Genomic DNA, 57671 nt, shown 5'->3' with positions numbered 1-57671 from the left:
GTACGAGGTCAACACCCAGTTGCGACCACTGTCGCTCAGCCCGAGGTCGGCCTGCAATGGCGCCAGCGCGAGGTTCGCGACGGTGCCGTCGAGCACCACCATCATCTGCAAACCACTCAGGACGATGATGGCGAGCCCGATGACTCGAGTCGCTACCGGGGCATTCGCCGAAGCGGTTTCAGATGTTGGGGAATCAGACACAAGACTTCACGTTACCCAGCGTCGACGGAAAAGCCCGCGACCGGCCCGATCACGATGATCGCCGGAGGCTTGATCTCCTCGTCCTTGACGCGCTGAGCAACGGTCGCCAGATCGGCCCGAAGTTCACGCTGGGTGCGCAGAGTGCCCTCTTGGATCACGGTGACCGGCGTGGTTGACGGGCGTCCACCGTCGACGAGTGCCTTCGCGAACTGATCGATGCGCTCGACCGCCATGAGCAGCACGATCGTGCCGCGCAACTTGGCCAGTGCCGACCAGTCGACCAGCGAATCCGGATGATCCGGAGCCACGTGCCCACTGACGACGACGAACTCGTGGGTGACGCCGCGGTGGGTGACCGGGATGCCTGCGGCCGACGGGACCGAGATCGCGCTCGTGATTCCGGGCACTACGGTCACCGGAACGCCGGCAGCGGCACACGCTTCGAGTTCTTCGTATCCCCGTCCGAAGACGTACGGGTCCCCGCCCTTGAGGCGGACCACGAACTTGCCTGCCTTCGCGTTGTCGATCAGCGCGGCGTTGATGGCCTCCTGAGCCATGGCACGGCCGTACGGGATCTTCGCGGCGTCGATCACCTCTACGTCCGGACCCAGTTCGGCGAGCAACTCCGGCGGAGCCAATCGGTCGGCCACGACGACGTCGGCGCGGGCGAGCAAACGGCGTCCGCGCACGGTGATCAGATCGGGATCACCGGGGCCACCACCGACGAGAGCAACACCCGCAGCGGCAGGCTCGGCCGTATCGGCGAGCACGCCCGACTGAAGACCTTCGACAACGGCGGTGCGGACTGCTGCCGAACGACGGTGATCGCCGCCCGCCAGAATTCCGATGCTCATACCGTCGTACTCGGCGCTGGCGGGAGTGACGGCGGTGCCGTGCTTCGCGTTGTCGGCGCGCACGCAGAAGATGTGGCGACGCTCCGCTTCGGCGACGATCGCCGCATTGGTTTCCGGCTCGTCGGTCGAGGCGATGGCGTACCACGCACCTTCGAGGTCGCCGTCGGCGTACGGACGCTCTTCGACCGTGATCTGACCGGCAGTGGCCATACCTTCGACGGCTGGAGTGAACGCGCGACTGATGACGTGAACGCGGGCACCAGAGGCGACCAGCAGTCCGAGTCGGCGCTGAGCCACAGTGCCGCCACCGAACACGACCACGCGTCGATCGGTCAGGTTGAGGCCGACCAGGTAGTTGGTCTCGTCTGCGGTGGACTCGCTCACTCGCACTCCGTTTCGTTGTCAGAATTGGTCAAGCTGGAGGGAACTTTACGGGCCGCGGCCACGGTCACTCCATCCCTGGCAGTCTTGGCCAGCACAAGTCGGCCGCCCCCGGACGCAAGGATCGCAGCCGCTTCCGCGACGCTTGCCGTTCCGACGGCGTTCTCGACGCGAGGCGATGGTGACGGAACTTGAACTCGCGCAAGTACGTCCGGGGCGAAACTCACAATCGGGACGTTCAGTTCATGGGCCGCTGTCAGAAGAGCCGAAGACTCAGCTTTTGCCGCCACAGTGGCGAGTACCACGATCTTCCCTTGCGCCGCGGGCACAGCCTTCACCGCAGCGACGATGTCCTTCGCGGTGACACTCGTCGTGAATCCCACGCCGATACAGAGGTCATCCCCGTGCGGCATCGACGAACTTCGCGATCGATTCGGGCTGCCCCACCGGATGAGTGTGGAGATACGACGCGTGGACGCCGCCGCGAACAAATCCTTCGCGGACACTGCCGCCGTCCCAGGGCCTCCACCCCCACGCACTTCCGCAACCGTCCGCGTCTGCCGAGACGAGAGACGTTCGGTGGAACTCGTGACCGGTGACGCGGGAGCCTGCTTCGAAGAGGCTGGAGTCGCTGATCGCCACTGCTTCGCGGTACCCGAGGGTCAGGCGTTTCCCGAACGTCGCATCCACCCCGACAACACCGGCCATGCTGTGACCGTCCAAGCTGCGAGCGAGGTAGAGCAGACCGGCACACTCGGCGTGGATCGGTGCGCCGCCGTCCGCCAGGTCACGAACCTGCTGCAGCAGAACGGTATTGGCCGCGAGGTCCACCGCATGCTCTTCCGGGAACCCGCCAGGAAGGACAAGAGCGGCAGTTCCCGCAGGAAGCTCGTCCCGCAACGGGTCGAACACCTGCACGTCCGCGCCGGCGGCGGTCAACAGCTCCCGGTGCTCGGCATAGCCGAAGGTGAAGGCAGGGCCGCCCGCCATGGCAACCACAGGCCGAGACTCTGCGTGTGCGCCGACCTCGGCAACCGGATCCCATGCAGCTGCACTCACGTTCGAGGCGGCCAGTGCGCGAACAGCACCCAGATCGACGTGCGAGGCAATCAAATCGGACATCGCGTCCACTGCGGCCACAGCGGCGGCGCCGTGCTCGGCCGCCGGAATCAGGCCGAGGTGCCGGGAGGGAACTTCGAGTTCCGTCAACCGTGGCACAACTCCGAGCACTGCGACGCCGACCTTGTCGCACGCATGACGCAACACCTGCTCGTGACGAGCGCTCCCGACGCGATTGAGAATGACGCCGCCGATGCGCACACCTGCGTCGTAGGTCGCGAAGCCGTGGAGTACGGCGGCCAGACTCTGACTGTGCCCACGGGCGTCGATCACGAGGACTACCGGCGAACCGAGGATCGACGCGACCTGCGCCGTCGATCCCTCCGCCGACGGCTGCGAGTTTGCCTCGTCGATCTTCCCGTCGAACAGACCCATGACGCCTTCGACCACGGCGATGTCGCAACCAGCGGTTCCATGCCGGTAGAGCGGTCCGATGCGATCCGGGCCCACCAGAATAGTGTCGAGGTTGCGTCCGGGCCGCCCTGCCGCGAGTCCGTGATAACCCGGGTCGATGTAGTCCGGCCCCACCTTGAAGGGTGCAACGCTGCTACCGGACCGTCGCAGCGCGCCGATCAATCCCGTTGCCACCGTAGTCTTTCCGCTACCCGAGGCAGGAGCAGCGATCACCACGGCCGGAGTGGAAGGACTTACCATTCGATGCCCCGTTGGCCCTTTCGGCCGGCATCCATCGGGTGCTTGATCTTGGTCATCTCGGTCACGAGGTCGGCGGCGTCGATCAACGCCTGCGGGGCGTCGCGTCCCGTGATGACAACGTGCTGGTTGCCCGGACGATCGCGCAGTGTCTGCACGACCTCGTCGACGTCGACCCAGCCCCACTTGAGCGGATAGGTGAACTCGTCGAGGACATAGAATCGATGTTCCTCGCTCGCAAGCCTTCTCGCGATCTCCTGCCAACCCTCCGCAGCGGCAGCAGCATGATCTTCCTCGCTACCGGCCTTGCGTGTCCATGACCAACCTTCGCCCATCTTGTGCCACTGCACCGGCCCACCGACGCCGGTTTCGTCGTGCAGGTTTCCGAGCGCGCGGAACGCGGCTTCCTCTCCGACCTTCCACTTGGCACTCTTCACGAACTGGAACACGCCGATGTCGAACCCCTGATTCCAGGCACGCAGCGCCATGCCGAAAGCGGCGGTGGACTTACCCTTTCCCGGGCCGGTGTGCACGGCAAGTACCGGCGCGTTACGACGCTGACGCGTGGTCAGACCGTCGTCGGGAACTGTCTCGGGAACACCCTTGGGCATCGTGAACTCCTGAGCTGGGATCTAGGCTGCGGCGCGGACGACACCCGCGACCTGCTGCGCTGACAATTCGGCGAGGCGGACGTATCCGCCACGTAGTTCTCGCGCCAACTCGGCCGCCAGCCCCAGACGCACGAGGCCGGTCTCGCAGTCGACGACGATGGACGCGACGGACGCGTCGGCGAGAAGATGCGCGGCGACGCGGGCGCGGTGCAGCGCGTCCTTGCCGCCGGTAGCCCGGCCGTCGGTGAGTGTGACGACGAGGGCGCGACGCTGCGGGTCACGAAGTCGTTCACGCAGAACCACTTCGCGAGCACGCAGGAATCCCTCTGCGAGTGGGGATTTGCCGCCGGTACGCATCGACTGCAAGCGACGGACAGCGATGTCCACCGAAGATGTCGGCGGCAGTACGAGCTCCGCTTCACGACCACGGACGGTGATGACGGCGACCTTGTCGCGGCGCTGATAGGCGTCGCGGAGCAACGAGACAACCGCACCGGTGACCGCGGAGAGGCGGTCGCGTGCTGCCATCGACCCCGACGCGTCGACAACGAAGACGATCAGATTGCCTTCTCGCCCTTCACGTATCGCGCCGCGGAGATCAGCGGGTGCCAGCCGCAACCGTCCAGCAGTGCGACCACGGGCAACTTGAGACTCGGCTGCGGCAAAGACCGTGCTCGTCAGATGCAATCCGTGCCCACGCTCCCGCGTGGACCGCACAACTCGTCCACGGGACGACATGGACCGCGAGCGTCGTCCCGGTGCACCTTCACCGACTCCCGGAACTTCGAGGAGCTTGGCCTTGAATTCGCCGGCCGGTGGAGCCGAGGGACGATCGGTGGCGCGCACTCCCCCACCAGGTCCGTCAGGGTCGTCCGGGCCGTCGTCGTCAGGCCCGTCGTCGTCCGGCCCTTCGTCTCCGGGACCGCCGTCATCGGAGCCGCCATCTTCCGGGCCACGGTCTTCGTGATTTTCGGGAGGTTCGGGCTCTCCGTCGCGCGCGTCGTCCTCTACCTGCGACTGAGCATCCTGATCGGCCTGCTCGAGCGCATCGTCCAACTGCTGCTGATCCAAGCCGGGCTCGTCGAACGGATCGCGGCGGCGGCGATGCGGCAGCGTCAGTTCCGCCGCTACTCGCACGTCCTCCGCAGTGACTTCACTGTCGCCACGCCAGGCAGCGTGGGCCGTCGCGGTGCGCGCCAGCACCAAGTCCGCGCGCATACCGTCGACGTCGAACGACGCACACAGCGAGGCGATACGACGCAGTTCGCGGTTGCTCAGCTCGACCGAGTCCAATTTCTCACGCGCCGTGAGGATTTCGGACGCCAACTCCTCATCGGCGGATACGTACCGAGCGACAAATGCCTCGGGGTCACGCTCGTAGTCGAGTCGGCGACGCACCACTTCCATGCGAATGTCGACGTCGCGGGAAGCGGCGACGTCGACAGCCAGACCGAAACGGTCCAGAAGTTGCGGACGCAGTTCTCCCTCTTCGGGATTCATCGTGCCGACGAGTACGAACTTGGCCGGATGCGAATGGGAGATGCCGTCACGCTCGATGTGAACCCGGCCCATCGCCGCGGCGTCGAGAAGCACGTCGACCAGGTGGTCGTGAAGCAGATTCACCTCGTCGACGTACAGAACACCCTGGTGAGCGGCGGCGAGCAGTCCAGGTTGGAATGCGCGCTCACCGTCACGCAGAACCTTCTCCAGGTCGATCGAACCGATCACCCGGTCTTCGGTGGCGCCCACGGGCAGTTCGACCAAGCGGGCCGGTCGTGTCGTTCCGGCGTCGTCGACCGCGGGCAGCAGCGCAGTCAGCGCGCGCACGACCGTCGACTTGGCAGTTCCCTTCTCACCGCGGACCAAGACCCCGCCGATCCCTGGATGCACCGCACACAGGATCAGCGCCAATCGCAATTGATCCTGGCCGACCACAGCACTGAACGGGAAGCCCGCCACTGGTCGATCTTCTTCACTTCGCACGTCGATATCCCTCCACCTCTCGGTTTCCTCGCCGAGAATTTGGCTGCACTCGAATGTCGCGGCAACCTGGCTGAGATCTCCCGGTTTATCGGTAGAGGAGAGATCTTTCACAGTGGCGGGACCGCGCCTGGATCGAACAGGACTTCCCCGCGAACATTCGGTATCGAAAAAACCCTAGTCGGCTCGCTTTCCCACGAGCCGACCAGGGTCAATTCTCCGACAAACTAGCTGACGGCCACGAAAGGCTCTCCCCCACCACGACGCATCGGGGTGTGCGGGATGCCGTCTTCGATGAACTCTTCGCCGTCAGCCTTGAATCCGTGCTTGGCGTACATCTCGACCAAGTAGGTCTGGGCGTTGATCCGACACGGCGCTTCGCCGACCTCGGCCAGTGCGGCCTGCAGGAGGCGGGTCGTGTGGCCCTGGCCGCGAGCCTGACGCGACGTGCACAGGCGTCCGATTCGGAAGCTCTTGTTTCCGTCGTCGTGCTCTTCGAGCAGCCGGAGCGTGCACACCACCTGGCCGTCCTGCTCGAGCCAGAAGTGGCGTGTTTCCGTCAGCAGGTCCCGCCCGTCCAACTCGGGATACGGGCAAGCCTGCTCGACGACAAAGACCTCCACTCGAAGCTTCAACAACTCGTAGAACGTCTTGTTGTCGAGATCGAGTGCCCATGAACGCTTCAAAGCTGCTGTTGCCGTCATGGGTTGGACTATCACACAGTCGCGGCGGTATCCGCGACCGGAGCCGATTCGGAAGCACCGGCGGAATCGAGCTCGAGAACCTTCGAGGACCAATCCCAGACCTGGTTGAACAGGCCTTCGTTGTCGGTGAGCTTGACGCCGATGGACGGAACCATCTCGCGGAGCTTGCCCTTCCAACCCTGGAACTCGGTCGGGAAGCAGCGCTCGAGTACGTCCAGCATCGCCGGGACGGCCGTGGACGCACCGGGCGAAGCACCGAGCAGACCGGCGATGGAACCGTCCTCAGCGGCGACCACAGCGGTACCGAATTCGAGGACACCACCCTTGCCCTTGGCACGGCGGATCACCTGGACGCGCTGGCCCGCGGTGATGAGTTCCCAGTCCTGGGCCTGCGCCTTGGGCGCGAACTCACGCAGATCCCAGATGCGACCGGCTTCGTTCTTGGCAAGCTCGCTGACCAGGTACTTGACCAGGCCGAGCTCGCTGACACCGACACCGAGCATCGAGAGGATGTTGTTCGGCTTGACCGAGCCGGGCAGGTCGGTGACGCGACCCTGCTTGAGGAACTTCGGCGACCAACCAGCGTAGGGACCGAACAGCAGACCCGGCTTGTTGCCGATGACACGGGTGTCCAGGTGAGGCACCGACATGGGCGGGGCGCCGACGGCAGCCTTGCCGTAGACCTTGGCACTGTGCTGGTCGATGAGCTCGGGGTTGGTGCATCGCAGGAAGGCGCCGCTGACCGGGAAGCCACCGAAGCCCTTGGCTTCCTTGATGCCGGACTTCTGCAGCAGGTGCAGGGCGCCGCCACCGGCACCGACGAACACGAAGCGCGAGCGAACGGTGCGCTTTTCACCGGTACGACGGTTGGTGACCTTGACGGTCCAGGACTTGTCCGAGTTCTGGGTCAGGTTGGTGACCTCGTGGCCGAAGTACATCTTGCCGCCGGTCTTGCCGATGTAGCCGATGAGCTGCTTGGTGAGCGCTCCGAAATCGACGTCGGTGCCGTCCTGGCTCCAGTTCAGGGCGATGGGATCGGAGAAGTCGCGTCCCTTGGCCATGAGCGGCAAACGCTTGCTGAACTCGGCCGGATCGTCGATGTACTCCATACCGCGGAAGAGCGTGTGGCCGGCAAGTGCGTCGTAACGAGCACGGAGGTACTTGGCGTTGGCCTCACCGTGAACGAAGCTCACGTGCGCGATGGGGTTGATGAATTCCTTGGGCTGTGTCAGGACGCCCTGCTCTACCGCGTGTGCCCAGAACTGGCGTGACACCTGGAACTGCTCGTTGACGTTGACGGCCTTCTTGATGTCGACCGTGCCGTCCGAGTTCTCAGGTGTGTAATTGAGTTCACACAGGGCTGAGTGACCGGTTCCCGCGTTGTTCCAGGGGTCGCTGCTCTCGGCCGCGACGGCATCGAGCCGCTCGAAGGTCGAGATCGACCAATCGGGCTGCAGCTGGCGCAGCAATGCACCCAGCGTGGCGCTCATGATGCCTGCGCCCACGAGCACTACATCCGTCTTCGTCTCTACCGCGTTCTGATTCGACACTGGAGAATCGACTTCCTTGTCATTAGCCGTGCGCGCATCCGCCTGCTGTGTTACGCCAAATAGGTTACCCGTGCGTACACGCGCGGTTCACCACCCCCAATTGTGCTCTACAACGCGCACTCGAAACGACGATTAGATTGTGATTTGTGACTACTTGGGTTCCAGACGTCCTCGGTGACGGATATCAGCAGCTGACGATCCCGCTCGGAACGGATCCGGACGGCGAAGGCGAGGTGGACGCAACACTGGTCCGCTACCAACCGCAGAAGGAGGCGGTGAAGACACACCGTGCCGTTTTGTACGTGCACGGTTTCACCGATTACTTCTTCCAGAAGCACCTCGCCGAGCACTTTGCCGAGCAGGGTTACGCCTTCTTCGCACTCGACCTGCGTAAGTGCGGCCGCTCCCTCAAACCGGGGCACACAGCTCATTACGTCTCCGACCTTGCGCTCTACGACGCCGAACTGAACGAAGCGTTGCGCATCGTCCGCAGCGAGACCGAGGGCAGCGAGGTGCTGCTCATGGCGCACTCCACCGGCGGTCTGATCGTTCCGCTCTGGCTGAACCGTTTGCAGCGCAAGCCCGGTGGCAGCGACGGCGCCGGAATCTGCGGGCTGGTACTCAACAGCCCCTGGTTCGACCTTCAGGGTCCCTCAGTGGTGCGCAACGTCGGTACTACGGCGATCGATGCGCTCGGACGGGTATCGGCGAAGACGGTGATCCCGGGAACTGGGCTACCGACTTACGGTTCCAGTCTTCATGTTTCGGCCAACGGCGTCTGGGATTACAACCTCGACTGGAAGCCACTGGCAGGCTGCCCCGTTACCTTCGGCTGGATGCGGGCCGTCCGAGCGGGTCACGCAAAACTTCACCGCGGCCTAGACATCGGAGTGCCCGCGCTGATTCTGCGCTCGAAGAAGTCGCAGTTCGCGAAGGCGTACAACCCGAGCGTCGACCTCGCCGATTCCGTGCTCGACGTCAAGCAGATCGCACGTTGGGCCGGTTGCCTCGGCGATCGCACCACCATCGTCCCGATCGACGGCGCCCGTCACGACGTGTTCCTTTCGACCGAGAAGCCCTTGGCCACAGCCTTTTCCGAACTCGACCTGTGGTTGGAGTGGCTCGACGGCCACCTCACCCCGGCCGCAGAAAGTTCGGCAAGCACAGCAAGCAACACACAGGAGATCGCGCAGTGACGCACTACGACCTTGCAATCATCGGCAGCGGATCCGGAAACTCGCTGCCCGACGAGCGGTTCGACGGCAAGAAGATCGCAATCCTCGAAGAGGGCACCTTCGGCGGAACGTGCCTCAATGTCGGGTGTATCCCGACCAAGATGTTCGTCTACGCCGCCGAGGTGGCACGCACCGTCACCACTGCCGAGAAGTACGGCGTCGACGCCACGCTCGACGGCGTTCGTTGGTCCGACATCGTCAAGCGCGTCTTCGGCCGCATCGATCCCATTTCTGCAGGTGGTGAGCGGTACCGCAGCGAAGACAGTCCCAACACCACCGTCTACCGCGGCCACGCCACGTTCACCGGCGACAAGACGATCGACACCGGAACCGGCGAGACGATCACCGCTGACCAGGTGGTCATCGCAGCCGGTTCGCGTCCGATCATCCCGAACGAGATCGCGTCGAGTGGTGTGAAGTACTACACCAACGAAGACATCATGCGACTGCCCGAACTTCCCGAGCACCTCGTGATCGTCGGCTCTGGATTCATCGCCACCGAGTTCGCACACGTGTTCTCCGCGTTGGGTTCTCGCGTGTCGATCATCGGTCGCAGCCAGCGACTGCTGCGGCACCTCGACGACGAGATCTCCGAGCGCTTCACCGAGTTGGCCGAACAGAAGTGGGACGTCCATCTGGGCTCCCCCCTCACGTCGGTAGGCGGCGACGGCGACAACATCGCCGTCGAACTGGCAAACGGCACAGTCGTTTCCGGTGACGTTCTCCTCGTCGCGGTCGGTCGTCAGCCGAACGGTGACCTACTCGGTCTCGACAAGGCCGGCGTCGAACTCGACGACAAGGGCTCGATCGTGGTCGACGAATACCAACGCACCACCGCCGAGGGCGTCTTCGCACTCGGTGACGTCTCCTCGCCGTACCAGCTCAAGCACGTCGCCAACCATGAAGCGCGCGTTGTTCAACACAACCTGCTCCAGGACGCGTGGAAGGACACGTCCGGGCTTCGCAGCACCGATCACCGCTTCGTGCCGGCAGCCGTGTTCACCGACCCGCAGATCGCCGACGTCGGAATGACGGAGAAGCAGGCTCGCGACGCCGGACTCGACATCACGGTCAAGGTGCAGGCTTACGGCGACGTCGCGTACGGCTGGGCGATGGAGGATCAGGAGGGCATCTGCAAGGTGATCGCCGAGCGCGGCACCGGACGCATCCTCGGTGCCCACGTCATGGGCACTCAGGCTCCGACCGTCATCCAGCCGCTCATTCAGGCGATGAGCTTCGGTTTGTCGGCTCAGGACATGGCGCGTGGCCAGTACTGGATCCACCCGGCCCTGGCCGAAGTGGTCGAGAACGCGTTGCTCGGCCTCGACATCTGAGCCCCGCCGCCCCAACGACGCCGAAAAGGCGGGCACTCCTCGCAATGGGAATGCCCGCCTTTTCGTAGGTCAGAGTTTCACCAGGGGCTGGTACGCAGCACGATCTCGGTTGCGAGTTCGGCCGGTGCCGACTTGACGACGTCGTCGACACCCGGAAGTTCCGTCACGCGGAAGTCGGAGTACACGAAACGACCGCTGGCGTCGGCGATGGCCCGACCTCCACTGCCCACGACTACGGTGGTCGGAACCTCGACCGGCGGAACGCCGGCAATATCGCTGGCCGACGGATGTCCACGGTCCACGGCGATCAAACTCGCGAAGCGGCCGAACTGACGTGCAGCCAACAGCCACGCGAGATCGGCGCCCTCCCGGTGACCGACCAGATTCACCCAGGCGATGTTCAACTCGTCCAGCAGTACCACTGCCGAGGTCTCGTCGAGATTCTCGATCGATTCCACCGCGACGGTCCGCAGGTCCGAATGATGCAGTCGCTCACACACATCGTCGTACAAGTCGACGGGGTCGCCCTTGCCGGGAAGCAGGAGTACCGCATGCTTGCTGACCGGCCCGTCGATCCGAACGGTGCACGAACCACTGCCCACCGCTACTCGAGTCAATTCCATGTCTGGAAACGGTACGCGATCCACACTGTGGAGGACCCTGGAGTCGACAGAAGTATGACCACTCATACATTCACGCGCCGCTGCGGGCCCGATTTGTTCGCTCTGTACCGCCTCCACTCGGAGCGAAAGTGGCTTTCGGCGCATCTGAGGCGACGGACGTACCGTTCGCTCGAAAGTGGGGGTGGGCCGAACTCCAGTGGGGCGCGGGTCTAGGTACCGGACGGTTTGGGGAGCCTCGTCATTCCGTAGACGTGATCAGCGCGCACCGTGAGGATCTGTCGACGCTCTGCCACCATCGCTTCGCGGTACTCCTCCCAATCGGGATGCTCCTGACCGCTGATGTCCCGGTACAGCTCGACCAGTGCGTCAGACACTTCGTCGTGAGGATCGGCCGCGACGGGTGTCACCTCGGCAAGTCCTTCGATCACGGCGTAGCTCCAGAAGTCGGGCGCGCTGACGTGAAGGGAAACCCGCGGATCGCGGATCGCATTTTTACTCTTGGCGCGATCAGCTGTGATGGACACGGAAGCCGTCTTCGACTCGACGTCCCAGCGGTAAATGATGTTGGACAACTGTGGGCGGCCGTCACGCTTGACGGTTGCCAACACACCTTGTTTTCCCTCGGCCACGAGTGCGAACAACGCGTCGTCGGTGTCTGTGTCATTGCTCATATCTGCACCAACGACGCCGTGCGGCCGGTTTGTTCCGGAGGCAGTCCAGTTCGAAGATCGCGGACCGCAATCGCGCGATCACTCTTCCCTCGATGGACGACAGCGGACAAAGATGGTCGACATGGCAACTTCTCGCGACATCCTCCGGCTGACTGCGTTCAGTTCGGATCCGGCCGGCGGTAATCCGGCCGGCGTAGTGCTCGACGCGCGTGGACTCGACGACTCCGAATTACAATCTGTTGCAGCCGAAGTCGGGTATGCCGAGACGGCGTTCCTCATCGAACCGGTGCTCGGAGGCAACCCGCGCCACAGCCGGATCCGGTACTTCTCCCCTATCGCCGAAGTACCGTTCTGCGGTCATGCCACTATTGCGACGGCCATCGCTCTCACCGAGCGAGACGGTGAGGGAACCTTCACATTCGAAACACCGATCGGACCGGTATCCATCGACACGGCGACCGACGAGGACGGAAGGTCCACCGCGACCTTCACCAGCGTCGAACCGTCGGTCTCGCCGATCGATCACGCCGTGCTGACAGCGCTGCTCGGGCTCATCGGCGTCGATTCGTCTGCGCTCGACGCGCGGTATCCCGCAATGCTTTCGTACGCCGGCAACACTCACCCGATCGTCGTACTTCGTGATCAGTCGACATTCGACGAGTTCACCTTCGATCCATCCGCAATGCGAATTCTGATGGACGCGCAGGGGTGGGCCGGCACGGTGACGATCCTGCATCCCCTCGACGACAACACCTTCGAAGCCCGAAATCTGTTTCCGGTGGGAAACATCGTCGAGGATCCCGCAACCGGGTCCGCAGCGGCATCGACCGGCGGTTACCTGCGCAAACTCGAACCCGCGGCCACTCCGCGGCGGATCACCATCCACCAGGGCCGACACGTCGGGCGTCCCAGTGTGCTCGAAGTCGACATCCCAGTCGACGGCGGTATCTCGGTCACCGGCACCGCAGTGCCCGTCGTCGACGGGCAATAGTCAACCTCAGCGATGAGTTTCTCCCCGCCGGCGGGTCTATTCACCAGAGCGACGTCACAAGACCATCGCATCGAGCCGGGAGAACACCATGTCTGCAATCACGTCAACCGCACACAACCTCCACGTCACCAAGCCACGTGCCGTACTCGGCGCCACGGTAATTGCTCTCGTCGTAAATCTGATCCTGTGGTTGATCGGCCTCGCATTGGGCGGATCCTTCGAGATGACAGATCAGGGAAAGCCGGCGAGCGTCGCGCCTGGTGGGGTCATCACATTGACGGTGGTGCCACTGCTGGTCGGTTTGTCGGTCGCAATGTTGATCTCACTGAAGTGGGAGCCGATCATCCGCATCGCCCAGATCGTGGGTGCAGTCGTGGCGCTCGGCACCATCGCTTTGACCATTGCCGCGGACTTCGACGCCGCCAGCACGGTCACGCTCGCGCTGATGCACGTGGTTGTCGCCGCGAGCGTGGTCGTCGCGCTCGAGGCCGTACGTCGGTCTCCGTCGAACTAGACCGCGGTGGGCGGCGCGGAATACGTCTCGACAATCTCGGCTGCCACGTCACGCAACTTGGTGTTCGTGGTTTGAGACTGCTTGCGCAGCATGTGAAATGCGGTGTCGGCGTCGATCCGATGGATGGCCATCAGCATGCCTTTGGCCTGTTCTATCGGCGCCCGAGTCTCGAGCGCGCGTTGCAAGGCGTCAGCTACCGCCTTGGCAGATTTGAAACGGGAGAAGTCTCCGATCGCGCGTGAGACTGTTGTCGTGAGAATCTCCATGACTTCCGCGTCGACGCTGTCGAAGGCCGCTGGGGCACGTCCGTACAGGTTGAACGAACCGAGTCGCTGATCCGGCGTGAAGAGCGGCGCCGCGAGAAAGGACTTGATCCCTTCGTCCTTCGCGGCCGCCGCGAACCGCGGCCAGCGTTCCGCGCTGGTCTCGGCATCAACGACTACGGTTTCACCGGTTCGAGCCGCGTGCAGACATGGTCCGTCGCCGGCGTCGTATTGCTCGATGTCGACGCGCAGGGTCCGCGAATCGGTATGAACGGCGGTGTAGGTCTGCCCGGCAAGATCGATGGTGACGCCGATGCTGTCGGCGCCGTCGATGGCGTCGTTCGCGATTTCGACGGCGCGTTGGAGTAGAACCACGAGTTCGTCCTCGTCGCCGATACTTCCCCCGAGCGCTGCCAGCAACTCTCTGACCGCACGTGCCGTCAGCCGAGTTTCCGCAGCCTCGACGGCGACGTCAGCACCAGTTGCCGTCGCATCGTCCGGCAGTACCGACGGCACCGAATCCTCGGTTCTCGGGTCGAAGCCTCTGGGGTCGAAAGCGGTATCCACGACGAAGCATTCTTCCAGTTTCACGGGCACCAAGGAGAGTGAGTTCGGTGACAGAACCCGGCAAACCGGCGAGTCGTCATCGCCATCGATCGAGTGCGACACCGAGATTCCGCCTCGCCCGAGTGTGCTGGCCACGAACCGCGTCCGGACTCAGCTCCAGGACAACAGCGATCTGTGGATACGTCATGCCCTCCACTTCTCGCAAGACCCAGGCAGCACGCTGACGCAGCGGCAGTCGATCGAGTTCGGATTCCAGGGCGTCGAGAAATGCTGTGCCGCAGACTTCTTCGCTCGGATCACGCAAACGGGGATCAGCTTCTTCCCGGAGTTCGTCCATATCGGCGGCGCAGGAGCCGACTTTTCGATAGAAATCCGAGATCTTGCGAGAACAGATCGCGAACAACCAGGTCTTGATGCTCGAGCGCCGCTGAAACCCCGGAAGTTGGCGCCACGCAGCGACGCAGGTTTCCTGGACGATGTCGTCGACGTCACTCTCGCTCACGAGCAGTCGACGGGCAAATCGATACAAGTGCGGGCCGTATCGGCGGACGATGACGTCGAAGGCCGCGTGATCGCCGAGCATTGCCGAGTCGACCAGCACCTCGTCACTGAAGTCGGTCAGCAAGCCGTCGAATTGATCTGTCACCGCGCACACTCCTACTAGGGAGCCGTCGCGGGAGTGAGGCCTGGCTATTCTACCGCGTCCACGTCGACACCCGCGGGAGCGCTCTCAGGCTTCGAGTGCGGAAGCAATGACGGGGAGCCCGATAGGCGCCCCACCGTTGATCAGTTTCTCGAGTAGATCCTGATCGAGGTGCTGCTCGACGAGATCAGCGAGAAGGTCGAGTTGTTGTTCTCGCACCGCGGCAACCGCGGTGTCGGGTGCAGCAACAAAACCGGGAACCGCGAGCTCACGCAGCAGGCTGCGCCGAAAGTCGTCACTTTCCAGGAGACCGTGCCAGTGTGTCCCTCGAACAGGCCCTCGCACACTGCCTTCCGGCATACCGCTCGAGTCCGCCAGCAATGGGCGGTCCCCGTTGCGCACGACGCGTCCGTGATGAATCTCGTACCCGGACACCGAGATACCGTCTGCCGTACCGGTCATCTGCGCCAGCACCTTGTCCGGAGCGAACTCGACATCGAGGTCCAGCAGACCCAGTCCCGCGGTGGTCCCTGATCCTGATTCGACGTCGTCGACGATGGAATTACCCAGCATCTGGTAACCGCCGCAGATTCCCAGGACTGCTTGCCCGCGACCTGCTCGCGCGACGATCTCGTCGGCCAGGCCGGTACTTCGCAACCACTCGAGGTCACTCACGGTGGACTTACTACCGGGGATCACCACGAGGTCCGCGTCGCGAATCCGCGACGGATCGGTCACCCACGAAACTGCCACGCCCGGTTCACATGCCAGTGCCTCGACGTCCGTGGAGTTGGAGATGCGCGGGAGCCGAACCGCAGCAACGGTGAGCCAGGCCGAACCGACGGGTGGGCCCGGGCGCCCTACCGGGGCATTGCCGGTGACGCCAAGCGAATCCTCGGCGTCGAGCCAAAGATCGTCGGCAAACGGGATCACTCCGAGAGTGGGTCGACCGGTGAGGCTGCGCAGTTGTTCCAGTCCGGGTTCCAACAGTGCAACGTCACCGCGGAATTTGTTGATCACAAATCCCGCGATCAATGCCTGGTCGCTCGGCGAGAGCACAGCAACGGTCCCGAACAGATGGGCCAGGACGCCGCCGCGATCGATGTCACCGACGACGACGACCGGAATCCGCGCAGCCTCAGCCAATCCCATGTTGGCAAGATCCGTTGCGCGCAAGTTGATTTCGGCCGGTGAACCGGCGCCTTCACAGATCACGACGTCGAACTCGGATCGAAGCGATTCGAGATCTTCGGCCACGACGGCGCGAAGCCACTGCCGATGCTGCATGTAGTCGCGAGCACCCACTGTGGTCATCGCCTTGCCCCGAACGACCAATTGCGAAGTGCGGTCACTTCCAGGCTTGAGCAGCACCGGATTGAATCGAACACTCGGCTCCAGACCGCATGCACGCGCCTGAAGTGCCTGCGCACGGCCGATCTCTCCGCCGTCCAGCGTGACCACGGAGTTGTTCGACATGTTCTGCGCCTTGAACGGCGCCACTCGGACGCCTCGACGCGCCAACATGCGACACAATCCGGCCACAAGAACGCTCTTGCCCGCATCGGAAGTAGTGCCGGCTACCAGCAGAGCGCCGCGCATCTCCGAACTCAAGGCAGGGTGAGAATCTCTGCACCGGTCTCGGTGACCACCAAGGTGTGCTCGAACTGCGCCGTCCACTTACGGTCCTTGGTGACGACGGTCCAGCCGTCCTCCCAGATCTCGTAGTCGATACCACCGAGGTTGATCATCGGTTCGATCGTGAAGACCATGCCCGGTTCGATGATCGTCTCGACCGCGGGCTCGTCGTAGTGCAGGATCACGAGGCCGTTGTGGAAGGTCTCGCCGATTCCGTGTCCGGTGAAGTCCCGGACGACGCCGTACCCGAACCGATGGGCGTAGGACTCGATGACACGTCCGATCACGTTGAGCGCGCGGCCGGGCTTGACGGCTTTGATGGCCCGCATCGTTGCCTCGTGTGTGCGCTCGACGAGCAAGCGGTTCTCTTCGGACACGTCACCGGCGAGGAATGTCGCATTGGTGTCGCCGTGTACCCCGTTGATGTACGCGGTGACGTCGATATTGACGATGTCGCCGTCCTGGATCACAGTCGAGTCGGGGATTCCGTGGCAGATCACCTCGTTGAGAGACGTGCAGCACGACTTGGGAAAGCTCTTGTAGCCCAACGTCGACGGGTATGCACCGTGGTCGAGCATGAACTCGTGTGCGATGCGGTCGAGTTCGTCGGTCGTGACACCGGGAGCGACAGCCTTGCCGGCTTCCTGCAGCGCGCCTGCAGCGATCTTGCTGGCGATGCGCATCGCCTCGATCGTTTCCGGCGTCTGAACCCAGGGCTCGTTGCCCTCTTTGGCGGTCGGCTTCCACGCGTACTCGGGCCGCTCGATCTTCGAGGGCACAGCGAGGACGGGAGAGACGGTTCCAGGGACCAATGGGGTACGCACAGACATGCAGAACAGCCTAGACCTCGCGTCGCGCGTCAGCCGGATGCACTCCAGTTCCGAAAAACCGGGTCGACGAGAATTCTGACGGGGGTCGACATCGTCTGTCCGAATTCCTCGAAGAGCACATCGCGAGATTCGAAGGTGCCCAGATCGCGGTCGACGAATTCGGAGAAGTCCAAGCAATCACACGAAACAGACTTGCCCCAACTGATCGGAGCGCGTCCGATCGCGTCGAACAGTGTCTCCTCGCCGGTGTTCGTGAACGGTTCGAGCGCTGAGACCACCGCAGGTGAAACGATCTCGGAGATGTCCTGCCAGCGTCCGTCGACCAGAAATTCCGGCCACGCCAGCAGCACTGACTTCGGAATCACCGCATGTAGACGCCGAAATCTCGGGTACCAGAATTCCCCGCGTAGTACGAGACCGCATACTCGGGTGGCGATACCTCGGCGGCGAGCCAACGCTTCGACGATAGCCAGTCTCTGACTGCAGGATCCGCGCTCTCGACTCAATGTCACCGAGACGGGTTGCCGGTCGTCGAGGCCGTACACCGGCCGAATATTTGCAGCGACGCTGCGATGCGCCGACACCAGGAACTCCTGCGCCGACTGGATCGCACCTTCTGCAATGTCCTCGTAGAGGCGGGCCACGTCGTCGTGGCCCCAGTCGAGGATCGGAGTTGCGGCCACATCGCCAACCGACGCGTCGTGGCGGATGTCACCTTTGCGGATTCCACCGAGCAGTACGCACGTCATGTCTCAACCGTAGTGCGCGACCGGAATCGGTGGAGCCTGACAGAATCCCAACCGTGAAGAAATGGCTGTTGTTGATCACCGCGATCCTCACCGAGGTGTCTGCGACGCTGTCGTTGCGCGCCGCCCTCGATCACCCGGCTTGGTACATCGTGGTCGTCGGCGGATATCTCGCAGCATTCACCGCCTTGTCGTTCGTCCTGCGGGAGGGCATGGGACTCGGTGTTGCATACGGAATCTGGGGCGCAACCGGAGTTGTCCTGACCGCAGTATTCGCAACGGCCCTTTTCGGAGATCCTCTGACGGCCACCATGGGCGTCGGGATTGCACTGGTCATCGGCGGAGTGCTGTGCGTCGAACTCGGCTCTCAGGCTGCCGCCGACAGCGGGCCGGCGGACCCAGCATGACCTTCGTATTTCTGATCGCTGCAATTATTTCCGAGGTCACCGCGACGTTGTCACTACGGATGGCGTCGCAGGACGGCAGCGACAAACGATGGCTCGCGGTTGTCACCGTGGGGTATCTCGCCGCTTTCGCCTTCCTGACCCTCGCGCTCGACGCGGGCCTCACCATCGGCGTCGCATACGGAATCTGGACCGCATGTGGAGTGGCGTTGACGGCAATCGCATCCCGCATTCTCTTTCGCGAACCGCTGACCAGGCTCATGATGGTCGGGATCGGCCTCATCGCGGCAGGCGTGCTTCTCATCGAACTCGGTGCGAGTCACTGATCGCTGCACACATCAGTGTAAGGTTTACCTAACTTTGCTCTGGAGGTAGTCCACGGTGCTGATCCCTGCCCTTCGTGAAATCGCCGACGGTCCACAGCTGGACGACGATTCCCACTTACGGGAATCCGACCGCCACACTCCGATGGCGCGCGCCGTCCCGGCGCCGTTCCAACTCACGACGTACATCGTCGAGACCGACCACATCACCCGGTGGCCAGAGCACGCTCACATCGAGCACGAACTGATCTGGTCCGACCGCGGTGTCGTCAACATGATCATCGACAATCAACTCTGGACCGTCACGCCCGGCGTCGGCCTGTGGATCCCCCGCGGGGTCCTCCACGAAGGTCAGGCAAATCCCCACGTCGCATTCCGCGCCACGCTCTTCACCCCCGAGCTGTGGACCCCCGCCTGGAACGAACCGTGCATCGTGACACTGAGTGAGGCAGCCCGGGCACTGCTGATACACCTCGCCCACACCGGAATGCCTACAGAACAACGCCTTCGGGCACAGCAGGTTTGTGTCGATCTCCTCACGCCGGCATCAGCACCTCACTTCGACGTACCGATCCCCCGAGATCCGCGGCTACGGATGCTCGTCGACAAAGTGCTGTCGGATCCCGCCGACGATCGATCACTCGATCAGTGGGCTCACGTTCTCAATCTCAGCCGACGTACGGTCACCCGGATTTTTGCCGCGGAACTCGCCTTGAGCTTTGCGCAGTGGCGCACTCTGGTTCGTATGAGCACGGCCCTCGGCATGCTCGGGACCGGAATGAGTGTGAACGCCGTCAGCCGCCGTGTCGGTTACGGGACGTCGAGTTCCTTCATCGCCGCTTTTCGCAAGACGGTCGGCTACACCCCCGGCAATGCGCTCGCCGCTGTCAACTGACTCGAGCCTGACCTGTTGTCGACATCGGCTGGCCCCTTCGCTACACGCACGCGCCCTACATTCACTTAGGTAAGCCTGCTCTCACGTGCGTACTGCGCTGAGTCGTGCAAGCACTTCCCTGATCAATCCCGAGGAGTTTCGCGTGTTCAGATCTGCCCGTCAGAGAATTCGTCCCCAGCGGAGGCGACGAATCGTTGTTGCGCTCATGCTGGCGGCGGCACTGCCTCTGACCGCCTGCACACAGTCGTCATCGGACGCCCAGGAAAACAATTCATCGGCATCCGCCGTCGAGGACGGCGCCTATCCCGTGACGATCAAGCACGCTTTCGGCGGGACCACCATCGACAAGGAGCCGACACGGATCCTCACCCTCGATTCCGCAGCGGCAGACACGGTCATCGCCCTGGGTGTCACTCCGATCGCGATGCAGAAGGACTCTTGGGCCGGCGACGCCGACGGGTTCCTGCCGTGGACCCGCGCCGAACTCGAAAAGTCGGGCCAGACGCTGCCCACGCCTGCGCCGTACTACTCCGACAGCGGCGAGCTACTGTTCGAGCAGATTCTCAATGCCGCACCTGATCTGATTCTTGCCCCGTACTCGGGCTTCTCCGAGCAGGATTACCAGCGCCTGAGCTCGATCGCCCCGACCCTCCCGTACGACACCAAGCCGTATCAGCCCAGCTCGTGGCAAAACCTCGCCACCGATGTCGGCAAGGCACTCGGGCGTCCCGCTCAGACCGCGGCGCTGATCAAGTCGGTTGAGGAATCGGTCCAGGAATCGAAGGCGAGTCATCCCGAATTCAACGGAGTCACTTTCGCCTTCGGTTCCTACATCCGTGAAGGAGAAACCGAAACCGCCATCTACGGTCCGGACGATCCGCGCGTCAAGTTTGTCGAAAACCTCGGGCTCACAGTCGCTCCCGACGTGGTGAACGGCGCCAAGAACTTTGCCGGCGACTCGTTCCTTTTCGGCATCAGTATGGAAAAGCTCGACACGATCGACACCGACGTGTATCTCGGTTGGGCAAGCGATCAGTCGGAAGTCGACAGCACATTGGCCAACACTCTGTTCTCGCGGTGGCCGGTCATCGCCAACGGCAAGGACCTGTGGATCACCGACAATCGCCTGACTGCGGCGACAATGTACGTCAGCCTTCTGAGTGTTCCGTGGGCGACCGACGAACTCGTGCCACAGTTGACCGAACTGGTCGCAAAATAGCAGCCCGCTCGGTCTGATCAAGCAACTGAAGGCCACTCACCGCGAAGTGTCGCGAAAACCACGGTGTCGGTCCACTCGTTCTTGATCCACGCGTTCTGCCGAAAATGTCCCTCTCGCCTCATACCGATCCGCTGCGCGAGTCGCGCCGAGGATTCGTTTCTCGAATCCATTCGCGCGACCACGCGGCGCAATCGGGGTGTCGCGAACGCGAGGTCGATCAGAGCGGTCACTGCTTCCGTCGCGAATCCTCGGCCGCCGAACTCGGGCGAAAATGCCCACCCGAGTTCGGCGGTGTGCTCGACTTCGGCTGTGCAATCAGATTCTTCGACTCGCCAAGCACTCACGCTTCCGACAACCCGGCCCCCGTACTCGACAACAAGTGCCACCGCGCCCGATGCCAGGTCGCGGCGAGACATTCTGGTCTGCACGGCCTCTCGAGCCTCCGCGAGACTCCAGGGTTCGTTGAGCAAATACCGGCATACGTCGCTGCGCCCGTAGAAGGTGAGAAGATCCCGGTGATCGCCTGGGCGGTAGGTACGGAGCACCAGCCGGTCCGTCCGGATCACACCCGGTGCAGGCCTCATCGCCACACCTACGTCCGCCATATCCATGCCGTCACGGTAGGTTCTTTCAAATTCGTAGGCGAATGAATATCGCAATGCTGTGCAGCGCTCAATGTTTGATTTGCCCTCCGACGGGCTACTTCACCACCGTAAAAGGTCGGGACAGGGAAATATGCCAGGCTATTTCGCGCTTGAAATCTAGGGGCGGTCATGTCCGAGGATTCACTTGTAAAGCAGGGTGTGGCAAAAGGAAGCGCGCTGGGCGGAGCCGTTCTCCTCATCACAGTCGGCGTGCTCGAAATCCTCCAAGGCATCTCGGCGATATCGGAGGACGACGTGACAGTCGTCGGCCCGGAATACACGTACCAATTCGACCTCACTTCGTGGGGATGGATCCACCTCGTACTCGGTGTGCTCGTCACCGCTGTCGGAATCATGCTCTTCACCGGCGCGACGTGGGCACGGGTAGGCGCGATAGTCATCTGTTCTCTGTCGATCCTCGCGAATTTCCTGTGGCTACCCCACTCGCCGTGGTGGTCGATCATCATCATCGCGCTCGACGTATTCGTCATCTGGGCCGTCGCGACCTGGAATCCCGAGATCATCTGAGGTCACCCGCCGAATCATCTTCGCAGTTCAGCATTTCAACTGTGCGCCAGTAGTTTCCGTCCCGGGAGGACCATCATGGCAAACGGCACGAGCGACGGACCACTCCAGGAGGACGAACGTGCCGAACTAGCCCGGTTGCGCGAAGAGGTAGCAACACTTCGCGAGCAGACTCCCAGCGCCCGCGAAACGACCGTCGAGAAAGTCTCCCGACCACCTCGACATGGGCTGCGGTGGACCGCGGTGACAATCCTGCTGGTGCTGGTCGCACTGCTCGCAGTCTTGTCGGTAACCACCCGCTTCGTACGTAGTCAGATCCTCGACACGGACCGCTACGTCAGCACGGTAGCGCCACTGGGTGAGAATCCAGCCGTGCAAGCGGAGATCACGAATCAAGTCACGGACGAGATCTTCGATCGCGTCGACGTCGAAGGGCTCACCACCGAGGCACTCACAGCATTGACGGACGTGTCGAATCTCGAAGCCAACGCCCCTCGCGTGGACCAGGCGTTGGTGGGTTTGGCACCGGTGATCGCCGGCCAGGCGAAGAGTTTCGTCCACGACACAGTGGCCTCGCTCGTTCGGACGCAGCAGTTCGAAGACCTTTGGATTCAGGCGAACCGAGCGGCGCACAACTCCCTCGTCGCCGTCATGACCGGAAACTACGGACCCGACTCGGTCGAGGTCGACCAGAGCGGAACGGTCAGCATTTCACTGAGCACGATCATCGACCGGGTGAAAACGGCGCTGACCGACCGCGGCTTCGCTTTCGCAGACAAAATCCCGTCCGTGGACAAGGAGTTTGTTCTCTTCCAGTCCCCCGAGCTGGTGAAGGCGCAGCGAGCCGTCTCGGCACTCGACAAGGTCTCGGCGGTGCTGCCGTGGTTGGGAATCGCTTGCGCAGCAGCCGCTGTCGCCGTTGCGCCAACCGGTCGCAGGCTTCGTACGCTGTCCCTGGTCGGTCTGTCGATTGCGTTGGGAATGCTTGTTCTTGCGATCGGAATTCTGATCGGACGTGCAATCTACCTCGACAGTGTCCCTACCGATATCCTCTCGCCAGACGCCGCCACCGCTGTCATCGACACAGTTCTGGTTCCGCTTCGGACGAGCCTTCGCGCGGTTGCGCTCCTCGGTGTGGTGGTGGGGCTCGGCGCCTACCTGATCGGTGGGTCGTCGTCGGCGATCGCCGTTCGTCGAGGCTACGGGCAGGCGTTGGACTTCGTCCGGCATTCTGCAAGCGGCCGAACGCCGAATCAGGTGGAGCGGTGGGCCAATCAGCTTCGTGTCCCACTGCGCTGTGCCATCATCGGCATCGCCGCCCTGTTGCTGCTCTTCTGGCGCTACCCCACCGGATTGGTCGTTGGTTGGATCGTCGTCATTGCGCTCGTTGCTCTCGTCGCACTGGAAGTATTGGTTCGTCCCGCACGCGCCGCCGCGCAGGACGCCGGGCCTGACGACGGCGGAACCGACGACGCCAGGCCCGGGGCAGAAGATACGAAAACTACGCCAGCGCCTTTGCCTTGATGGCCTGGAATTCCTCTTCGTTGATCGCGCCTGAGTCGAGAAGCTCTCTGGCGTCGGCGATCTGCTGAGTCGGCGATTTCCCGGCGACCTTTCGAATGTAATCACTCTGCGCGTGTATGTGCTGTTGAGCGGCTTCCATCGACCGCCTCGTCATTCCGTCATTCTTGACGACCACGTAGATCATCGCGGACAGGAATGGAATGACGAAGAGGAATATCATCCACAACGCCTTGGCCCAGCCCGAAGTCTCGTGATCACGGAACAAGTCGGTGATGATCGAGAACAACACGCTCAAGTACGCCACAAAGGCAAAGCAGACGAAGATGAACCAGAAGAATTCCCAGAAGCCTTCCATGTCAACGCTCCCTGTACTCGGTTTTACACATCAGGAGTTCGGGAGGCTGACGTTCCGCGCCTGAGCTCCTGCATTCGGCCAGAACTCCCTGGTCCAAGGTCATTTCAGTATGCGCCGACGATCCCCGTTCCGGCTACAGTTCGAAAGAGTTCAGACTCGCCGACCGCTCATCCATTATCGGAATCACGATTCTCCGATCCGAGATCTCTTGTCTGGCCGCTTTTTCGACCAGAAGAGGCACGAAGTCGCGGATCCGACATCCCGCAAAACGCTGGTGAATTGTTCGCACTCTGTTTTCGATCTCCGGTGGAGGAACGGCGGGATAGCGGGAAATCAGGCGAGTGATCACCCGCTCGACGTGAAGCAACTCTTCGTCGCCAGTCATCCATTAATGGTCGTCCGTCCAGCCGAGCACGTCAAGACTCGGAAAGGGTTCGAAAACAACACGATTCGGGTCTCGATTGCGAAGAGAATAGGTTCACCGAATATGGGGCATACACATAAGGGCGGACGGTTCCCCGCGCGCTCGCGTTGCGCTCATGATGCCAGGGAGTGGAAGTGGGAAAGAACGCTCGGATTCTTCACGACGACACCCCGTCGACCCTTACCGACGACGCGCCGCCCGTGGCAGAAAAGCCGATGAAGAACAAGGTGTACCGCCGCAAACTCAAGCCGTTGCACGGCGAACTCGTGGCTTTGCAGGAGTGGTCAAATCGTCTGGAGCCAAGGTCTGCATCGTATTCGAAGGTCGAGATACCGCGGGGAAGGGCGGTGTCATCAAAGCCATCACCGAGCGAGTGAGTCCGCGAGTGTTCCGGGTCGTTGCGTTACCCGCCCCGACCGAGCGAGAGCATTCGCAGATGTACGTCCAGCGCTACGTCCCGCATCTTCCGGCTGCCGGTGAGATCGTCATCTTCGACCGAAGTTGGTACAACCGTGCCGGTGTAGAACGAGTAATGGGCTTTTGCACCGAAGAACAAGCACATCAATTTCTCCAGCTCATTCCGACCGTCGAACGCGCGATCGTCGAATCGGGAGTCATTCTGCTCAAGTACTGGCTCGAGGTCAGCGAAGAACAGCAGCTCTTACGTCTGCAGAGCCGGATCGACGACCCTCGAAAGATCTGGAAGCTGTCGAATCTCGATCTGAAGTCGTTCAGTCATTGGTACGACTACTCGCGTGCCCGCGACGAGATGTTTCGCTTCACCGACACCGGCTGGGCGCCATGGTATGTCGCAAACAACAATGACAAGAAACGCGGACGACTCAACATCATCAGCCACATTCTGAGTCAGATCCCCTACGAGCCCGTGCAATCCACGGACATCACCCTACCGAAACGGCAGAAGGCTCACGGCTACCAGACGCCCAAACAACCGCTGCACTGGATTCCGACCCGGTATTGACGATCGCCAAGGAAAGGATGTGCGGTCATGAGCCCCACGCCGTGGCATGCGCAGAGTGGCGAATCAGTCGTGTCCGTACTGCAGTCGGACCCGGAGCGCGGACTGCAGTCGGATGAGGCCGACCAACGGCGACGACGCTACGGGTCGAACGAAATCACCTCGACGCCACCGCCGTCGACGTGGTCGATCGCGCTGTTGCAGCTGAAAGATCCGATGAACTTGATGCTCGTCGCCGTGGCCGCGGTCAGCATCGCCATCGGTGAAGTGCCGACAGCAATCGTGGTGGCGGTGCTCGTCGTGCTCAACATCGTCCTCGGAACTCGACAGGAGTTGAAGGCACGGGCCAGCGTCGACGCCCTCGCCAAGATGCAGACGCCCCAAGCACGGGTCATTCGTGACGGGAACCTGATTCAACTCGACGCTACCGAACTGGTGCCGGGTGACATCGTCCAAGTCGAGGCAGGAGACATCATCGCTGCCGACGGACGGTTACTCGCCACCACCACCCTGGAGACGCAGGAAGCCGCATTGACCGGGGAAAGCGCGCCGATACCGAAGGACCCGAATACGCTGAACAACGAGGATATTCCGCTCGGAGACCGCAGCAATCTGGTCTTCCAGAACACCTCGGTCACCCGCGGCACGGCGACCATGGTGGTCACCGAGACCGGGATGCAGACGCAGATAGGCCGGATCGCGTCGATGTTGTCGGCGGTCGCCCCTGGCAAGTCGCCACTTCAACGTGAATTGGACTCTCTCACCAAACTTCTCGGAATCATCGCGTGGACGGCAGTGATCGTCATCGTCGTCATCGGGCTCCTTCGTGGGCAGGACCTGACTACGCTTCTGCTCCTTGGTATCGCAATGGGAGTGTCCGCGATTCCGACCGGCCTGCCAACATTCGTCCAGGCGATGCTGGCCTACGGTGCCCGTCAACTGGCCGACGCCAAGGCCGTCGTGAAGAACCTGACCGACGTCGAAACACTCGGCGCGACCAGTGCAATCAACTCGGACAAGACCGGCACGCTGACCATGAACCAGATGACCGTCCGATCGCTGTACGTCCACGGCCGTTGGTACACGGTCGAGGGCGAAGGCTATGCCAAAGCGGGAAGGATAACGCAGGTTGCCGGCGAGGCGCCGCCCGACTTCACCCTTCTCGCATACGGACTGTGTCTCGACAGCGATGCAACGGTTTCCGATTCCGGGGAAGTTGTCGGCGACCCGACCGAGGCCGCGCTCGTGGTGCTCGCGGCAAAGATCGGTGCCGACGCCCCACTCACCAGACGGACCTACCCGCGGGTGGCGACGGTTCCGTTCGATTCCGCGTACAAGTTCATGGCCACGTACCACCATCTCGAAGTCGACGGCGTAAGTCAGTTCGTCGGATTGGTCAAGGGCGGACCCGATGTCGTCCTCGCTCGGTGTTCTTCGGCCTTTCTCCCCGGCCGTCGGCAGGTCCCGATCGAGGAAGTCCGAGACGAACTCACGGCAGCAAATCAGTCTATGTCCGAAAAGGGTCTTCGGGTGCTGGCATTCGCGGTCAGACGCCTCGACGGACGGGAAGACGCTGTCGTGGCCGACCCCATGTCCTTTGTCGAGGACCTGACGTTTGTCGGTATGGCAGGCATCATCGACCCGCTGCGTCCGGAGGCGGTCGATTCGGTGCGAACCGCACACCGGGCCGGCATCGAGGTCCGCATGATCACCGGCGACCATGCCATCACCGCCGCAGCGATCGGTGCCGAACTCGGACTCGGCCCGGGCTCGGTGGGCGGCGGCGAGTTGCAAGCGATGACCGATGAAGAACTGTCGACCGCGTTGCCGAACCTGCACGTGTTCGGCCGCGTCACTCCGCAGGACAAACTTCGCTTGGTCGATGTCATGCAGAGCGGTGGCGCCGTCGTCGCGATGACCGGAGACGCGGTCAACGACGCCGCCGCGTTGAAGAAGGCAGACATCGGCGTCGCCATGGGCTCGGGCAGTGAGGTGACCAAACAGGCGGGCAAGATGGTGCTCACCGACGACAACTTCGGTACCCTCATCACCGCGATCACTTTGGGCCGCAACATCTACGGAAAAATCGTCTCGTACATCCGCTACCAGATGTCGAAACTCTTCTCCTTGGTTCTCCTCTTCCTCGCTGCGAGCATCTTCAACATCAACGAGGGTGTGGCACTGACGCCACTGATGGTGCTGTTCCAGCACTTCTTCATCACACTGTTCCCCGTCGCCGTGATCATGCTCGACCCGCCGCCACCGGATCTGATGAACAAGCCTCCGCGCGATCCCAAGATGCCGATCGCACATCGAAGCGCAGTCGCTCAGTGGCTCGCGTACGGTGTCCTGCAATTTGCCGTGACACTCGCGGCGATGCTTCTCGCACCCGGTGAAATGAGTACTTCCGAGGCGAATGTTCCCATGACCACAGCATTCGTAGTGCTCTCTCTCGGTTCGATACTCGCGGGGCTGACTATGCGGCGTGATCCCGAGTCCGGCGTGGTTCCACCGGTTCTCGGTGCCATCAAGATCTTGACGATCCCCACGGTCGTGACCGTATTCGCCGTCGAGGCGGGCGTCCTCCAGGACCTCCTCATGACAACCTCACTGACCGGCGCCCAGTGGCTCGCCTGCCTGGGTTGGTCGCTGATCATCCCGGTTGTCGTCGAGTTGGACAAGGCAATTCGACGCCGCCGCCTCGCACAGGCACCTGCGCCTCTCCCTGCGACCACCGCGGTTGCCCCCGAGCGCGCCCGTTCGCTCCACTGAGGGAGGACAATCAAACGATGATGTGGGCGGAGAGTCTAGGTCGGCTACCGGGCGTCGCGACTGCCCGTGGGTATCGCCGCGAGTGGTTGCGAACAGACGTCACTGCCGGACTCGTCTTGACTGCCCTGCTCATCCCGGCAGGCATGGGCTACGCCGAGGCCGCCGGGTTGCCTGCGTACGCCGGGCTGTACGCCACCATCGTGCCTTTGCTCGCGTACGCGGTAGTCGGGCCCTCGAAAATTCTTGTACTCGGACCTGATTCGTCACTGGCGCCGCTGATTGCCGCCGCGGTCATACCGCTGGCAGTGGTCGGCGATTCGGAGAATGCGCTTGCACTAGCCGGTGTTCTCGCCATTCTTGTCGGACTCATCCTCGTGATCGGCGGATTCCTTCGTCTCGGCTTCGTGACCGAACTCCTCTCGAAACCGATCCGCCTCGGCTACCTCAACGCCATTGCACTCGTCGTCGTAGTTGGTCAGATTCCCAAGCTGCTCGGATTCTCCGTCGACGCGTCCGGTCTACTCGGTGAAATCGGCGGGATCTCAAAGGCCCTGGTGGGTGGCGACGTCGACCCCCTCGCTGCCGCCATCGGTGTCGGTTCGCTAGTCGTCATAGTCGCCTTCCGGCTCTGGGTACCTGTTGTTCCCGGCGTTCTGGTGGCCGTTGTCGCGGCCATAGTCTTGTCCGCTGCCGCCGGTCTCACCGATGACATCGGCATGGTCGGCGCACTGCCGGAAGGACTCCCCCTCCCTTCCGTCGGTGGAGTCACCTGGCAGGACGTCGGCCATCTGATCGGGCCCGCCGCCGGTATCGCATTGATTGCCTTCGCCGACACCGGCGTTCTCTCGCGCACCTTCGCCGCCCGCCACGGCGAGGACGTGAACGGCAGTACCGAAATGAAGGCGATCGGTGTCGCGAACGTGGCCGGCGGGCTGTTCGGCGGGTTCCCGATCTCGGCGAGCGGGTCACGAACTCCGGTAGCCGAACAGAGTGGGGCGCACACACAATTGGCCGGCGTCGTCGGGGCGCTCGCGGTCCTGGTGTTCGTCCTCGTCGCTCCCGGACTCACGGCATATCTGCCCGATGCAACACTGGCCGCCGTCGTCATCGTCGCCGCGTGTGCACTGATCGACGTGGGCGGCATGGTCCGCATGTGGCGCATGAGCACCGTGGAATTCGGCCTCGCCGTCGCGGCGTTTCTGGGCGTCGCCCTGGTCGGTGTGCTACAAGGCATCCTTGTAGCGATCGGACTGTCCTTCGCAGCGGTCATCGCGCAGGTATGGCAGCCACATCGAACCGAACTCGTCGAGACGGGCGAACCCGCCGGATTCCACGACATCGAACGCCATCCAGATGGGCATCGCATCCCCGGCCTGGTGTTGGTGAGGTTTGACGCGCCACTGTTCTTCGCGAACGGCGAGATCTTCGACGAGTACGTTCGCTCCGTCGTCGCCAAGGCGCCAGATCCGGTCGACTGGGTGGTTATAGCCGCCGAACCGATCACCGGACTCGATACAACGGCAGTCGACGAACTCGTCGATCTGGATACATTCCTCGAAGGCAAAGGAATTCGGTTGGCATTCGCAGAGATGAAAGGTCCGATCAAGGATCGACTCATCCGATTCGGAGTCGGGGATCGATTCGATTCGACGCACTTCTACCCGACCGTCGAAGCCGCCGTGAACGCATTCCGCACCCGAACCGACGACTGACAAACGCCAGGCAGTCGGGAGCCGTGGCTGCATTGGGTACCGTTTGGTATGGGATTCACGACGGACAATGTTCCGGCACGCCGTATCGCTCAGGTCGCCGGCGTGGGCGGTATCGCCGTCGGCGTTGTCGCGCTGATCGCGTTGTACTCCACCAAGCCGATCAACCCGTTGATCGCCGTGGCCTCCTTCGTCCCGATACTGCTTGCGGTCACACTCGCAGCGTCCCTGATATGCCTGGTCTTTCGCCGCTGGATCCTGCTGGCGATCTCGGTGGTACTGATTGCGGTGGGCGCGTCGGTGATCAGTCCACTGTATGTGGCAAACAGTTCCGAAATCGACGGGCCGACTCTGCGCGTAATGCAAGCAAATCTTCTCTTCGGGCAGGCAGATCCCGCCAGTTTGACTGCGACGGTGCGCGAGAAGGCAGTCGACGTCCTGACGGTTCAGGAACTGACCACATCACTCGAAGGCTCTCTCAGAGATCAAGGACTCGAGCAACTGCTGCCGCATCACTACTTGGTACCGGACGAGGCCGGCGGGGGTGGCGCCGGTATTTACAGCCGTTATCCGCTGACGGAAACTCGGGAATTGAACGGATTCGGACCGACCAATCTTATTGCCGAAGTGGGCTTCTCGACTCCGTTCACCCTTCTGGCGGTTCACCCCGGACCGGCGTACGTGACCCCGCCCGACGTGTGGACTGCCGAGCTGAGCACTTTGCGAAACGCGCTCGACGCTGCTGCCGCCGAGGAAACCGTCATCGTCAGTGGCGACTTCAACACCACATTCACGCACAAGCAATTCCGTGACCTCCTCGATGTCGGCTACTCCGATGCCGCAGACCAATTGGGAGTAGGCATCGTGCGCACCTATCCGGCGGACAAGAAATTTCCCGCGATCGTCGGCATCGACCATGTACTTCTGCGGGGCGGACAGGCGAAGTCTCTCGAGCGGATCGAGATCGAAGGTTCCGATCACTTCGGCTTGATCGTCGACGTGGCGATCCCCAACTAGTCGGAGAGCACCCGACCCGCGCGAACGCGTTGCGGATCACCCGTGCTTCGGCATGCTTCGACCCGACACATCGATCGTCCGATGCAGGTGATGCGGCGTACGCAGGACGATCGACCGGTCCACCACGGATACGCCCGGAAACTGGTCGGCGAGATAACCTTCCAGACGCTGCACGTCGTCGATCGAGCGCAGCCACACCGCCAATGCGATGTCGTAGCTGCCGATCGTAGAAGCAACAAGCCTCGCCTCACGCAGGTGCGAAAGACGCTGAGCAATTGCCTCCTTTCGCCCGTCGAGACGTAAGAAGTACCAGGCGTAGACCGGCCAGCCGGAGTAGGGCCGAGCAATCTCCGTGCGGACGACCAGTCGCCCCGTCGACAGCTCGTGAGAAAGGAGCGCCCCAGCGCGAGCCGGCGTGACTCCGAGGGCCGCAGCGAGTGCCGAGACGGTGACACGTGGTTCGCGAGAAAGAATGTCGAACAGCTGCGACTGTTCCTCTTCGCCGGCGCGTACACCACGAATCTTTCCCGCCGGGGCCGACTCGAGCGCGGCAATTTCTTCCGCATCGAGAGCACGTAGACGCCAGTTCCTCGCGTCGGAGTTCGCCGAGGACACGATCTGAGTTCGCATCGCGGTGATCATCGGCAGGGATTGTGTTCGCTCCAACACGTACCTGGACAATTGATCGAGGTCAGTGCAGGTGAGCGTGACGAGCAGATCCCGATTGCCGGTTGTGAGATCGACTGTGAGAACTTCGGGATCGTGCGCGATCTGTTCGGCAACGCTCATGGTCTGTGCCGGTGCGCATTCGATCTCGAGAAGTGCGGTCGCCGACACGATGGGTCCACCACGGTACGCAGCGATCCACGCTATTCCTTGCGAGTGCAGACGCTCCCAACGCCTGGTCAGGGCGACCGGGTCGGAACCGATCGCGCGTGAAAGCTCGGACCACGACGCTCGCGGCCTGATCTGCAGTGCGTTCAACAGCCGAAGATCGTCGTCCTTGAGCATCTGATCCTGCACCGAGGACCTCACTTTCAAAAGAATGCTGCACCGAAACAGGATCGAAACGCGTCGATCCTAACTTCATCACATCAATAGTCCACCAAATCCTGAGCCTCGAGAACCCTTACTTCTTGCGTTCGTTCGCCCCCTCGAGAAAGACACCGACATGACCGAAGCATTCCCTGTCTCGCATGACGATTCCCCAGTCAGCGATCAAAACGCGACGCAAAAAGTCGTTTTCGCCATGCAGTCGCCACGCCTGTGGATCGTGGTGACTCTGCTCCTCGGGCTTGCGGCAGGCGCGCAACTGATCGGCCCCGCAGTGATTCCCGTCGGCGCTGCCGCCATCACGATCCTGCCCATGGTGTGGGGACTGATTGCCGGCGGTGTCGTCTCGAGCCAGAAGTGGAAACCACTCGGCCTCGACCTTCAGGCTGCGGCCTCGGCAATCATGGGCCTGGCTGTTCTCTTGCTTTGTGCAAGGTTGTCTTTCACCATCGGCCCGAACATCCAATTGTTGTTCGAGGCGGGCCCCGCACTGCTACTGCAGGAATTGGGGCACTTGTTCGGCACTATCGCTCTCGCACTCCCGCTGGCGGTACTCCTTCGGATGGGGCCGGCCACCGTCGGAGCAACCTTCTCCATCGACCGCGAGGGTTCCTTCGCAATGGTCAGCGAACGCTACGGCCCCGATTCCGACCAGTACCGTGGAGTCCTGTCGATGTACGTCTTCGGCACTCTGTTCGGTGCCGTGCTGATCAGCCTGATTGCGTCACTGGCTACATCCTTCAACATCTTCGACCCCCTCGCATTGGCGATGGGTGCCGGCGTCGGATCCGGCTCGATGATGGCTGCCGCTGCCGCCAGCGTCGTTTCGGCGCACCCCGAGATGGCCGACCAGGTACTCGCCGTGGCGGCCACATCCAACATCATCACCGGCCTCCTCGGCGTGTATGTCGGCATGTATGTCGCACTCCCCCTTGCTGATCGAATCTACGGCGCACTCACCAAGCGCTCGAAGACGACCAGCGAACGGAAAGCCGACACTGCCCCACGAGCGGTTGCGCCGAGCGTCACCGTGCCGCTGACCACGATCGTTCCGATTCTGTTCGTCGGTGGGGTCATCGTCTCCTCGATCGCAGCGGGTGGCGTATCTCGATCGATCATCGTCGGTTACTTGATCCTCACCGGATTGTTGCTCCTGGGCGTCGGCGTGGCCCGCCTGACCCGCGGCAAGATCGCGGCGATGATCGCAATCATCACCATCGGCGCCTTGGCGACAACACCGTGGTCCCCCATCGGTGATTTCGTCTCGAGCACCGTCGGGACTGTCGACTTTCTCTCGATCTGCACCCTCACCTTGACTGTCGCAGGTCTCAGCCTCGGCAAGGACCTTCCCTTGCTCAAGACGATCGGCTGGAAGATCGTGCCCGTCGGAATCGTCGCGATCCTCGCCTCTTACCTACTTTCCGTGGTCGTCGCGGAGTTCGCGCTGGGCCTCTGGCACTAGAACTGCACCCGAAAACGCTGAGAACCGAAGACACCGTGATCCGAAGACACAGAGAACCAAAGATGTTGAAAGGAAGCAATACCCATGTCCATCGCTGACACCCGCACCCGCACAGACTCGGTTTCGAGCACGATCGAGAAGTGGGCATCACGCCTCATCGACGTCAGCCACACCATCCATGCTCACCCAGAATTGGCATTCGAAGAGCATCATGCGTCGGCCCTCTTGGCGGACGCCGCGCAGGAAGCCGGCTTCATGGTTACTCGCGCCGCCTACGGCCTCGAGACGGCATTCGAAGCGGTGCGGGGCTCCGGCCCTTTCCGCGTCGTCGTCTGCGCCGAGTACGACGCCCTTCCCGATATCGGTCATGCGTGTGGACACAATGTCATCGCCGCTGCCGGACTGGGAGCAGCGATCGCGCTCGGAGAGGTCGCGGAGGAACACGGCCTGACCGTCGTCCTTCTCGGTACGCCGGCCGAAGAACATGGCGGCGGGAAAGTCTTGCTGCTCGAACGTGGCGCATGGGAGGGCGCGGCGATGTCGATCATGGTCCACGGCGCTGCAGGTGAAGACGTCAGCTGCACCGTCACCGGAACGCAGGCAGTCGACCGGTTCGACGTGACCTACACCGGAAGAGCCGCACACGCGGCCGCTGCGCCACACAAGGGCATCAACGCAGGTGACGCCGCCACGATCGCCTTGGTCGCCATCGGACTTCTCCGTCAACAACTTCCGTCCGACGTCAGGCTCAACGCCTATGTCGAGCACGGCGGCGAAGCAACAAACATCATTCCGGCCTCGACGTTGGTGCGAGCGGAAGTTCGGGCCGCAGAACTCGACGTGCTGTTGGACGCCAAACGTCGTATGCTCTCCTGCTTCGAGGGCGCAGCTGTGGCCAGCGACTGCTCCTGGTCGACCGAACGCGCCGAACCGCGCTACGAGGAGCTTGTTCAACATCGCGTGCTGGCGACGATCTGGGACGAGGAGATCGCGAGCCTGGGCCGCACCGCGGCCGCCCGAACTCCCCTGACCGGCGGCTCGACAGACATGGGCAACGTGTCGAAGGTGGTTCCCTCGATCCACCCGATGATCGCGTTACGCGGCGTTACCGGAGTTCCTCACACGATCGAGTTTGCCGCTGATGCCCGCTCCGCAGCGGGCGACGAAGCTGTTCTGCACGGAGCAATTGCAATGGCACGCACTGTGATCCGAGCCGCCACCGGGGACTCGCGCTCCAACCTCCTGACGATTGCGGCCCAGCGCGAGTCAGGAGCGACTACCGTCACGAGCGCCGAATGAGCACCACCGGCGTCTATGTTTCCGCGCTCGAATTCTTCTCCATCGGCATCGGGCCCTCCAGTTCACACACGGTCGGTCCGATGCGAGCCGCCCGCACTTTTGTCGGCGAGCTCTCCGACGCCGGCTTGACCGCGTCGGTCGACCGAATTCGCTGCAATCTGCACGGCTCTCTCGCCGCCACCGGAATAGGGCACTGCACTCCCGACGCGGTGATCGCGGGACTTCGTGGGTTGGATCCTGAAACGTGCGAGCCGAACGACATTCACGGGCGTTGGGCCGAGCTCTCGGACGGCGGATCGGTGAAGCTCGTCGGCGGCTCACTCGGGCACGTTGTGTTCACTCACGAGGACATGGTGTTCGAGCCGCTCGTTCGCCGTCACGGGCACCCCAACTCGATGACACTGACCGCCTTCAGCGGTCGCGAAATCGTCTGTACGAGTACATATCTGTCGATCGGTGGCGGATTCGTACTGCGTGCCGGAACGGAGACGCAAGCAAGCGCGCATTCGATCAACTCACGCTATCGAACCGCGAAAGAGCTACTGGCGGAATGCGGCTCCGGAACTATCGCCGAACTGGCACTGTCGGACGAAATCGCGATACACGGCCAGGATCGGGCATTCACCGGCATCGACGCGATCTGGTCCGCGATGCGCGACTGCATCGAACGCGGCACCCAGACCGAAGGTGTATTGCCCGGGCGTCTCGGAGTTCGCCGAAGAGCACGGTCCGCGAACATTCAACTGGAACAACGTAACTGCGCACCCTCCTCACGCGAGTGGCTGACCGTCTACGCCATGGCGGTCAACGAAGAAAATGCAGCAGGTGGCCGCGTGGTAACGGCTCCGACGAACGGTGCCGCAGGCATCGTGCCGGCAGTGCTATACCACCACATACGTGCGGCGGGCGCCGGTGTTCACGACGTTCGAACCTTTCTCCTCACCGCAGCCGCAATCGGATCGATCATCAAGGCGAATGCCTCGATCTCGGGTGCGGAGGCGGGGTGCCAGGGTGAGGTCGGAGCTGCCTGCGCGATGGCGGCAGCCGGCTTGTGCGCTGTCATGGGCGGATCACCACGACAAATCGAGAATGCCGCTGAGATTGCCATGGAACACCATCTGGGGCTGACCTGCGATCCGGTTGGTGGCCTGGTCCAAATCCCATGCATCGAACGAAATGCCGTAGCCGCCTCGACTGCAGTCACCGCAGCTCAGCTCGCATACCTCGGTGACGGGACGCATGTGGTGAGCCTCGATACCGTCATCGAAACCATGCGCCAAACCGGAAACGACATGTCCGTGCGTTACAAGGAAACAAGTGAAGGCGGGCTCGCCGTCAATGTCGTCGAGTGCTGAGGGGGATGTCGACGGCAGCGGCGAGGGCGGGCGGACGCCGTCGCAGGAAATATCATCCTCTCGAACGATGAAGTCCGGTGTACCGATTTCTACACTCGGTGACATGACTTTGTGGACGGTGACCAGATGATCGCTCATCACGCTGGAGGAATCCCACTGCACAATTCTTCACGGCACAACACTGCGGGGCCGTCGCGCTCGACGCAGTCCTCCGGTCGCAAGATCGCCGCGTTGATCGCGTTGGTCGCCGGTTTCTCCGCTGCCTTCGTTCTCGCCCCGGGCATGCTGACGAGTAGGCCGGGTGATGGGTACGCAGACCAGGGAGAACTCGTCGAGACGGTCCGCGCCGCGTTCGTCGAATACTGGAGTTCCGGTGTCCAAGCCTTCTCGCCAAGCTTGGAGTCCGCTGTCGACTACTGGCTGCGGTACCACGTGGCCAAGGCCGTGATCGCGGTAATCCTGCTGACGGTTCTGCTCGCACTCGGCCGGATGCTCAAGGCGTCGTTCGTGAACGCCGGCCCTCTGACGGCTGGAAAGAAACTCGCATTCGCCTCGGCGGGAGGGCTGGTCACGCTCCTCGCGATGTTTTCCTCGGTACTCGTGATGGCAAATATCCAAGGTGTCGTTGCACCCTTCTCTTCGCTGATCTCGATGTTGCCCGTGGCCCAGGCGGATGGGGCACTTGGCGACACTGTCGGGCAGGTCCGCCAACAGCTCGCTCAGTCGACGGGCACCGGAAACCAGCAAAGCCCTGTCCTCGAACTGATGATCAGCGACTTCGCGCGGTATCACTTGGCCATGGCGGTGATCGCGCTGATCGCGGCAGCAATATCACTGACCGTGACTGTGGTCGTGTGGGCACGCTTCGCGAGAACGGCGCGATCCGAGCGACGGACGAGATTCGTGTCGGGGTCGATCGGTCTTCTCACTGCACTGTTCACGCTGGGATTGATCGTTGTCGGCGTAGCAAATATGGGCACCGCGGCAGACCCGGCACCCGCGCTGGCGGCGTTCTTCGACGGCGGAATCTGACCCAAGCCAAGGGTTCAGGCCAGGGTTCCGTAGTCCCCCGGTACCGGTTGAGGAGGTACCTGGGGACTGCGTCTGCCGTACCCGGGGTCGATGTGTGAGTGCCCTCGGACGGGCAGAGTTCGACTCATGAAAACCGGAGCAAGACGCATCCTGCTTGTCGGCCTGTGCAGCGCCATGGTTGTCGGAGCTGTAATCAGCTGCAGCACGGACAAATCCACAGACACATCCGACAAGATCATGGACTCGACCATCACCGACCAGCTCGATTCGATCGTCGACGCAGCGGTGAATTCGACCGGGATTCCCGGTGCGATGGTGGGCATTTGGGGGCCCGACGGCAACTACGTCAAGGTTGCAGGAGTCTCGGATACGGCAACCAAAGCGCCGATGGAAACCGACTTCTACCACCGGATCGGCAGCGTCACCAAAACATTTACCGTGACCGCCCTGCTGCAATTGGTCGACGAGGGAAAGATCGGTCTCGATGATCCGATCTCCAAGTACGTCGACGGCGTCATGGAAGGTGATGCGATCAGCTTGCGTCACCTGGCAGGAATGCGCAGCGGCCTCGTGGACTACACGACGTCCGAACAGTTTGTGATGGAATATCTTTCGGATCCCCGCCGAACTTTCACACCGGAGGAACTCGTCGGATACATCAAGGACCTCCCACTCCAACTTCGACCAGGGACCACCGTCGACTACTCGAACACCAACACTGTTCTGCTGGGCATGGTGATCGAAAAGGTCTCCGGCTCAACACTGTCGGACGTCATCGACACCAAGATCACGACACCACTCGGAATGGAGCACACCAGCTTTCCCACCACCAACGCGTTCCCGACACCACACGCTCAGGGGTACACCAACCAAACGCTCGACGAATCCGTGACCGCGGCGACGGACTGGAATCCGTCGTGGGGCGGCGCCGCGGGTGCAATGATCTCGTCGTTGGACGACATGCGCATCTGGGTTCCGGCGCTGGCCAAAGGCGATCTCCTGACCGACGCCACTCAGAAGCAGCGCCTGCAAACCGTGAGCTTGAGCGAAGGGGACGACAGCTCCGGCTACGGACTCGGTTTGTTCAACAGCGGCGGCTGGATCGGTCACAACGGAAGCCTGCCCGGCTACAAGACAGTCTCGGTCTACTTGCCCGAGAAGGACACAACCCTGGTCGTCTTCATCAACACCGACATCGACGGAGAGACCGACCTGACCAGTGCTTTGATGGTGCCGATCACCAAGTTGATCAGCCCGGGCAACGTCTACGGCTGATCACCTCGGGTCCGATCCACAATTCGGACGAAAGTGACATCTCGGGTTTCGATCTGTCGATAGGCTCGACCGTCGACAGATCGAAACCCGAAAGAGGCACTCATGGGATCGTTGAACGACTGGCTTCTCGACAGCGACAGCCCGCTCGTGGGGATTGTGGGTGGCATCCTACTGACGATCGCAATGCTCTCCGGCGGTTCAGGCATGTAACCCACCGCTCCCGATATGGCTCCGCACAGCGGTGGACGTTCAGTGCGTGATCCAACGAACATGTTCGTTACGAACATGTTCGTGTACGGTGAAATCATGCCCACTCAGCCAACAAGTCCGTCGAGCCGTCGCAATCGTCCGGCCAAACCCGCTCTGACACGCGAGGGCATCGTCAGTACCGCGGTGGAAATCTTGCGGTCGGAGGGCTTGCAGAAATTGACGATGCGTCGACTCGCCCTCGAACTCGACACCGGGCCGGCATCGATGTACGTGTACGTGCGCAATACCGCCGAATTGCACGCCGCCGTTCTGGAAACACTTCTCGGAGTGGTCGACCTCGCCGAAAATTCCTCCGACACTTGGCAAGCTCGCCTTGAACGGGTGTTGACCTCGTACACGGCCGTGCTGTTCGATCATCCCGGTCTCGCCCAGTCGGCACTCGTTTCCCGACCCAGCGGAGTTCACTACGTACGCCTGCTCGAGCGCCTGCTGGCATTGCTCGAAGAAGGCGAAGTCCCTCCAGATCAAGCCGCGTGGGGCGTGGACTTGCTACTGCAGTACGCGACGTCCACTGCTGCCGAACACTCGGCGCCGAACAATTCCGCCGACGCGGATGCCCGATGGAGCGCGTTGACCGACGCAATCCAGAACGCAAACCCGCAGACGCACCCACTCGTCGCAAGACATGCAACAGCTCTACTTGCCGGTGAACCCTCGGCGCGCCTCTCCTGGGGATTCCGCACGCTCATCACGGGCATCGAGAACACCCCACTCACTTCTTAGGAACCCACCATGAACCACTACCCCATCGCAATCATCGGCGCCGGCCTCGGTGGCCTCACCCTCGCCCGAGTCCTCCATCTCCGCGGAATCGATTCGGCGGTATTCGATCTCGAATCCGGACCGACAGCCAGAACTCAAGGCGGGATGCTCGACATCCACGAAGACTCGGGTCAGATCGCGCTTCGTGCCGCCGGCCTCTATGAGGAGTTCCGCGGCCTCGTCCATCAAGGCGGGGAAGAGACACGCGTCCTCGATCGAAATGCCGTCGTGCACCTGAGCGAGCAGGACACCGGAGACGGCGACCGCCCGGAAATCGACCGCGGCCAGCTGCGTGACCTACTGCTCAGCTCAATTCCGAAGGAAACACTCCACTGGGGAGCCAAGGTCCGCAGTGCTCATCCGTTGCCGGATGGTCGACACGAAGTTCACCTCGCGGATGGCACCCACTTCACCACCGATCTCCTGGTCGGCGCCGACGGTGCGTGGTCGAAAATCCGTCCATTGGTTTCAAACGACACTCCTGCGTACACCGGAATATCTTTCGTGGAGTTCGACCTTCACGACGCCGACAACCAGCACGTGGATGCCGCTGAAACCGTCGGCGGCGGAATGATGTTCGCACTCAGTGCCGACAAGGGCTTCCTTGCCCACCGTGAGACCGACAACAGTCTGCACATCTATGCCGCCCTGCGAGTTCCCGAGAGCTGGGCAGCGAGTGTCGACTTCTCCGACGATCACATCGCGAAGAAGGTTCTGCTGGAACACTTCTCGGACTGGGACGAGTCACTGCGTTCACTGATCGTCGAAGCCGACAGCTCGCTGACCCCTCGCCCCATCCATACCCTTCCCATCGGCCACAGTTGGAGCCGTACTCCCGGGGTCACTCTGCTCGGGGACGCGGCACACGTTATGTCGCCGTTTGCCGGAGAGGGTGCGAACCTGGCAATGCTCGACGGCGCGGAACTCGGCCAGGCGATCGCGTCGCACAGCAGCACGGAGGAAGGGCTAGCTGTCTACGAAGAGCGCCTATTCCCACGCAGCGCCGCGGCGGCACAACAGTCCGCTGATGGACTGGACATGTGCTTCGGCGAGAACGCACCCCAGGGGCTCGTGGACATGTTCACCTCACTCCCGTGACCTGACAAACTCGGATCAGGTCGTCACGTCCACGTGGGCAAGCGACGAGGACAAACCGCGATGGGCTTCAACTTGATCGAGTAGTTGGTGGGCTTTCTGCTCAACCACGGACACTGCATCGGCACCGGCAACCCAACGACGTGGGGGTAGCGGCGAATCGACAAGTGCCACAAGTGCCGCGGCAAGTTTCACCGGATCCCCGCCCTGGGCACCGTTCATACTCTTCCACGCTTCGACGGTCTCGCCGGTCCGAGCGTCGTAATCGTCTATCGACAATTCCGGCCAGACCGACGACGCACCCTCGACAAGCAGTTCGGTCCGGAAGAATCCCGGCTCCACGATCATCGTCCCGATTCCGTACGGTTCGACATCGAATTGCAATGATTCCATCCAACCCTCCAGCGCAAACTTCGACGCCGCGTAGGCTGCGCAAAACTCCTGACCAACCAGGCCCGCAAGCGAGCTGACAGTCACGACACGTCCACTCCGTTGCCTACGCATTACCGGCAACACCGCCCGTGTCACATTGATCGGCCCGAAAAAGTTGGTCTCCATCTGAGCGCGAAGTTGCGCCGGACTGACAACCTCGAAGAACCCGGCGTAGAAGTTTCCGGCGTTGTTCACCAGTACATCGATTCCACCAAATCGTGCAACTGCCGTGTCCACCGCAGCATATGCGGCTTGATCGTCGGTGATGTCCAAGGCAATCACCAACAGGTCGTCATGCGCACCGATCGCTGCAGAAACACGGTCCGCATCACGCCCCGTTGCCACCACCGCGTGCCCGGCGGCAAGAGCCGCCTGAGCAATATCGACTCCCATCCCCCGGCCTGCGCCGGTTACGAACCAGACCTTCTTGTCACCCATGTTCACTGTCCTCCCGTTTGATGGAGTCCAGTACAGAACAGATTCCACGGGCCTGGGAGTGCCTATCGTTCCCGGTAACAGCAGACCCCTCGACGCCCCTCCTACTCGCGAAGAGTCGTCAAGAAGGCAATACGGTCGCCGCGGTAGAGCGAACGAACGCGCTCGATCGGCACACCGTCCGGGTCGACAGACGTCCGGTGCAATAGAAGCATCGGCATCGAGGTGGTGGACTCGACGAGGGTTGCCTCCCGCGGTGAAGCGAGCACCGTCTCGATCCGTTCGGTTGCGGAGGCAAAGACCACGCCGATGGAACGGATAGCCGCGTACAGCGACGTCGTCGCATCGAAAGCGTCGAGCATCTCACCGAACCTGCTGTCCGGCAGGAACGTTGATTCGAGTCCGATCTTCTCTCCGTCGGCGAAGAGAACACGCTCGAGATGAACGACGCTGTCACCTGGTTCGATACCCAATTCCGTGGCGAGACCGTCGTCGGCCGACATTCGTTCGAAGGTCACAACCTTACGACTGGGTACTCGCCCAGCGCTCAGAGCACCTTCGGTATAGGAACGAATCGATAGCGGCTGAACCAACTTCGGACTCGCGACGACAGTGCCCCGCCCCCGCCGCTCGATTCGCCCTTCGACAAGAAGATCACGAAGCGCTTGACGGACCGTCTCGCGAGCGACTGTGAACCGCGCCGCCAATTCCCGCTCGGACGGGACTGCGTCGCCCTCCTCGAGCCCACTGAGAATGGTCTCGATCTCGGTGCGCACCCGGTAGTACTTCAACTCCGGTTCGATCACGACGCTCGAGGTCCCCGGCCCGGTGGACGTCTGCTGATTCATGGCGCAAGCGTACAAGAATTCGGTCTATACCAATTGTTAACCTGGAGTTCGTCTCGATTCCCCCTATTGGTCTAGACCAAACGTCACTATCTCTACATGCGAATTTTGATTGTGGGCGGAGGGATCCTCGGAACGGCGCACGCCGACGAGGCAATCCGTCGGGGACACGACGTCATCCATCTCGAACGTGAGCCCGAAGCCCGCGGTGCCACGGTACGGAACTTCGGCCTCGTCTGGGTATCCGGGCGAGCCCCGCACGAACTCGAAGCTGCGCTGCGCTCGCGCGAACTGTGGGCAGACCTTGCCGCCCGTGTCCCCGGCGTCGGATACCGCCCAGCCGGCTCCATCACCCTCATGCGCACCGAGGAGGAGGTCGCGGTCGCGCAGGAAGCGTTCTCTCGGCCGGACGCCGACAACCGAGGGTTCGCGCTTCTGGATCCCGACGCCGTTCGCGTCGTCAACCCCGCGCTCCGGGGCAAGTTTCTCGGCGGACTGCACTGCACGCTGGACGCCGCTGTCGAGTCACGGCAAGCGCTCCCCGCCATCCGTTCTTACCTCGAATCCACCGGCCGTTACACCTTCCACGCCGGAACGGAAGCCCGCGAGATCACGACGACCACCTCCGGCGCACACATCCGCGACGACCACGGTCGCAGCTTCGACGCCGATCTCGTGATCGTCTGCCCCGGAGCAACACTCGGCGGATTGGCTCGCGATCTCGCCGGCGATCTCCCGTTGCGCCGTGTGCGCCTGCAGATGATGCAGACAGCCCCACTCGGCGAAAAGCTCACCACCGCAATCGCTGACGGTGACAGCTTCCGCTACTACCCGGGTTTCGCCGGATCTGCCCTCGATCACCTCCGTACAGTACAGCCGCAGGAACCGACTGCCGAGGAGCACCGCATGCAACTCCTGTGCGTGCAGCGCTTGCACGGCGGTCTGACCATCGGCGACACCCACGAATACGAGGAGCCCTTCGACTTCGACGTCGACGAGGCGCCCTATCGCCATCTGTCCGGAGTCGTGGAAACACTTCTGGGACGCGATCTTCCGCCAATCGTCAAGCGTTGGGCGGGCGTCTACAGCCAGTGCATCGACCCCTCACAACTTGTTCACCGCGCACAAGCCGCCGACAACGTCTGGGTGGTTGCCGGCCCCGGTGGCCGCGGTATGACGCTCGGCCCGGCACTGGCGGAACAAACCGCCGACCAGCTCGGTCTCTGAATCTCTCCGACAAGAAAGACTTCTCATGTCTCCGATCACCCTCGCCGTTCTCGACATGGCCGGCACCACCGTCGCCGACGACGGACTGGTTCTTCGCGCCTTCGCTGCCGCCGCTGAAGCCGGCGGACTGCCCGCCGAAGGCCCGGAAGCCGACGCCGCTCGCCAGTACGTCCTCGACACGATGGGCCAGTCGAAGATCGTCGTGTTCCGGGCGATTTTCGGTGACGAAGACCGCGCCCAGGCCGCGAACGCCGCCTTCGAAACCACGTACGACTCCCTCATCGACCAGGGCCTGGCCGAGCCGATCCCCCGCGCCGAGAAAGCCATCACCACTTTGCGCGAGGCCGGCATCAAAGTTGCCTTGACCACCGGGTTCAGCCGATCGACGCAGGACAAACTCCTCGTCGCGCTCGGCTGGGAAACCCTCGCCGATCTCACCCTCTCCCCCGCCGAAGCCGGTCGCGGTCGACCGTACCCGGACCTGATTCTGACTGCCCTGCTCAAACTTTCGATCGACGACGTCCACCAGATCGCCGTACTCGGCGACACGTCCAACGACGTGCTCAGCGGCATTCGTTCCGGCGCATCCATCGTCGCCGGAACTCTGACCGGCGCACACGACGAGCAACAGCTTCGCGACGCCGGAGCCACCCACATCGTCCCGTCCGTGACGGAGTTCGCCGAACTCCTCACCCACTCCTGATCTCACCTCCGAAAAAGGAATCGTCATGCGTCTACGCCCGAGCATCGCTGCGGCCGCTCTCGCCGTGTCCGTCCTTTCGTTCACCACTGCCTGCGGTGGCACCGGCACTGCTGCCGGATCAGACACCGAGACCGTCACCGTATACAGCGCCGACGGCCTGTCTGGTTGGTACAAGGGAAGATTCGACGCCTTCACCGCGCAGACCGGTATCGCCGTCAACCTCGTGGAAGCCGGATCCGGCGAGGTCGTCTCCCGCGTCGAAAAGGAGCAGTCCAACCCACAGGCAGACGTGATCATCACGCTGCCCCCGTTCATCCAGAAGGCCGACGCCCAAGGTCTGCTCGAGCCCAGCGGAATCGACACCTCCGCCGTTCCTGCCGACGAGAAGGACGACGCCGGCAAGTACGTGCCCGTCGTCGAGAATTACCTCTCGTTCATCGCCAATCCGACTGCATCACCCGCCCCACAATCTTGGGACGATCTGCTCACTGACCAGTTCAAGGGCAAGTTGCAGTACTCCACGCCCGGCCAGGCCGGCGACGGCACCGCGGTGCTCTTGCTGCTCCAGCACCTGATGGGTAAGGAAGGAGCACTCGACTACCTCGGAAAGCTCCAGGCCAACAACGTCGGACCCTCGTCTTCCACCGGAAAGCTCCAGCCCAAGGTCAGTAACGGAGAGCTGCTGGTCGCCAACGGTGACGTCCAGATGAACCTCGCCTCCATCGCCGACGACGGATCGAAGTTCGACATCTTCTTCCCCGCTGGAGCCGACGGCACTCGCACCACCATTGCACTGCCCTACGTGATGGGCCTCGCCAAGAGCGCACCGAGCAGCGAACAAGCCAAGAAGTTGATGGAGTTCCTGCTCTCCGAAGAATCCCAGAAGACCGTCGCCACCGATGCACTCGGCGTATCGGTCCGCGAGGACGTCCGAAGCGCTGCCGGTGAATCCACCGACAAGAACACGCCTTCCGGAGTTCTGCAGGGCGTCAACGTGTGGACCCCGAACTGGAACGACGTCCTCAGCTCGCTCGACGCCGACATCGCCGCATACCAGAAAGCCACCGGGAGCTGATCATGGCAAGAACCAGACTAGGGCGGACGCTCCCCGAGACCGTCGGTGTTCACAAAGCGATCGAACATTCTGCTCCGGCCATCACCTTCGATCGCGTCAACGTCGCCTACGGCCGCGGGAAGACCGCAACCCATGCACTCGTCGATTTCAATCTGCGAGTGGCACCCGGTGAAACTGTGGCACTGCTGGGGCCCAGTGGATCCGGCAAGTCGACCGCCCTGAAGGCCCTCGCGGGATTTGTCCGCCCCACGTCCGGTTCCGTCAAGCTCGGCACCCGAGACATCACCAATCTGCCTCCCGCACAACGCGGTATCGGCGTCGTCGTCCAGTCGTACGCTCTCTTCCCGCACATGCGTGTATCCGAAAACGTAGCCTTCGGACTCCGAGCCCATCGCGTGCCGCGGTCGGAGATCGGCCCTCGCGTGGCCGAAGTCCTGGACATGGTCGGGATGTCGGCGTACGGAAAGCGGCTTCCCCGTGAACTTTCCGGCGGTCAACAGCAGCGAATCGCCATTGCCCGAGCGTTGGCAATTCGCCCTGGAGTACTCCTCCTCGACGAACCGTTAGCCGCCCTGGATGCTCAACTTCGCGAGAGCATGCTCGGCGAACTGGCGAGACTGCGCGCAGCACTACCTGACACAGCCATGCTCTATGTGACGCACGATCAGAGTGAAGCCCTGGCGCTCGCAGACCGAATCGCAGTGATGCGCAACGCCAGACTCGCGGACATCGACACCGCTGAGGCCTTGTGGAAACGTCCGCCGTCCAGCTTCACCGCGGCGTTCCTCGGGGGTGCCAACCTGCTGCCCTGCACCGTCACACGCGTCATCGGCACCTCCGCGCTGGTCTCGATCGGTGGCACGCCGTTCACTGCTCACGCCCCGCAGCCCGAGATCGGGCACATCGAATGGGAGTCCGACATGGACGCCTACCTGTGTGTTCGTCCACATGCGGTAGGCGTAAGCGGCGTCGGCACACGAGGATCATTCCCGGCGCGCATCGTCTCGAGCGTCTGGCGCGGTTCCACGACGCGTCTGACGCTGGCTGTATGTGGCCTCGACGATGTCCGCGTCGACGCGGATGTTCCAGGGCACGACGAACGACCGGTCGACACCGAAGTGGGCGTCGTCCTGCCCACGGACGGCAGTGTCCTGGTTCCGGCGGATCGCCACCCATGACGACAACCCTGGAACGCCCCGAAACCGCTGCGCCCCAGCACAAAGACCCGATCCCGTGGCGCCGGATCGGCTGGACGCTGCCACCACTGCTTCTTGTCCTCGTGTTTGCTGTCTATCCCACCGCACGTGTCCTCACGGAATCTCTGAGCACCGCAGATGGCACCGGGTTGTCCACGTGGTCTTCGGTGCTCGGTTCGGAACTGTTCAGAACCGCGCTCTGGCGGACCATCCAAATCGCCGTGGCGTCGACCCTGGGTTGCCTGATCCTGGGAACCTTCCTCGCCTTGGTGCTGGCCTTCGTTCCGTTCGCCGGATCCAAGGTGGTGGGGCGATTGATCGACACGGTGCTCGCCCTGCCGTCTTTCCTGATCACGCTGGCGTTCACGTTCCTGTACGGGACAGCCGGCGCCGTCAACGCCTTGATCGTCCGCATCACCGGCGATGCGAGCGGCCCACTGAATTTCCTCAACACTCCGTTCGGTGTGATCGCGGCCGAAATCACTTTCTTCACACCCTTTGTCGTGCGTCCGCTATTGGCAGCGTTCACCCAGATTCCGCGTGAACAACTCGACGTGGCAGCCAGTCTCGGTGCGTCACCCGTCCGAGTTCTGCGGCAGGTGGTGATGCCGGAAGCGTGGCCGGCCCTCCTGGCCGGTGGATCGCTCGTACTTCTGATGACGCTGAATGAATTCGGCATCGTGCTCTTCACCGGGGCTAAAGACGTCGTAACTCTTCCGGTCCTCATCTACACCCGCGGCATTGTCACCTTCGACTTGCCCGGCGCGGCAGTGATCGCGACGGTCCAGGTCGCACTCTCACTCGGCCTGTACTGCCTCTACCGATTCACCTTCAACAGATTGATGGGAGGCAGCCGTGCTGCTGTGGACACGAAGCTCTAGGGCCCTCGTACTCGGATTCTTCACCCTGGTCGTCGCGGTGGTTTTCGTCGCGCCCATCGCCACCGTCGTCGCGGCTGCCTTGGCCGGATCGTGGACCGGTCCACTCCCGTCGAATCTCGGCGGCAAGAACTTCTCCACGGCGCTGTCCGACGAGAACTTCGCCAGCCTGATCGTCAGTTTGCAGACTGCATTCATCGCGGGGGCATTGGCATTGATCGTCGGAACGTGGGCCGCGCTGGCCTCGCGTGAGGCACCGATGTGGCTGCGGCGCATCACCGATGCCGTATTCCATTTACCGATTGCGGTTCCGTCGGTCGCGATCGGCTTGGGTCTGCTCATCACTTTCAACGAGCGCCCGCTACTGCTCGGCGGCACCAAGTGGATCGTGATTCTCGCTCACACGGTTTTGGTGCTTGCCTTTGCCTTCAGTTCCGTATCGGCCGCGCTCGAACGGCTCGATCCCGCCTACCGTCAAGCTGCCGAATCACTCGGCGCCGGCCCGGTGCGGGTGCTGACACGGGTAACGCTACCGCTGCTGCTCCCAGCGTTGGGTGCGGCCGCCGGGCTTTCCATCGCACTGTCGATGGGTGAGCTGGGCGCAACGGTCATGGTCTACCCGGCGACATGGAAGACCTTGCCGGTCAGCATCTTCGGACTCACCGACCGTGGCCAGGTATTTCTTGCCGCAGCAAATACGACACTGCTGCTTGCAGTCACCCTGGTCGCCCTCATGGTGGTCGGCAGAATTCGTCGGCGCTGACCTTGCTGTGCGCCTTTATTAACCGCCGGGGGTTAATAAAGGCGCACAGCAGGGGCTTATCCCTTCCTCAGGATGTACCGCTGAACCTTGCCACTCGGGGTCTTGGGCAGGTTCGGAACAAAGTGCACTGTGCGCGGGTATGCGTGCGCTGCAAACTTCTTCTTCACCAGGGTTTGCAGTTCCTTCTCGAGTTCGTCGTCACCGTCGACACCTTCGCGAAGAACGACGAACGCCTCGAGAACCTCACCACGCAACTCGTCGGGCATGCCCACCACGGCGGCCTCGATGACGTGCTCGTGCATGACCAGCACGCTCTCGACGTCGAAGGGACCGATGCGGTAGCCCGCCATGATGATGACGTCGTCGTCGCGCGAGGAGAAGAAGAAGAATCCGTCCTCGTCCGTCATTCCCGCATCACCGGTGATGTACCAGCGGCCGTCTTCGCTGAATCGCTGCTTCGTCTTCTCCGGCGCATCGACGTACCCGGTGAACCACATCAACGGGCTGTTGTGAGTATCGATCGCCACGCGGCCCTGAGTGCGGGCCGGTGCAATGTCATCCGAATTGTCTTCCAGCACAGCGGCAGACCAACCCGGCAACGGACGGCCCATGGATCCGGGACGGACATCGTCGCGAAGTCCGTCGGCCCAGGCGTTGACGATGAACATGCCGTGCTCGGTCTGGCCGTAGTGATCACGGACCTCGACGCCCAACGAGTTCTTCGACCACGCAACAACATCCGGAGTCAAGGGCTCACCGGCCGAGGAAGCGCGGCGCAGCGAGATGCCTTCCGGAACGGGAGCCTTGTCGGCACGCAGACTGCGGTAGACGGTCGGAGCGGCGGCAAAATTGGTGACACCGAACTTCTCGATGATCTGCCACGTCAGCGGCGCGGAGAATCCGGCGTGCAGCAGAAGGCTTCGCGTGCCGGCGGCAAGCGGGCCGAGCAACGCGTAGTACAGCCCGTACGCCCAGCCCGGGTCTGCGGCGTTCCAGAACACGTCGTCCTCTCGGACGTCGAGGCCGAACTCCTGGTATGCGTGGAACGAGGCGAGCGCGCGCACCGGAACCGGCACGCCCTTGGGTGTTCCCGTGGTGCCACTGGTGAACAACTGCACCATCGGTGCGTTGCCGCCGACTGCCTGAGCAGCGCCCTTCGGATCTTCGGCATCCTGAGCTGCGACAAGTGCGTCGAAGTCCAACTCGTCACCGGCCGCGCCGCCCGCGACGATGACCTGCCATGCTGCGTCGGCGGGGATGTCCTCTCCCGGCGCGAGCTTCTCGAGCTGATTGGCGTCGGAAATGACCACCTTCGCGCCGCTGGCCGTCAAGCGGAAAGCGATGGCCGGCGAAGCGAACGCCGTGAACAAGGGCACGTGGACTGCTCCGCGGCGCCAGATTCCGAGGAGCGCGACCACCAGGTCCGCAGACTTACCCATCAAGGTCGCGACGTTGTCACCCGGCTCGACTCCGAGGTCGGCCAGAGCTGCCGCGAAACGCGCCGACTGCTCACGTAGATGACCGTAAGTGAGGTCCACCGAGCTAAGGTCTGCCTCGACGACGGTGAATGCAACGCCATCCGCGGGATGCCGATCGCAGAGCAATTCTGCGGCGCTGGCATGCGGGGTGTCGTACTGGTCCAGCAGCTCGCGCACCCGTGCGGTGGGATCGGTGCTCATCAACTTGCTCCTTATCGATCGTCGTATGGTTGGCCCGACCGGTTACGTTGGCGGCTCGTCATACGTACTGTTCACCCCCTATGATCTAGCTCACAAGAGAACTTCACTACCCCCAGAAAGGGGTACCTGCGTGAACCGACATGCTTCGTCACTTCTGCGCCCCCGCGACGGGGACGCAATGCGAGGTGAACTCCGCACAATCGCAGCTCAGGGCGTTGTTCCCGTGCTGTTCGGAGGCGAGGTCCAGGACGGAACCCTGCACCTGAGCGAATTCGTCGGCACCCGCACCAACAACCTCAAGGGCTTGGCCATCCCGCCGCGCTCGGGCATGGGCGGACGCGTCGTAGCCCAGGGTTCACCGATCACCGTCAACGATTACGGCAATTCGCAGTCCATCACTCATCACTTCGACCGTCCTGTTCTCAGCGAGGGCCTGCATTCGATCATCGCCGTTCCGGTCATGGTTTCGGGAAAATCGCGCGCTGTGCTCTACGCCGCGATCCGCGATTCCGCTCCGTTGGGTGACCGAACAGCAGACGTCATGGTCGGCGCATCCCGGCGTCTCGGGATGGAGTTCGCCATCCGCGACGAAGTCGATCGTCGCCTGCAACTACTGCAGGCCGCCGCCGCGACTACCGCCGACGGTATGTCTTCGGAAGAGATCCGCGGAGTCCACGCCGAACTACGCAGTGTCGCCCAGACCGTCACCGACACCGACTTGCAGACCAAACTCCGCGGACTCTCCCAGCGTTTGGCCAACCTGCTCCGTCCCACCGCCGACGCCGAATCCGACGTCACGCTCACCCCGCGTGAAGTGGATGTTCTCTCTCAGGTCGCACTCGGCTGCACCAACATCGAAGCCGGCCAACGGCTTTCCCTTCGCCCGGAAACAGTCAAGAGCTATCTGCGAAGCGCGATGGGAAAGCTGGACGCGAGCTCACGCCACGAAGCCGTGGTGACCGCCCGGCGGTTGGGACTGCTCCCCTGACGGGTCAGTAGCCTTCAGGCAGGGCGGTGAGCATGTCACGGGTGACTGCGACGGCGTTGTCCGAACTTCCGCCCCGCACAACCAGAGTCGCGAAGGCCAGGTTCCCGCGATAGCCGACGAACCACGCGTGCGATCCCCCTTCGACCTCGGCTTCACCGGTCTTGCCGTACACCTCACCCTGATCTTCGACGCGTTCTGCAGTACCGCTGGTGACCACGAGTCGCATCATGCCGCGCAGGCCGTCGACCATGGCGGGCGAGATCGCCGGGCGCTCACCGTCGATGGTGGTTTCGCGCCCTGAAATCAGTTGCGGCACCGGAGTCGAACCGTTCGCGACCGTCGCCGCTGCCATCGCCATTCCGAACGGACTGACCACGACCTTTCCCTGACCGAACCCGTCTTCGGTCCGCTGCACCAGATCCGACGCCGGCGGCACCGAACCGGAATCGATCGGCAATCCCACCACGTTGTAGTCCTGGCCGATGCCGAACTGCGCTGCGGCAGTGGTCAACGTGTCTGGTTGCATCTCGCTGGCCAGCTTGGCGAAGGACGTGTTGCACGAACGCGCGAAGGCCGTTGCCATCGGCACCGTGCCGAGTGAGAACTCGTTGTAGTTGGGGACGCTGCGCTCACCGATCTCGATCCGGCCCGGGCATGGCACCATCGTGTCGGGGGTCGCCTGACCGGTCGAAATTGCGGCGCCTGCCGTGATGATCTTGAACGTCGACCCGGGCGGGTACTGACCCATCGTCGCGACCGGTCCGTCGCGGTCTGCTGCCTTGTTCTGTGCGACAGCCAGGATCGCCCCACTCGACGGTTCGATGACCACCATCATCGCCTGATCCTTGTTCACGTTCACGGCACGCTGAGCAGCGATCTGAATGTTGCGATCCAAACTGATACTGAACGACGGAACAGGTTGCGGCGCAGTCTCGGTCAGCACATCGGTGTCGACGCCGTTCTGGTTGACCGTGACGACACTCCAGCCGGCTTTGCCGTCGACCTCGTCGATGATCGTCTTCTTGATCTGCCCGAGAAGGTCGGGCGCGAACTCCGGGTCCGTCGAGACGAGATCCGATTCGTCCGAGACAGATACTCCCGAAATGGCTCCCAGTTGCGCCGATACCTGGTCGTAGTCGTCACTGCGCAGGCGGGTCACCAGATAGTCGCCCTTGACGGCCGTCGAGGATTCGGCGATCGATTGACCCGTCAGCGAAGAATCGAAGCGACCGAGAACACTTGCGAGATTGTTTGCGGAACCGATGATGTCGTTGCTCTTGGAGCGATCGAACTTCACTCGGTAGACAATTCCCGGCACCAGGACATCCGTGCCCGAATGCTCGTTGACCCGCGCTCGCGGCGCCGCGGTTGCCCGCAACGACATCGTCTGCTTGTCACCGAGGCGCGGGTGAACGTCCGTCGAACTCCACCGGACGGACCAGTCGCCGTCCTTGCGTCCCATCTGCAGCTCGCCGTCGTACGTCCACACACGGTCTTTCGGAAGGTGCCACTCGTAGGTGTAGCCGACCGTCGCAGTGTCACCGTTCATCTTCACCGACGTGGTCTCGGCAGTCATCGACTCGGCCTGGAGCGCATCCCAGGTGTCACTCAATACAGGACCCGCGGAATCAGGCCGGTCCGTCAGTTTTGCTGCCTCGTCGATATCCCTGTCACCGAACGCACTCAGGAACTGCTGCGCGACGGGCTCGGGGCCGGCGGGTTTCGGAGTACACGAACTGATCCCCACCGCCAAGAAAATCACGGTGCAGGAGGCCAACAGTTGGGCCGAGCGACTACGAGAGAAATGCCGAGTGTTCATCGAGCCCCATAGTAGGGCGACAAATGCTCCACCCAGCGTAGGCGCGACCATTGCACGCAGCTTGTACGGTCAGTCGAGCAGCACCGTCGAGAAGGTCGCGACCTGTCGGAACCCCACCCGCGAATAGGTCGACCGCGCAATCGTATTGAAGCTGTTGACGTACAGGCTCGCAATGCGACCGGTCGCCATGATCGACTCCGCTACAGCCGCTGTACCGGTCACGCCGAAGCCCTGCCCACGAAATTCCGGGTTGACCCACACACCCTGGATCTGGCCACAGCGAGCAGACATCGAACCGACCTCCGCCTTGAAAACGACCTGGCCGTCCTCGATGTGCGCCCACGCTCGACCAGCGGCGATCAGGCTAGCGACACGGTGCCGGTATCCGCGCCCACCGTCGTTGGCACGCGGGTCGACTCCGACCTCTTCGATGAACATCGCGATCGCGGCAGGCAGATAGATCTCGAGTTCGTCCGAGCGAACCTGCCGGACCAGCGGATCCGACGAACATGCCAACGGCTCGGAAACCGCGAGCAACGGCTGTTCGGGGCGAACCTCCCGCGCAGTTCCCCAATCGAGCTCGAGCATCTCCCACAGCGGCAACGCCAATTCGGCGCGGCCGACCACCGACGAGCACATGCGCGGAATCCGACAGGCACGGTCGGCGAATGCCCGAATGTCATCCGGATCGCCTCGAAGCGGAACCAGATTCGCCCCGGCAAAGCACAGTGAGGACAACGGCCCGCCTCGACTCCACAGCTCGCCGTGAATCATTCGTGGGTCGACGCCGCATTCTTCGACGCGCGCGGCAATCATGCAGGCCGCCACCGGATCGGCGTCGAGTACCCGTCGGACGTCTTCGAGATCTCGACTTCCGACCTGCTTGGCTCCGAGGAGTTTGAGCATCCGTCAACCCCCTCGACTCGACTGCGCGTCCACGAATATCACTACCCGATCATGATGCACTCAGATTGCCACGAACCTGACACCGACGGGGAAGATTCATCCGGCAATCACTCAACTCACGGTGACGACCGGCGCACCCTCCGAGGCGTCACCCTCCATGCTTTCGGCAATTTTCATCGCCTCTTCGATCAACGTCTCGACGATCTGCGCCTCGGGCACCGTCTTGATGACCTTGCCCTTGACGAAGATCTGGCCCTTGCCGTTGCCGGACGCCACACCGAGGTCGGCCTCACGCGCTTCACCCGGTCCGTTCACGACGCAACCCATGACTGCCACGCGCAGCGGGATCTCCATGCCTTCGAGGCCGGCGGAGACCTCGTCGGCAAGTGTGTAGACGTCGACCTGTGCACGGCCACACGAGGGGCAAGAGACGATCTCGAGCTTGCGGGGACGCAGGTTCAGAGACTGCAGAATCTGGTTACCGACCTTGATTTCCTCGGCCGGCGGGGCCGAGAGCGAAACCCGGATCGTGTCGCCGATACCCTCCGCGAGCAGCGCACCGAAGGCGACCGCGGACTTGATCGTGCCCTGAAACGCCGGCCCTGCCTCCGTGACGCCGAGGTGCAACGGGTAATCGCATTTGGCGGCGAGTTGGCGGTAAGCCTCGACCATGATCACCGGATCGTTGTGCTTGACGGAGATCTTGATGTCACCGAAGCCGTGCTCTTCGAACAACCCGGCCTCCCACAGCGCGGACTCGACCAACGCTTCGGGCGTCGCCTTGCCGTACTTCTCCATCAACCGAGGATCGAGCGATCCCGCGTTGACACCGATACGGATCGGAATGCCTGCGTCACCGGCAGCCTTGGCCACCTCTTTGACACGGCCGTCGAATTCCTTGATGTTGCCCGGATTGACGCGCACCGCAGCGCATCCCGCGTCGATTGCCGCGAAGATGTAGCGCGGCTGGAAGTGGATGTCGGCGATAACCGGGATCTGGCTCTTCTTCGCAATGATCGACAACGCGTCCGCGTCTTCCTGACGCGGGCAGGCGACACGAACGATGTCGCAACCGGACGCGGTCAGTTCCGCGATCTGCTGCAGCGTTGCATTGACGTCGTGCGTCTTCGTGGTGCACATGGACTGCACCGAGATGGGGAAATCGCTGCCCACACCTACCGTGCCGACCTGCAGCTGCCGTGTCTTGCGTCGAGGAGCAAGAATCGCTGCGGGTGCCGAGGGCATTCCCAGTCCGATAGGGATGGTCACGTCTGTGCCTTCTTTCATAGCTTCACTGCAAGTTTAGCCGGGCGATCGCCGCACTACCGCGCGGCAACCGTCACCCTTCTCACACGGTCAGAAGATCTTGATCGGATTGACGATGTCAGCCGTGAGTGTCAGCAACATGAACGCGCCACCGATCACGATGAATACGTAAGTAATCGGAAGGAGTCGCGTGTAGTCGACCGGGCCGCCGGGAATCAAGCCTCGGCGGGCGCGGAACCAATCACGGATCTTCTCGTAGAAGACCACCGCGATGTGACCGCCGTCGAGCGGCAACAGCGGCAGGATGTTGAAAACACCGAGGAAGAAGTTGATCGATGCGAGCAGTCCGACGAACATCGGCCACTCGGCTCGATCTGCGGCCTCGCCACCGATCACGCTGGCACCGACCACGCTGATCGGTGTGTCCTGGGCGCGTTCGCCGCCCGTGATCGACTCCCACAGTGCCCCCACCTTCGACGGAATGTCAGCCAATGCCTTCACCGAGTCGACCATGATCTGGCCGGTGTAGTCGAAGGCCGCCGGAACAGCAGTGAGCGCGTTGTACTCGATCAGATTGCTGACACCCTCAATTCCGACAGCGCCTACCTTTGCCAGTTCCGGCGTTGTGCTGCCGTCTTTGGCTACGTAACGCTCAACCGGCGATACGTCGACCGGAACTTGAACAGTCTCGTCGCCGCGCTCGACTGTGAGCGTGACTGTCCCGGACTTGTCGCGGATCGCCGCGGAAACCTTGGCGAAAGTGTCCGTCGGTTGACCGTCCACCGCGACGATCCGATCGCCGGCAGCAATTCCGGCTGCCTCCGCCGGGCCGGTACCGGTGCAATCCGCGAGTTTCCACCCCTGATCCTGTCCGAGCTGCGTCGGAGCAACACACGTCACGCCCTTGACAACAGGCGGTGCCGGCTCCGTACTGGTTCGACCCCAACCGAGGAGCAATGCGTAGATCAGGAGGAACCCGAGAATGAAGTTCATCGCGATACCGCCGGACATGACGACGACGCGCTTCCACGCCGCCTTCTTGTACATCGCGTGCGGCTCTTCTTCAGGCGTCATCTCGTCGAGGGCCGTCATGCCCGCGATGTCGCAGAATCCGCCCAGCGGCAGCGCCTTGAGGCCGTACTCGGTCTCACCTCGACGGAACGAGAAGATCTTCGGTCCGAAGCCGATGTAGTAGCGGCGAACCTTCATTCCCAAAGCCTTGGCCGTCCACATGTGACCGGCTTCGTGCAGGGCGATGGACACGCCGATGCCGAGGGCAAACAGCACTACGCCCAGTGCAAAAACCATGAAAGCTCTAGCCCTCCTGCTTCACGAGCTGACGCGCTCGTGTGCGTGCCCAGCCGTCTGCGGCCAGAACGTCGTCCACGGTAACCGGTTCCGCGGACCATTGACCTGCATCGTCGAGAACAGCGGCCACCGTGCGGACGATCGCCGGGAAGGAAAGGACACCGTCGAGGAATGCCTGAGCCGCCACTTCGTTGGCCGCGTTGTAGATCGCGGTGAAGCAACCGCCGGATTTGCCCGCGCTTCGCGCCAGATCGACGGCGGGGAACACCGACGAATCGAGCGGCTCGAATTCCCAGGTGGAGGCGGTGGTGAAGTCGCATGCCGACGCAGCACCTTCGATGCGGTCCGGCCAGCCTAGAGCGAGAGCGATCGGGAGCTTCATGTCCGGCGGGCTTGCCTGCGCCAGCGTCGACCCGTCGAAGAAGGTGACCATGGAATGCACGATCGACTGCGGGTGCACGGTGACGTCGATGCGGTCGTAGTCGATCCCGAACAGCAGGTTCGTCTCGATCAGCTCGAGGCCCTTGTTGACCAGAGTTGCCGAATTGAGGGTGTTCATGGGCCCCATCGACCAGGTGGGGTGCGCTTTTGCCTGAGCTGGATTCACACTTTCGAGATCCTCGGCGCTCCAGCCACGGAACGGCCCACCCGAAGCGGTGAGAACCAACCGGGCCACCTCGTCGCCTGTTCCACCACGTAGGCACTGGGCAAGCGCCGAATGCTCCGAGTCGACCGGCACGATCTGACCGGGGGCGGCGGCTTTCGTCACCAGCGCTCCGCCGGCGACAAGCGATTCCTTGTTCGCCAGCGCCAGGCGCGCTCCCGAGTTCAAAGCCGCCAGTGTCGGTTCGAGTCCCAACGAACCGACGAGCGCATTGAGGACAACATCGGCACCGCTGTCCCGAACCAGTTCTGTCACGGCGCTCGGTCCCGAACGGGCGGTTACCGATTCCAGCGCCGATGCCGCTGCAGGATCGGCGACGGCGACGTCCGTGACGCCGGTTGCACGAATCTGTTCGGCCAACAACTCGACGTTGTTGCCGCCCGCTGCAAGACCGACTACTTCGAAACGGTCGGGGTTGGCAGCGATGACCTCCAGCGCTTGGGTACCGATCGAACCGGTACTGCCGAGGAGGAGGACGCGGGTACGTGTGGTTTCCTGCACTCGCCCATTGTTCCTGATAACACCTGAGAACAACCTTATCGACGCCCAACTACGTACGACAGGCAGTCGTATGTCACCATATTGGGCAGTAGTGCAACCGAATGAGCAGGAGGATCGACCGTGGCCGATACCCAGTTGGACGTCAAGTCCAGCGCCCCCGTCGTGGTCTCGCACGTCGATGAGGCCGAGGTTCCCTCTGCCGCATGGGGGTGGAGTGGTGAAGGACTCAAGTTTTTCCGTTTCCTCGGATGGTTCTTCGCAATATTCCTGCTTCTGATGATGATCGGAAACCATCACGGCAAGGTCGAGGATCTGTGGCTCATCGGCACCGCCGGATTGATGATCTTCATTCTGGTCCGCGACATCGTCATCCGTCGCCGCCCGCGCTAGAAACCTGACAAAGAGAAGGCCTCCACGAACGAAAGTTCGTGGAGGCCTTCTCTTTACGTGTTTCAGGCCTGGAACGTTTCAGTTCTCGGCTGCCAGCTGG

The 57671-nt window shown here is 62.5% G+C and carries 55 protein-coding genes and 1 pseudogene (1 of these 56 running past the window's edge); 29 read left to right on the top strand and 27 right to left on the bottom strand.

Features of this window, described 5'->3' with window-relative positions:
* From QM609_RS20750 to mqo, 8 genes are all read right to left on the bottom strand, one after another.
* Positions 1 to 201: the 5' end (the start) of an MFS transporter gene (locus QM609_RS20750; RefSeq protein ID WP_050656470.1), read on the bottom strand. 1296 nt of this gene lie to the left of the window's left edge; only the first 201 of its 1497 coding nucleotides appear in the window; it begins with the start codon at positions 199 to 201; its stop codon lies off the left edge, out of view.
* Between the two features lie 11 nt (positions 202 to 212).
* Positions 213 to 1439 carry a uroporphyrinogen-III C-methyltransferase gene (cobA, locus tag QM609_RS20745; protein ID WP_047271356.1) on the bottom strand — a complete coding sequence of 409 codons (1227 nt, stop codon included), beginning with the start codon at positions 1437 to 1439 and terminating at the stop codon, positions 213 to 215.
* Positions 1436 to 1849 carry a cobalamin biosynthesis protein gene (locus QM609_RS20740; protein ID WP_037130389.1) on the bottom strand — a complete coding sequence of 138 codons (414 nt, stop codon included), beginning with the start codon at positions 1847 to 1849 and terminating at the stop codon, positions 1436 to 1438. Before QM609_RS20740 ends, cobA begins: the two co-directional genes overlap by 4 nt.
* A complete protein-coding gene (locus QM609_RS20735; RefSeq protein ID WP_050656471.1) occupies positions 1833 to 3209 on the bottom strand; it encodes a cobyrinic acid a,c-diamide synthase CobB in 1377 nt (458 codons plus the stop codon). Before QM609_RS20735 ends, QM609_RS20740 begins: the two co-directional genes overlap by 17 nt.
* Entirely contained in the window at positions 3203 to 3817 is a 615-nt protein-coding gene (cobO, locus tag QM609_RS20730; protein ID WP_003942784.1) for a cob(I)yrinic acid a,c-diamide adenosyltransferase, read from the bottom strand. The genes QM609_RS20735 and cobO overlap by 7 nt, the downstream gene beginning before the upstream one ends.
* Positions 3818 to 3838: 21 nt before the next feature.
* Positions 3839 to 5800 carry a magnesium chelatase subunit D family protein gene (locus QM609_RS20725; RefSeq protein ID WP_050656494.1) on the bottom strand — a complete coding sequence of 654 codons (1962 nt, stop codon included), beginning with the start codon at positions 5798 to 5800 and terminating at the stop codon, positions 3839 to 3841.
* Between the two features lie 224 nt (positions 5801 to 6024).
* On the bottom strand, positions 6025 to 6501 hold the full coding sequence (locus tag QM609_RS20720) for a GNAT family N-acetyltransferase (RefSeq protein ID WP_003942808.1): 477 nt from the start codon (positions 6499 to 6501) through the stop codon (positions 6025 to 6027).
* Positions 6502 to 6512: 11 nt separating this feature from the next.
* Positions 6513 to 8051: a malate dehydrogenase (quinone) gene (gene mqo, locus QM609_RS20715; protein WP_003942820.1), complete on the bottom strand. Its 1539-nt coding sequence runs from the start codon at positions 8049 to 8051 to the stop codon at positions 6513 to 6515.
* 146 nt (positions 8052 to 8197) lie between these two features.
* On the opposite strand from mqo, the gene QM609_RS20710 reads away from it, so the two are divergent.
* Together QM609_RS20710 and mtr are read left to right on the top strand one after the other, a co-directional pair.
* Positions 8198 to 9247, top strand: coding sequence for an alpha/beta hydrolase (locus QM609_RS20710; RefSeq protein ID WP_003942674.1), 1050 nt, complete (start codon positions 8198 to 8200; stop codon positions 9245 to 9247).
* Positions 9244 to 10620, top strand: a complete 1377-nt coding sequence (mtr, locus tag QM609_RS20705; RefSeq protein ID WP_042450758.1) for a mycothione reductase — start codon at positions 9244 to 9246, stop codon at positions 10618 to 10620. Before QM609_RS20710 ends, mtr begins: the two co-directional genes overlap by 4 nt.
* 77 nt (positions 10621 to 10697) lie before the next feature.
* Here the strand turns inward: mtr and QM609_RS20700 are convergent, their stop codons facing one another.
* Together QM609_RS20700 and QM609_RS20695 are read right to left on the bottom strand one after the other, a co-directional pair.
* Positions 10698 to 11243, bottom strand: a complete 546-nt coding sequence (locus tag QM609_RS20700) for an alpha/beta fold hydrolase (protein ID WP_003942671.1) — start codon at positions 11241 to 11243, stop codon at positions 10698 to 10700.
* 209 nt (positions 11244 to 11452) lie between these two features.
* Complete coding sequence (locus tag QM609_RS20695) at positions 11453 to 11914, bottom strand: PPOX class F420-dependent oxidoreductase (RefSeq protein ID WP_030535630.1); 462 nt, start codon at positions 11912 to 11914, stop codon at positions 11453 to 11455.
* Positions 11915 to 12035: 121 nt separating this feature from the next.
* Here QM609_RS20695 and QM609_RS20690 point away from each other — a divergent pair, with 121 nt between their 5' ends.
* Positions 12036 to 12905 (top strand): PhzF family phenazine biosynthesis protein, encoded by an 870-nt coding sequence (locus QM609_RS20690; RefSeq protein WP_228232590.1) that lies wholly within the window; start codon positions 12036 to 12038, stop codon positions 12903 to 12905.
* 88 nt (positions 12906 to 12993) lie between these two features.
* A complete protein-coding gene (locus QM609_RS20685) occupies positions 12994 to 13419 on the top strand; it encodes a DUF6069 family protein (RefSeq protein ID WP_050656473.1) in 426 nt (141 codons plus the stop codon).
* Here the strand turns inward: QM609_RS20685 and QM609_RS20680 are convergent.
* From QM609_RS20680 to QM609_RS20660, 5 genes are all read right to left on the bottom strand, one after another.
* Positions 13416 to 14249 (bottom strand): GAF and ANTAR domain-containing protein, encoded by an 834-nt coding sequence (locus QM609_RS20680; RefSeq protein WP_030535633.1) that lies wholly within the window; start codon positions 14247 to 14249, stop codon positions 13416 to 13418. The genes QM609_RS20685 and QM609_RS20680 overlap by 4 nt on opposite strands.
* 76 nt (positions 14250 to 14325) lie before the next feature.
* Positions 14326 to 14895, bottom strand: coding sequence for an RNA polymerase sigma factor (locus tag QM609_RS20675; RefSeq protein WP_050656474.1), 570 nt, complete (start codon positions 14893 to 14895; stop codon positions 14326 to 14328).
* An 84-nt stretch (positions 14896 to 14979) separates the two neighbouring features.
* Complete coding sequence (locus QM609_RS20670) at positions 14980 to 16491, bottom strand: cobyric acid synthase (protein ID WP_030535634.1); 1512 nt, start codon at positions 16489 to 16491, stop codon at positions 14980 to 14982.
* 8 nt (positions 16492 to 16499) lie between these two features.
* A complete protein-coding gene (map, locus tag QM609_RS20665; RefSeq protein ID WP_007734970.1) occupies positions 16500 to 17357 on the bottom strand; it encodes a type I methionyl aminopeptidase in 858 nt (285 codons plus the stop codon).
* A 29-nt stretch (positions 17358 to 17386) separates the two neighbouring features.
* Positions 17387 to 18106, bottom strand: coding sequence for a transglutaminase domain-containing protein (locus QM609_RS20660; RefSeq protein ID WP_050656475.1), 720 nt, complete (start codon positions 18104 to 18106; stop codon positions 17387 to 17389).
* 53 nt (positions 18107 to 18159) lie between these two features.
* On the opposite strand from QM609_RS20660, the gene QM609_RS20655 reads away from it, so the two are divergent.
* The 4 genes from QM609_RS20655 (at position 18160) to QM609_RS20640 (ending at position 20944) form a co-directional block, all read left to right on the top strand.
* Positions 18160 to 18510 carry a DMT family transporter gene (locus QM609_RS20655; protein WP_003942817.1) on the top strand — a complete coding sequence of 117 codons (351 nt, stop codon included), beginning with the start codon at positions 18160 to 18162 and terminating at the stop codon, positions 18508 to 18510.
* Positions 18507 to 18833 carry a DMT family transporter gene (locus QM609_RS20650; RefSeq protein WP_003942819.1) on the top strand — a complete coding sequence of 109 codons (327 nt, stop codon included), beginning with the start codon at positions 18507 to 18509 and terminating at the stop codon, positions 18831 to 18833. Before QM609_RS20655 ends, QM609_RS20650 begins: the two co-directional genes overlap by 4 nt.
* 55 nt (positions 18834 to 18888) lie before the next feature.
* Positions 18889 to 19725: a helix-turn-helix transcriptional regulator gene (locus tag QM609_RS20645; protein WP_050656476.1), complete on the top strand. Its 837-nt coding sequence runs from the start codon at positions 18889 to 18891 to the stop codon at positions 19723 to 19725.
* Positions 19726 to 19867: 142 nt separating this feature from the next.
* A complete protein-coding gene (locus tag QM609_RS20640) occupies positions 19868 to 20944 on the top strand; it encodes an iron-siderophore ABC transporter substrate-binding protein (RefSeq protein WP_223304443.1) in 1077 nt (358 codons plus the stop codon).
* A gap of 17 nt (positions 20945 to 20961) precedes the next feature.
* Here the strand turns inward: QM609_RS20640 and QM609_RS20635 are convergent, their stop codons facing one another.
* Complete coding sequence (locus tag QM609_RS20635; protein ID WP_050656477.1) at positions 20962 to 21555, bottom strand: GNAT family N-acetyltransferase; 594 nt, start codon at positions 21553 to 21555, stop codon at positions 20962 to 20964.
* Positions 21556 to 21717: 162 nt separating this feature from the next.
* Between QM609_RS20635 and QM609_RS20630 the strand changes: the two genes are divergently transcribed.
* Both QM609_RS20630 and QM609_RS20625 read left to right on the top strand, forming a co-directional pair.
* Positions 21718 to 22116, top strand: coding sequence for a DUF7144 family membrane protein (locus QM609_RS20630; RefSeq protein ID WP_050656478.1), 399 nt, complete (start codon positions 21718 to 21720; stop codon positions 22114 to 22116).
* A 75-nt stretch (positions 22117 to 22191) separates the two neighbouring features.
* Positions 22192 to 23637, top strand: a complete 1446-nt coding sequence (locus tag QM609_RS20625) for a hypothetical protein (protein WP_050656479.1) — start codon at positions 22192 to 22194, stop codon at positions 23635 to 23637.
* On the opposite strand, the gene QM609_RS20620 is transcribed toward QM609_RS20625, so the two are convergent.
* Positions 23615 to 23992: an SHOCT domain-containing protein gene (locus tag QM609_RS20620; protein WP_003942794.1), complete on the bottom strand. Its 378-nt coding sequence runs from the start codon at positions 23990 to 23992 to the stop codon at positions 23615 to 23617. The two genes, QM609_RS20625 and QM609_RS20620, sit on opposite strands and share 23 nt — an antisense overlap.
* Positions 23993 to 24125: 133 nt before the next feature.
* Positions 24126 to 24377, bottom strand: coding sequence for a three-helix bundle dimerization domain-containing protein (locus tag QM609_RS20615; RefSeq protein WP_050656480.1), 252 nt, complete (start codon positions 24375 to 24377; stop codon positions 24126 to 24128).
* A 254-nt stretch (positions 24378 to 24631) separates the two neighbouring features.
* On the opposite strand from QM609_RS20615, the pseudogene ppk2 reads away from it, so the two are divergent.
* The 4 genes and pseudogenes from ppk2 to QM609_RS20595 all read left to right on the top strand — a co-directional run bounded on the left by ppk2 (position 24632) and on the right by QM609_RS20595 (position 30893).
* Positions 24632 to 25398, top strand: a pseudogene (ppk2, locus tag QM609_RS20610) (polyphosphate kinase 2).
* 27 nt (positions 25399 to 25425) lie between these two features.
* Complete coding sequence (locus QM609_RS20605; RefSeq protein ID WP_050656481.1) at positions 25426 to 28167, top strand: cation-translocating P-type ATPase; 2742 nt, start codon at positions 25426 to 25428, stop codon at positions 28165 to 28167.
* A gap of 17 nt (positions 28168 to 28184) precedes the next feature.
* On the top strand, positions 28185 to 29879 hold the full coding sequence (locus QM609_RS20600; protein ID WP_050656482.1) for a SulP family inorganic anion transporter: 1695 nt from the start codon (positions 28185 to 28187) through the stop codon (positions 29877 to 29879).
* A 48-nt stretch (positions 29880 to 29927) separates the two neighbouring features.
* On the top strand, positions 29928 to 30893 hold the full coding sequence (locus QM609_RS20595; protein WP_050656483.1) for an endonuclease/exonuclease/phosphatase family protein: 966 nt from the start codon (positions 29928 to 29930) through the stop codon (positions 30891 to 30893).
* Between the two features lie 36 nt (positions 30894 to 30929).
* Here the strand turns inward: QM609_RS20595 and QM609_RS20590 are convergent, their stop codons facing one another.
* On the bottom strand, positions 30930 to 31928 hold the full coding sequence (locus tag QM609_RS20590) for an Lrp/AsnC family transcriptional regulator (protein WP_283337384.1): 999 nt from the start codon (positions 31926 to 31928) through the stop codon (positions 30930 to 30932).
* Between the two features lie 214 nt (positions 31929 to 32142).
* Here QM609_RS20590 and QM609_RS20585 point away from each other — a divergent pair, with 214 nt between their 5' ends.
* The 7 genes from QM609_RS20585 to QM609_RS20555 all read left to right on the top strand — a co-directional run bounded on the left by QM609_RS20585 (position 32143) and on the right by QM609_RS20555 (position 40499).
* Positions 32143 to 33408 (top strand): DUF3100 domain-containing protein, encoded by a 1266-nt coding sequence (locus QM609_RS20585; RefSeq protein WP_228232584.1) that lies wholly within the window; start codon positions 32143 to 32145, stop codon positions 33406 to 33408.
* 84 nt (positions 33409 to 33492) lie between these two features.
* On the top strand, positions 33493 to 34707 hold the full coding sequence (locus QM609_RS20580) for an amidohydrolase (protein ID WP_050656485.1): 1215 nt from the start codon (positions 33493 to 33495) through the stop codon (positions 34705 to 34707).
* Positions 34704 to 36062: an L-serine ammonia-lyase gene (locus tag QM609_RS20575; RefSeq protein WP_050656486.1), complete on the top strand. Its 1359-nt coding sequence runs from the start codon at positions 34704 to 34706 to the stop codon at positions 36060 to 36062. Before QM609_RS20580 ends, QM609_RS20575 begins: the two co-directional genes overlap by 4 nt.
* A gap of 126 nt (positions 36063 to 36188) precedes the next feature.
* Positions 36189 to 37094: a hypothetical protein gene (locus QM609_RS20570; RefSeq protein ID WP_218960095.1), complete on the top strand. Its 906-nt coding sequence runs from the start codon at positions 36189 to 36191 to the stop codon at positions 37092 to 37094.
* A 126-nt stretch (positions 37095 to 37220) separates the two neighbouring features.
* Complete coding sequence (locus QM609_RS20565) at positions 37221 to 38369, top strand: serine hydrolase domain-containing protein (protein WP_050656488.1); 1149 nt, start codon at positions 37221 to 37223, stop codon at positions 38367 to 38369.
* 306 nt (positions 38370 to 38675) lie between these two features.
* A complete protein-coding gene (locus tag QM609_RS20560; protein ID WP_050656496.1) occupies positions 38676 to 39362 on the top strand; it encodes a TetR/AcrR family transcriptional regulator C-terminal domain-containing protein in 687 nt (228 codons plus the stop codon).
* Between the two features lie 9 nt (positions 39363 to 39371).
* Positions 39372 to 40499: an FAD-dependent oxidoreductase gene (locus QM609_RS20555; RefSeq protein ID WP_050656489.1), complete on the top strand. Its 1128-nt coding sequence runs from the start codon at positions 39372 to 39374 to the stop codon at positions 40497 to 40499.
* 15 nt (positions 40500 to 40514) lie between these two features.
* Here QM609_RS20555 and QM609_RS20550 read toward each other — a convergent pair whose 3' ends face one another.
* Both QM609_RS20550 and QM609_RS20545 read right to left on the bottom strand, forming a co-directional pair.
* Positions 40515 to 41366, bottom strand: coding sequence for an SDR family oxidoreductase (locus QM609_RS20550; RefSeq protein WP_050656490.1), 852 nt, complete (start codon positions 41364 to 41366; stop codon positions 40515 to 40517).
* A 101-nt stretch (positions 41367 to 41467) separates the two neighbouring features.
* A complete protein-coding gene (locus tag QM609_RS20545) occupies positions 41468 to 42211 on the bottom strand; it encodes a GntR family transcriptional regulator (protein ID WP_007734901.1) in 744 nt (247 codons plus the stop codon).
* Between the two features lie 96 nt (positions 42212 to 42307).
* Here QM609_RS20545 and QM609_RS20540 point away from each other — a divergent pair, with 96 nt between their 5' ends.
* The 6 genes from QM609_RS20540 to QM609_RS20515 are packed head-to-tail and all read left to right on the top strand — an operon-like array spanning position 42308 to position 48050.
* Complete coding sequence (locus QM609_RS20540; protein ID WP_050656491.1) at positions 42308 to 43435, top strand: TIGR03364 family FAD-dependent oxidoreductase; 1128 nt, start codon at positions 42308 to 42310, stop codon at positions 43433 to 43435.
* Positions 43436 to 43460: 25 nt separating this feature from the next.
* A complete protein-coding gene (locus tag QM609_RS20535; protein ID WP_050656492.1) occupies positions 43461 to 44138 on the top strand; it encodes a phosphonatase-like hydrolase in 678 nt (225 codons plus the stop codon).
* A gap of 25 nt (positions 44139 to 44163) precedes the next feature.
* Entirely contained in the window at positions 44164 to 45213 is a 1050-nt protein-coding gene (locus QM609_RS20530; protein WP_003942754.1) for a 2-aminoethylphosphonate ABC transporter substrate-binding protein, read from the top strand.
* A gap of 2 nt (positions 45214 to 45215) precedes the next feature.
* On the top strand, positions 45216 to 46391 hold the full coding sequence (locus QM609_RS20525; protein WP_050656493.1) for an ABC transporter ATP-binding protein: 1176 nt from the start codon (positions 45216 to 45218) through the stop codon (positions 46389 to 46391).
* On the top strand, positions 46388 to 47290 hold the full coding sequence (locus QM609_RS20520) for a 2-aminoethylphosphonate ABC transporter permease subunit (RefSeq protein WP_042924412.1): 903 nt from the start codon (positions 46388 to 46390) through the stop codon (positions 47288 to 47290). The genes QM609_RS20525 and QM609_RS20520 overlap by 4 nt, the downstream gene beginning before the upstream one ends.
* The gene (locus tag QM609_RS20515) at positions 47265 to 48050 is read left to right on the top strand and encodes an ABC transporter permease (RefSeq protein ID WP_003942733.1); all 786 of its coding nucleotides are present in this window, start codon (positions 47265 to 47267) and stop codon (positions 48048 to 48050) included. Before QM609_RS20520 ends, QM609_RS20515 begins: the two co-directional genes overlap by 26 nt.
* Before the next feature lie 56 nt (positions 48051 to 48106).
* Here QM609_RS20515 and QM609_RS20510 read toward each other — a convergent pair whose 3' ends face one another.
* On the bottom strand, positions 48107 to 49729 hold the full coding sequence (locus tag QM609_RS20510; protein ID WP_003942743.1) for an AMP-binding protein: 1623 nt from the start codon (positions 49727 to 49729) through the stop codon (positions 48107 to 48109).
* A 178-nt stretch (positions 49730 to 49907) separates the two neighbouring features.
* Here QM609_RS20510 and QM609_RS20505 point away from each other — a divergent pair, with 178 nt between their 5' ends.
* Positions 49908 to 50717 carry a LuxR C-terminal-related transcriptional regulator gene (locus QM609_RS20505; RefSeq protein WP_042450799.1) on the top strand — a complete coding sequence of 270 codons (810 nt, stop codon included), beginning with the start codon at positions 49908 to 49910 and terminating at the stop codon, positions 50715 to 50717.
* Positions 50718 to 50721: 4 nt separating this feature from the next.
* Here the strand turns inward: QM609_RS20505 and QM609_RS20500 are convergent, their stop codons facing one another.
* From QM609_RS20500 to dxr, 5 genes are all read right to left on the bottom strand, one after another.
* A complete protein-coding gene (locus QM609_RS20500) occupies positions 50722 to 52536 on the bottom strand; it encodes a penicillin-binding transpeptidase domain-containing protein (RefSeq protein WP_042450801.1) in 1815 nt (604 codons plus the stop codon).
* Positions 52537 to 52605: 69 nt separating this feature from the next.
* Positions 52606 to 53442: a GNAT family N-acetyltransferase gene (locus QM609_RS20495; protein ID WP_042924416.1), complete on the bottom strand. Its 837-nt coding sequence runs from the start codon at positions 53440 to 53442 to the stop codon at positions 52606 to 52608.
* Positions 53443 to 53553: 111 nt separating this feature from the next.
* Positions 53554 to 54711, bottom strand: coding sequence for a flavodoxin-dependent (E)-4-hydroxy-3-methylbut-2-enyl-diphosphate synthase (gene ispG, locus QM609_RS20490; RefSeq protein WP_007734888.1), 1158 nt, complete (start codon positions 54709 to 54711; stop codon positions 53554 to 53556).
* Positions 54712 to 54798: 87 nt separating this feature from the next.
* Positions 54799 to 56016, bottom strand: coding sequence for a M50 family metallopeptidase (locus tag QM609_RS20485; RefSeq protein ID WP_042924418.1), 1218 nt, complete (start codon positions 56014 to 56016; stop codon positions 54799 to 54801).
* 7 nt (positions 56017 to 56023) lie between these two features.
* The gene (dxr, locus tag QM609_RS20480; RefSeq protein WP_030535659.1) at positions 56024 to 57181 is read right to left on the bottom strand and encodes a 1-deoxy-D-xylulose-5-phosphate reductoisomerase; all 1158 of its coding nucleotides are present in this window, start codon (positions 57179 to 57181) and stop codon (positions 56024 to 56026) included.
* Between the two features lie 120 nt (positions 57182 to 57301).
* Here dxr and QM609_RS20475 point away from each other — a divergent pair, with 120 nt between their 5' ends.
* The gene (locus QM609_RS20475) at positions 57302 to 57571 is read left to right on the top strand and encodes a DUF2631 domain-containing protein (protein ID WP_003942762.1); all 270 of its coding nucleotides are present in this window, start codon (positions 57302 to 57304) and stop codon (positions 57569 to 57571) included.
* The last annotated feature ends 100 nt before the right edge of the window (positions 57572 to 57671 follow it).

Origin of the sequence: Rhodococcus sp. IEGM 1302 (assembly GCF_030056935.1) — a bacterium.
Lineage (GTDB): Bacteria > Actinomycetota > Actinomycetes > Mycobacteriales > Mycobacteriaceae > Rhodococcus_F > Rhodococcus_F qingshengii.
Note: the sequence above shows the minus strand (reverse complement) of the source record. Positions and strands in the feature narration are given on the sequence as shown.

Excerpts from the sequence above, each read along its gene's own strand:
- QM609_RS20570 (WP_218960095.1), top strand. The coding sequence starts at position 36,189 with ATGATCGCTCATCACGCTGGAGGAATCCCACTGCACAATTCTTCACGG.
- QM609_RS20650 (WP_003942819.1), top strand. The coding sequence starts at position 18,507 with ATGACCTTCGTATTTCTGATCGCTGCAATTATTTCCGAGGTCACCGCG.
- QM609_RS20605 (WP_050656481.1), top strand. The coding sequence starts at position 25,426 with ATGAGCCCCACGCCGTGGCATGCGCAGAGTGGCGAATCAGTCGTGTCC.
- QM609_RS20670 (WP_030535634.1), bottom strand. The coding sequence starts at position 16,491 with ATGCGCGGCGCTCTGCTGGTAGCCGGCACTACTTCCGATGCGGGCAAG.
- QM609_RS20550 (WP_050656490.1), bottom strand. The coding sequence starts at position 41,366 with ATGGGTGACAAGAAGGTCTGGTTCGTAACCGGCGCAGGCCGGGGGATG.
- QM609_RS20635 (WP_050656477.1), bottom strand. The coding sequence starts at position 21,555 with ATGGATATGGCGGACGTAGGTGTGGCGATGAGGCCTGCACCGGGTGTG.
- QM609_RS20595 (WP_050656483.1), top strand. The coding sequence starts at position 29,928 with ATGGGATTCACGACGGACAATGTTCCGGCACGCCGTATCGCTCAGGTC.
- QM609_RS20695 (WP_030535630.1), bottom strand. The coding sequence starts at position 11,914 with ATGAGCAATGACACAGACACCGACGACGCGTTGTTCGCACTCGTGGCC.
- QM609_RS20580 (WP_050656485.1), top strand. The coding sequence starts at position 33,493 with ATGTCCATCGCTGACACCCGCACCCGCACAGACTCGGTTTCGAGCACG.
- QM609_RS20565 (WP_050656488.1), top strand. The coding sequence starts at position 37,221 with ATGAAAACCGGAGCAAGACGCATCCTGCTTGTCGGCCTGTGCAGCGCC.
- QM609_RS20545 (WP_007734901.1), bottom strand. The coding sequence starts at position 42,211 with ATGAATCAGCAGACGTCCACCGGGCCGGGGACCTCGAGCGTCGTGATC.
- QM609_RS20625 (WP_050656479.1), top strand. The coding sequence starts at position 22,192 with ATGGCAAACGGCACGAGCGACGGACCACTCCAGGAGGACGAACGTGCC.
- map (WP_007734970.1), bottom strand. The coding sequence starts at position 17,357 with ATGTCTGTGCGTACCCCATTGGTCCCTGGAACCGTCTCTCCCGTCCTC.
- QM609_RS20630 (WP_050656478.1), top strand. The coding sequence starts at position 21,718 with ATGTCCGAGGATTCACTTGTAAAGCAGGGTGTGGCAAAAGGAAGCGCG.
- QM609_RS20495 (WP_042924416.1), bottom strand. The coding sequence starts at position 53,442 with ATGCTCAAACTCCTCGGAGCCAAGCAGGTCGGAAGTCGAGATCTCGAA.
- QM609_RS20740 (WP_037130389.1), bottom strand. The coding sequence starts at position 1,849 with ATGCCGCACGGGGATGACCTCTGTATCGGCGTGGGATTCACGACGAGT.
- QM609_RS20685 (WP_050656473.1), top strand. The coding sequence starts at position 12,994 with ATGTCTGCAATCACGTCAACCGCACACAACCTCCACGTCACCAAGCCA.
- QM609_RS20525 (WP_050656493.1), top strand. The coding sequence starts at position 45,216 with ATGGCAAGAACCAGACTAGGGCGGACGCTCCCCGAGACCGTCGGTGTT.
- QM609_RS20575 (WP_050656486.1), top strand. The coding sequence starts at position 34,704 with ATGAGCACCACCGGCGTCTATGTTTCCGCGCTCGAATTCTTCTCCATC.
- QM609_RS20510 (WP_003942743.1), bottom strand. The coding sequence starts at position 49,729 with ATGAGCACCGATCCCACCGCACGGGTGCGCGAGCTGCTGGACCAGTAC.
- QM609_RS20690 (WP_228232590.1), top strand. The coding sequence starts at position 12,036 with ATGGCAACTTCTCGCGACATCCTCCGGCTGACTGCGTTCAGTTCGGAT.
- QM609_RS20500 (WP_042450801.1), bottom strand. The coding sequence starts at position 52,536 with ATGAACACTCGGCATTTCTCTCGTAGTCGCTCGGCCCAACTGTTGGCC.
- QM609_RS20535 (WP_050656492.1), top strand. The coding sequence starts at position 43,461 with ATGTCTCCGATCACCCTCGCCGTTCTCGACATGGCCGGCACCACCGTC.
- QM609_RS20485 (WP_042924418.1), bottom strand. The coding sequence starts at position 56,016 with ATGGTTTTTGCACTGGGCGTAGTGCTGTTTGCCCTCGGCATCGGCGTG.
- QM609_RS20585 (WP_228232584.1), top strand. The coding sequence starts at position 32,143 with ATGCAGTCGCCACGCCTGTGGATCGTGGTGACTCTGCTCCTCGGGCTT.
- QM609_RS20660 (WP_050656475.1), bottom strand. The coding sequence starts at position 18,106 with ATGACGTGCGTACTGCTCGGTGGAATCCGCAAAGGTGACATCCGCCAC.
- QM609_RS20720 (WP_003942808.1), bottom strand. The coding sequence starts at position 6,501 with ATGACGGCAACAGCAGCTTTGAAGCGTTCATGGGCACTCGATCTCGAC.
- QM609_RS20735 (WP_050656471.1), bottom strand. The coding sequence starts at position 3,209 with ATGGTAAGTCCTTCCACTCCGGCCGTGGTGATCGCTGCTCCTGCCTCG.
- QM609_RS20520 (WP_042924412.1), top strand. The coding sequence starts at position 46,388 with ATGACGACAACCCTGGAACGCCCCGAAACCGCTGCGCCCCAGCACAAA.
- QM609_RS20530 (WP_003942754.1), top strand. The coding sequence starts at position 44,164 with ATGCGTCTACGCCCGAGCATCGCTGCGGCCGCTCTCGCCGTGTCCGTC.
- QM609_RS20560 (WP_050656496.1), top strand. The coding sequence starts at position 38,676 with ATGCCCACTCAGCCAACAAGTCCGTCGAGCCGTCGCAATCGTCCGGCC.
- QM609_RS20620 (WP_003942794.1), bottom strand. The coding sequence starts at position 23,992 with ATGGAAGGCTTCTGGGAATTCTTCTGGTTCATCTTCGTCTGCTTTGCC.
- QM609_RS20615 (WP_050656480.1), bottom strand. The coding sequence starts at position 24,377 with ATGACTGGCGACGAAGAGTTGCTTCACGTCGAGCGGGTGATCACTCGC.
- cobO (WP_003942784.1), bottom strand. The coding sequence starts at position 3,817 with ATGCCCAAGGGTGTTCCCGAGACAGTTCCCGACGACGGTCTGACCACG.
- QM609_RS20540 (WP_050656491.1), top strand. The coding sequence starts at position 42,308 with ATGCGAATTTTGATTGTGGGCGGAGGGATCCTCGGAACGGCGCACGCC.
- QM609_RS20505 (WP_042450799.1), top strand. The coding sequence starts at position 49,908 with ATGCGAGGTGAACTCCGCACAATCGCAGCTCAGGGCGTTGTTCCCGTG.
- QM609_RS20555 (WP_050656489.1), top strand. The coding sequence starts at position 39,372 with ATGAACCACTACCCCATCGCAATCATCGGCGCCGGCCTCGGTGGCCTC.
- QM609_RS20700 (WP_003942671.1), bottom strand. The coding sequence starts at position 11,243 with ATGGAATTGACTCGAGTAGCGGTGGGCAGTGGTTCGTGCACCGTTCGG.
- QM609_RS20600 (WP_050656482.1), top strand. The coding sequence starts at position 28,185 with ATGATGTGGGCGGAGAGTCTAGGTCGGCTACCGGGCGTCGCGACTGCC.